Here is a 55,802-nt window from a genome sequence, read left to right on the forward strand (position 1 = left end):
GAAGGGGAAACGCCCGGCTCCATTCCGAACCCGGAAGCTAAGCCCTTCTGCGCCGATGGTACTGCACGGGAGACTGTGTGGGAGAGTAGGTCGCCGCCGAACACCTTTTCAGAAAGGGCCACCCCGACGGGGTGGCCCTTTCTGCGTTCACCCCGGGATGCTCGGCGCCTGAGGTCAGGGCCTCGTCGATCGACGGCGTGAGACCATGAGCCAGGTGTCAAGAGAGGAATGATGATGCAGTCAGGCGAGGCACGCAGGTCCAGTGGGGGTGCTCCACGCGGCGGGGGCGGCGGTCGGGACAGTGGTAGGACCCGGGGTCCGGGCGACCGGAGCCGCAGTGCCAGTGGTGCGAGCGCCGGTGGACGCGGGGCGGCCCCCCGGGGTGCTCGCCCGACCGAGGGCCGCCCGGGACAGGACCGTCCGGTGCGCGCCAGCGCGGCAGCTGCTCCGGCCATCCCCGAGGACGTCCAGGCCTCTGACCTCGACCGCGCAGCGCGAGCACGGCTGCGGACCCTGAGCAGGGAGAACGCCGACGGGGTCGCTCAGCACCTCGTCATGGCGGGCCGGCTGCTCGACGAGGAGCCCGAGCTCGCCTACGAGCACGCCCAGGCCGCTGTACGTCGCGCGGGCCGCGTCGACGTCGTCCGCGAGGCGGCCGCCATCACCGCCTACCGCACGGGGCGGTACGCGGAGGCCCTGCGCGAGCTGCGCACGGTGCGCCGGCTCAACGGGTCGGACGAGCACCTGCCGTTGATGGCCGACTGCGAGCGAGGCCTCGGCCGCCCTGATCGGGCCCTCGCGCTGGCTCAGGAGGATGGCGCCCGTGATCTTCCTGACGAGCTCAAGGCTGAGCTGGCGATCGTCGTCAGCGGCGCCCGGGTGGATCTCGGTGACCCCGACGCCGCCCTCGGGGTCCTGTCCCCGTACGTCACCCCGGGTCTCGACCCTGAGCTGTCGATCCGCGTCGCCGAGGCTCGCGCCTCCGCCCTGACGGCTGCCGGTCGGGAGGATGAGGCGGCCCAGGTGCTGCGGACGGCCCGCCCTGGTGGTGCGGAGAAGGAGGACGTCGTGGTCTTCGACCTCGAGGACGACCTTCCCGCAGACGACGGTCCGGCGTCCCGTGGTCCCGTCCGGTCGGCAGGGGAGGAGCGCTGATGCTCCTCGAGGTCAGCACTCCGCTCGCGGAGGCCCACGACCTGGCGCTGGTGGACCTGGACGGGGTCGCGTACCGCGGCCCGCAGCCCATCCCGCACGCCGCCGAGAGTCTCGTCGCTGCGCGCGCGTCAGGGATGGGGCTGGTCTTCGTCACGAACAACGCGTCCCGCGAGCCGGAGTCCGTCGCGGCGCAGCTGAGCGACCTCGGCATCCCGGCTGAGCCCGCTGACGTGATGACTGCTGCGCAGGCGGCAGCCATGGTCCTCGCCGACCTCGTCGCGCCCGGCGCGCGTGTCCTCGTCGTCGGCGGCGCGGGTCTGCTGACCGCCGTCCGTCACGCTGGGTTCGTCGTCGTGGAGTCCGCCGACGACCAACCCGACGCCGTCGTGCAGGGCTTCTCGCCCGAGCTCGGGTGGGCCCAGCTCGCCGAGGCAGCCTATGCGGTCCAGCGAGGTGCCCTGCATGTCGTGAGCAACCGAGACCTGACGCTCCCGAACGAGCGTGGTTTCGCCCCCGGCAACGGTGCGCTCGTGAACGCGGTCGTCGCCGCGACTCGCGGCGAGCCCGTCAGCGCGGGCAAGCCCGGCCCGACCATGTTCAGGCTCGCGGTCGAGCGCGCCGGTGCGAAGCGCCCCCTCGTCATCGGTGATCGGCTGGACACCGATCTCGCCGGGGCGCGGGCCGCGGACTACCCGGGGCTGCACGTGCTGACCGGTGTCAGCTCCGCGCGCGACGCGGTGCTGGCCGAGGTCGGTGAACGCCCCTCCCTGCTGGGCGTCGACCTGCGCTGCCTGCTCGAGCCGCACCCAGCACCCGTCGTCGGCGACGACGGGTGGTGGACCTGCGGGGACTCCGCGGCACGGGTGCGTGACGGGAAGCTCGACCTCGGGAGGAGCACGGCGGGGGCGGCGAACGTGTCGATCGACCTCGTCCGCTCGGCGTGCGCCGCGGTGTGGACCGCTCGTGACGCCGGCGAGCCCGTGGATGCTGACTCCGTCCCGGACATGCCTGTGCACGAGTCCTGAACCGGCGCCGCGGCAGGTAGCGTGGCAGGCCAGGACGACGCGAGCCCTGGGTGACGGCCTGGGCCGTCACATCGAGGAGGACGAGTGCAGGACCAGGTGGACGAGCCGCAGGCGACCGGCGACCAGGCGGTCGACGCTGCTCTGTCGACCCTCGAAGGTCTCGGCGCCCGTCCGGTCCGTGAGCATGTCGCCCTGTTCGACGGGGTGCACGGGGCCCTGTCGGACCGGCTCGCCGAGACCCGCGAGTGATGGTCGCGACGACCCGACGCCTGGACGTCGAGCTGGTCACGCGTGGCCTGGCGCGGTCGCGCACCCGGGCGCAGGTGCTCGTGAGCCAAGGACGTGTCCGTGTGGCGGGGGCGGCGGCGACCCGCCCGGCGCAGCCTGTCAGCCCTGAGCACCTGCTCGAGGTCGACGACCCCGACGCGGACTACGTCTCCCGCGCCGCGCACAAGCTGATCGGTGCCCTCGACGCGGTGGAGGATCTCGTCCCGGGTGCGTTGCGTCTCGACGGTGCACGCTGCCTCGACGTGGGGGCCTCGACCGGCGGCTTCACCCAGGTGCTCCTGGAGCGCGGTGCCGCGCACGTGCTGGCCGTGGACGTCGGTCACGGCCAGATGGCGTCCGAAGTGCGCGTCGACCCCCGCGTCGAGCTGCGGGAAGGGGTCAACGCCCGCGACCTCGACCTCGGTGAGGTGGGGAGCCCGGTCGACCTGCTCGTGGCGGACCTCTCCTTCATCTCGCTGCGCCTGGTCCTCCCGCCCCTGATGCAGCTCGTCCGCCCCGACGGGGATCTCCTGGTCATGGTGAAGCCGCAGTTCGAGGTCGGGCGCGAACGGCTGGGCGCCGACGGCGTGGTCCACTCCTCCGAGCAGCGGGCGGAGGCCGTCTTCGGTGTCGCCGAGACCGCCCGCGTCGTGGGGGCCCGGGTCCGGGCCGTCCTCCCGAGCCCGCTCGCGGGGGAGTCGGGCAACCGTGAGTACTTCCTCTGGCTGCAGCCCTCGGCGGCGCCCGTCGCGGCCGGCGGGGACGCACCGGTCCAGGACGTCCTCGAGCCAGCCGTCGTCGCGGCGGTGCGCTCCGGCGCGCCGACCCTCGTGGAAGGAGCACCATGACCGGGTCCGCCCTCGTCGTCCACCACAGCGGTCGCCCCGAGGCGGTCGCCGCTGCGGCCGAGGCCGTCGCAGCCCTCGAGGCGGCGGGCATGACCCCGGTGCACGAGGAGGAGCTCGCCCAGGTCTCGGACCTGGCCGTCGTCATCGTCCTCGGCGGGGACGGGACGATCCTGCGAGCGGCCGAGCTCACGCACGGCACCGACGTCCCGTTGCTCGGGGTGAACCTGGGCCACGTCGGCTTCCTCGCCGAGAGCGAGCGGGAGGACATCGGGGAAGCCGTCCGTCGGCTCGCGAGCGGCCAGTACGACGTCGAGGAGCGGCGCACGGTCGAGGTCCGCGTCCTGCGCCCCGACGGTGAGGTCGAGGTGGGCTGGGCCCTCAACGAGGCGACGGTCGAGAAGTCCGACCGGGCGCGGATGGTCGAGGTCGTCGTCGAGGTCGACGGACGCCCGTTGTCCTCCTTCGGCTGCGACGGCGTCGTGATGTCGACCGCGACCGGGTCGACGGCCCACGCCTTCTCGGCGGGCGGCCCCGTGGTCTGGCCCGACGTCGACGCGATGCTGCTCGTGCCCGTCTCCGCCCATGCGCTCTTCGCACGCCCCCTGGTGGTCGGTCCGACCTCGGTCCTCGCGGTCGAGATCCTCGCAAGGTCCATGAGCGACGCCGTGCTGACCTGCGACGGCCGCCGCAGGATCGACCTGCCCACCGGTACCCGGGTCGAGGTCCGACGCAGCGACGTCCCGGTCCGGCTGGCCCGGATGTCCCACGCGCCCTTCACCGACCGACTCGTGTCCCGGTTCGCCCTGCCCGTCAGCGGCTGGCGAGGGCGCGGGGTCAACGGCTCACGGCAGCGCGGGGACGCGCGCGCCGAGGACGGGGGGCTCGGGTGATCGAGGAGATCCGCATCGAGGGCCTGGGTGTGATCGGGTCCGCGACCGTGCCGCTGGGCCCAGGCCTCACCGCCATCACGGGGGAGACCGGCGCCGGCAAGACGATGGTCCTGACGGGCCTCTCGCTCCTGCTCGGCCGCAAGGCCGACCCGGGCACCGTGCGGGCCGGGAGCCCGCAGGCGACGGTCGAGGGACGTTTCGTCGTCGACCCGGCCTCCGCGGCCGCGACGCGTGCCGAGGAGGCGGGGGCCGTGCTCGACGACGACGGGACCCTGCTCGCCGTGCGCACCGTCGCGGCCGCGGGACGGTCCCGTGCCCACCTGGGGGGCCGTGGCGTTCCCCAGGCGGTCCTGGCCCAGGTCGCCGAGGAGCTCGTCACCGTGCACGGCCAGGCGGACCAGGCACGGTTGCGCTCCCCGAGCCGGCAGCGTCTGGCGCTGGACACCTTCGCCGGGCCCGAGCACCTCGAGGTCCTCGCGTCCTACCGCGCGGCGTGGTCCGAGCACGGCGTCCTCGAGGCCGAGCTCGACGACCTCGTGACCCACGCTCGGGACCGGGCGCGCCAGGCCGAGCTGCTGCGCCTGGGCCTCGCCGAGGTCGAGCGGATCGCGCCGCAGCCGGGTGAGGACGAGAGCCTCGCGGCGGAGTCGTCCCGGCTCGGGCACGCCGAGGACCTGCGCACCGCGGCCCTGACCGCGCAGCTGGCCCTGGCCGGCCCCGAGGACGCGACCGGTCTCGAGGGGGCCATCGCCGCTGTCGAGCACGCACGCCGCACCCTGGACCAGGTCGCCGAGCACGACGAGGCTCTCGCCGCCCTGGTCGGGCGACTCGCCGAGGTCGGCTACCTGGTCAACGACGTGACCGTCGAGCTCGGCGCCTATGCCGACGGCGTCCAGTCCGACCCCGCGCGGCTCGCGGCGCTGCACGCGCGGCGGGCCGAGCTGACCACGCTGGCCCGGAGCCACGGAGGGACCCTCGCCGACGTCATGGCGTGGGCGGACGAGGCCGGCCAGCAGCTGCTCGACCTGGACCGTGGTGAGGACCGGACCGCTGAGGTGCGAGACCGGCTCGCTGCGGTCGAGGCGACCCTCGAGGCCGACGGTGCTCGCCTGAGTGCCGCGCGCGCCGAGGCTGCGCACCGGCTGGCCGCCGCCGTGACCGAGGAGCTCGCCGGGCTCGCGATGGCCGCTGCACGCCTCGAGGTCGTCCTCGAGCCCGTCGGGTCCCTCGGGGCGTGGGGGGCCGAGGAGGTCTCGATGCGGCTCGCGGCGCACGCTGGCGCCCCGTCCCGACCGCTCGGTCAGGGCGCGTCGGGAGGCGAGCTGTCCCGGGTCATGCTGGCACTCGAGGTCGCGCTCGCGACCGCGCCGACCTCAGGAGCGGCGCGTCCGCCCACCTTCGTCTTCGACGAGGTCGACGCCGGGGTCGGTGGCCGCGCGGCGGTCGAGGTGGGTCGACGGCTCGCGGAGCTCGGCCGCCAGGCCCAGGTCGTCGTCGTCACCCACCTGCCGCAGGTCGCGGCCTTCGCGGACCAGCACCTCGTGGTCACCAAGTCCCAGGACGCCGGGGCGGACGTGGTGACCGCCTCCGACGTCCGTCTGGTGGAGGGTGAACAGCGGGTGGCCGAGCTGGCCCGGATGCTCTCCGGCCAGGAGGACTCGACCTCGGCCCTCGAGCACGCCGCTGAGCTCCTCGAGCGCTCCGTCGTGGGACGATGACCCGCGATGAGACTCCGCCTGCGCCAGCGCCGCACTGCGCCCGATGAGCCCGGACTGCACGGTCCGGTCCGCGTCGACCCCCGGACCAAGAACCTGACCAAGAGGTTGCGGCCCGGTGACGTCGCCGTGATCGACCACCTCGACATCGACCGGATCTCGGCCGAGGCGTTGATCGCCTGCCGTCCCCGAGCCGTCCTCAACGCTGCACGGTCGACCTCGGGCCGCTACCCGAACCTGGGGCCCGACATCATCGTGCAGGCGGGGATCACCTTGGTCGACGACCTCGGCCCGGACGTCCTCGCCCTCACCGAGGGACGTGAGGTGCGGATCCTCGACGGCGGTGTCTACGACGGCGACCAGCTCGTCGCCGAGGGCGTCGTGCAGGACGAGGCGACCGTCGCGGCAGCGATGGAGGAGGCCCGTGCCGGTCTCGCGGTCCAGCTGGAGTCCTTCGCGGCCAACACCATGGACTACCTCCGTCGGGAGCGGGAGCTGCTCCTGGACGGCGTCGGCGTGCCGGACATCGAGACCGTCGTCGACGGCCGGCAGGCCCTCATCGTCGTGCGGGGGTACCACTACAAGGAGGACCTCGCCGCGCTGCGCCCCTACATCAAGGAGTACCGGCCGGTCCTCATCGGGGTCGACGGCGGGGCCGACGCGATCCTCGAGGCCGGTCACCGGCCCGAGCTCATCGTCGGTGACATGGACTCGGTCTCCGACCGGGCCCTGACCAGCGGGGCCGAGATCGTCGTGCACGCGTACCGCGACGGGCGCGCCCCCGGGGTCGAGCGGGTCGAGAAGCTCGGCGTCAAGCACGTCGTCTTCCCGGCCACCGGCACGAGCGAGGACGTCGCGATGCTCCTCGCCGACGACAAGGGGGCCGAGCTCATCGTCGCCCTCGGCACCCACGCGACCCTCGTCGAGTTCCTCGACAAGGGCCGGTCCGGCATGGCCTCGACCTTCCTCACCCGGCTGCGCGTGGGCAGCAAGCTCATCGACGCCAAGGGGGTGTCCCGGCTCTACCGCCAGCGCATCTCGTCCTGGCAGCTCGGGCTGCTCGTCATCGCCGGTCTCTTCGCCCTCGGGGTCGCCCTCGCGTCGACCGTCGCGGGGCAGACCATGTTCGGCCTGTTCGGCGCCTGGACCGACGACGTCCTGTCGTCCGTCCGGGTCTTCTTCGGCGGCAGCGCCTGATGCGCCCCGCCACTGATCGAGAGAACCCATCGTGATCGACTTCCGTTACCACCTCGTCTCGCTCATCTCGGTGTTCCTGGCCCTCGCGGTCGGGATCGCCCTGGGCGCAGGCCCCCTCGAGCAGAGCATCGGGGACACCCTGACCGGCCAGGTCGAGCAGCTCCGCACCGAGAAGGACGAACTTCGCGTCGAGCTCGACCGCACCCTCGGCGAGCTCGGCCACGCGGAGACGACGGTCGACGAGATGGCTCCGGCGATGCTCGCCGACACGCTCGGTGAACGGCGGGTCGCGGTGATCGAGGTCGCCGACGTCCAGCCCGAGGTGCTCGAGGCCGTGGTGTCTCGGGTCGAGCAGGCGGGGGGCACGGTGACCGGCACCGTCCAGGTGACCGAGGCGTGGACCGACCCTGCCCAGCAGTCCTTCCGCCAGCAGATCGCCGGCACCCTCCTGGAGTACCTCGACCCCGTGCCGGCCGACGACGCGGGGACGGGAGTGGAGCTCGCTGAGGCTCTCGTGCAGTCTCTGACCACGGCCGACCCGGAGTCCCCCGACTCCCGCGCCGAGACCTCCGAGCTCGTGGTCGACGTGCTCGTCGAGGCCGAGCTGGTCACCCTCGAGGGCGAGATCACGGGTCCCGCGGACGCCGTCGTCGTGCTGGCCGGTCCGACCGTGAGCATCGGCGAGGTCGAGCAGGCCGAGGCGGCTCTGGCGTCCGCCCCGGCCGAGGAGGCCGCCGAGGAGACCGAGCGAGCCGAGATGATGCTCACCTCGGCCCTGGAGATCAGTCGCGCAGCCCAGGCACGCTCGGTCGGGGCCGTGGTGGCCGGAGGGGCGCTGAGCGACGCGAGCCTCGTCCAGCGCATCCGTCAGGACGCCGACGCCGTGGCCGAGCTCACGACGGTGGACGGGGTCCAGTCGATCAGCGGTCAGGTGGCTGTGCCCCTCGCGCTCAGCGCGCGTGTCGCCGGGACCATCGGGCACTACGGGCCTGGTGCCGGTGCGACCGACGCGATGCCGCCCCGGGTCGTGCTGCCCACGATCGAACGGGTGGCCCCGGCCCCCGAGGAGGACGAGACCGGGGCCGAGGACGAGGGCTCGGAGGAGCCCGAGGCTGAGGGGTGAGGTCCGTGCCGGACGGGCCCGGACTCCTCGCCCTGCTGCGTTCAGGAGCGACGGCTGCTGCCGCGACCTGGGCGACTCGACAGGCCGCGGCCGCGGTCCTCGGTGGGGCCGATCCCCGATGGACCCGCACCAACCACCGCGGTGAGCCGGTGAGCCTCCTCGCCGGCCCGGCCGCGACGGTCGGGCTCGCGGCAGGCCTCCTGGTCGGGGGTGGCGGACGAGCCGCCGCTGCCGGGACGGTCGCGGCCCTCGGGGCCGGAGCCTTCGGCGTCGTGGACGACGTCACCGAGGACACCGCGCGCCGTCGTAAGGGGCTGCGCGGCCACCTCGGAGCCCTCGCGCACGGCGAGGTCACGACCGGCGGCCTGAAGGTCTTGGGGATCGGCGCGACCTCGCTGGTGGCCGCGGCCCTCGCGCCTCGCGAGCCGGCCGGTCGCTCGCGGCTCGCCACCGGTGTCGAGGTCCTGGGCTCCGGGGTGCTCATCGCCGCGTGCGCGAACCTCGTCAACCTGCTCGACCTGCGACCCGGGCGCGCGTTGAAGGCGACCGCCCTCGCAGCAGGTCCGGCCCTCGCGAGCGGGGCCGGAGCCCCGGCCGCCGCGGCCTGCCTGGGCGTGGTCGTTGCGGGGTGGCGGGACGACCTCGCGGAACGGGACATGCTCGGAGACGGCGGGGCCAACGCCCTCGGTGCAGCCCTCGGCACCGCGGTGGTGCTCGGAGCGCCGCGGCCGGTGCGCTGTTGGGTCCTGGCCGGGGTCCTCGCCCTCACGGTCGCGAGCGAGCGTGTGAGCTTCACCCAGGTGATCGCCCGGACGCCGGTGCTCCGCGAGCTGGACGCCTGGGGCCGGCGCCCCGCACCTGCGGTGGACGGGCCGCCCGGGTGACCCGACGGCAGGTGCTGCACGGCCTGGCCGGCGCCGCGGCCCTCATCGCAGGCATCACCGTGCTCAGCCGGCTGCTCGGTTTCGGCCGGTGGGCGGCGCAGTCCTACGCGCTCGGCGCGACGGCGAGCGGGGACGCGTACTCCGCGGCCAACCTCGTGCCCAACGTCCTGTTCGAGGTGGTCGCGGGTGGTGCGCTCGCCGGGGCCGTCGTCCCCCTGCTCGCCGGGCCGCTGGCCCGTGGCCTGCGGGGAGAGGTCGACCGCACCGCCTCGGCCTTGCTGACCTGGGCCCTGCTCGTGCTCCTGCCGGGCTCGGTGCTCGTGGCCCTCTTCTCGCGGCCCTTGGTCGTGCTGCTCCTCGGGGAGGTGCGCGAGGGTCAGGACCCCGCCGTCACGGCGGCGACGGTCGACCTCGCGAGCCAGCTGCTCGTGGTCTTCGCACCGCAGGTCGTGCTCTACGGCGTCGGCGTCGTCCTCACCGGGGTGCTGCAGGCCCAGCAGCGCTTCATCTGGCCCGCTGCGGCCCCGCTGGCCTCGAGCGTCGTGGTCGTCGCCAGCTACCTGGTGTTCCGGCATCTCACGGCAGGGGAGACCGCGGACCCCGCCGCCCTGTCGAGTGCCGCCGTGGCGTGGCTGGGCTGGGGCACCACCGCCGGGGTGGCCGCGATGAGCCTGCCGCTCCTGGTCCCGGTGGCGAGGTCCGGGGTGAGGCTGCGGCCCGCGCTGCGCTTCCCGCCGGGCGTCGCCCGTCGTGCCCGCCACCTGGCTCTCGCGGGCCTCGGGGGCCTCGTGGCCCAGCAGATCTCCGTGGTCGTGGTGCTGCGGCTCTCCTACGACTTCGGCTCCCCGGGCACCTTCCCGCTCTACCAGTACTCCCAAGCCGTGTACTTCCTGCCCTACGCCGTGCTCGCGGTGCCCCTTGCGACGGCAGCCTTCCCCCGGCTGGCCGAGCACGTCGCGTCGGGGGACCACGCACGCTACGCGGGGCTGGTGGCGCTGAGCACCCGCGCGGTGCTGGTCGTGAGCGCCGCCGGGGCCGGCGCCCTGGTCGCGGTCGCCCCGGCGGTCGCAGCGGTCTTCACCGAGATCGACGCGAGCGGGGATGCCGAGCGGGTCGCCGCGATGACCCCGGCGCTCACCCTGCTCGCCCCAGGTCTGCTGGGGTACGCCCTGATCTTCCAGCTCTCGAGAGTGCTCTACGCCCTCGAGCGCGGCCGGGCCGCCGTCATCGCCGTCGCGACGGGGTGGGGAGCAGTGGCTGTCGCCTCCCTCGTCGCGGTTCCCCTCCTCGCCCCGGAGCGTGGGGACGGCCGCGCGACCCTGCAGGGGCTCGCCCTCGGCAACACGGTCGGCATGCTGGTCGCCGGTCTTGCCCTGCTGCTCGCGGTGCGACGCGTCTCGGGCCCGGACGCGCTGAGCGGCCTGATGCGTACCCTCGTGGTCTCGGTGGTCGGCGGCGGGGTCGGAGCGTTCGCCGGTCGCTGGCTGGTCGAGGAGCTCGTCGGGCCGCCGCTCGTGCTCGGGGTGGTCGGTGGGGCGGTCGCCGTGGGGCTCGCCCTGGCGGCGACAGGGCTCGCTGACCGGCAGACGCTGCGCGGTGCGCTGCGGGACCGCGGGCGAGCAGCCCGGACGACAGGGGGACAGGGATGACCAGGGTGCTGCAGGTGCTGGGGTCGAGCGCGGGGGGAGTGGCGCGGCACGTCGCCCAGGTCTCGGCCGGGCTGGCCGACCGCGGGTACGAGGTGGTCGTCGCGGGCCCTGGAGGGCTCCTCGAGGCCGTGGTGCCCGATGGGGGCCGCGGGGTGCCCGTCGAGATCACCGACCGCCCGAGCCGCGGCGACCTCGCTGCGGTGCGACGCCTGCGCGGGGTCTCCGCACGGGCCGACGTCGTGCACGCCCACGGTCTGCGAGCCGGCGCCCTCGCGGTGCTCGCCGTCGGTGCCGGCCGCGGTGGGCCACGCCCGCGCGTCCTCGTGACCCTGCACAACCTCCCCGTCGGTGGGCGGGCCGTCCGGGGGATCGCCGGTGTGCTCGAACGGGTCGTGGCCCGGGGTGCGGATGTGGTCCTCGGCGTCTCAGGGGACCTGGTGGTCCGCGCGCGTCGTCGGGGGGCTCGCTCGAGCGAACGGGCCCTCGTGCCCGCCCCGCCCCGCCCCGAGGCCGCTCCGGCAGCGGCGACGCGCGCAGCGATCGAGGGTCTCGGCGAGCGGCCGCTCCTGGTCACCGTCGCGCGCCTGGCTCCGCAGAAGGGGCTGGACCTGCTGTGCACCACCGCGGGGCTGCTCGCCGCCCTGCCCGAGGCCAGGCGCCCCGTGTGGCTCGTCGCCGGGGACGGTCCGCTCGAGGACGACCTACGGCGCTGGGTGGCCGAGGGCGACCTCCCTGTCCGCGTCCTGGGTCGTCGGGAGGACGTCCCCGACCTCCTGGCGGCCGCCGATGTCGTGGTCAGCACCGCACGTTGGGAGGGGCAGCCGCTGTGGGTCCAGGAGGCCCTCGCCCTCGGTGCCGCCGTCGTGGCCACCGACGTCGGCGGGACGCGTGAGGTGACCGGTGACGCGGCGAGGCTCCTCCCCGCCGAACCCACGGTCCTCGCCGCTGCCCTGCTCGACCTGCTCGCGGATGACGGGGCCCTGGCGGAGCTGAGGGACCGTGCACGCGCCCGGGCGGCCGAGCTCCCCGACCTGCGGGCGACCCTCGAGCAGCTCGAGCGGCTGTACGCGGGGGAGGGATCGTCGCGCGGGTCGTCCTGAGAGAAGCCCGTCCGTCGGGTAGAGTTGAAGCCCGTGGCTGAGCGAGCAAATCGAACCTCCGGGCGATCCGACACGACGACCCGACACATCTTCGTCACGGGCGGCGTGGCCTCGTCCCTCGGGAAGGGACTGACGGCCTCGAGCCTCGGGCGGCTCCTGCGGTCGCGCGGCCTCCGGGTCACCATGCAGAAGCTCGATCCGTACCTGAACGTGGATCCGGGCACCATGAACCCGTTCCAGCACGGTGAGGTCTTCGTCACCGCTGACGGCGCCGAGACCGACCTCGACATCGGGCACTACGAGCGCTTCCTCGACGTCGATCTGACAGCCACGGCGAACGTGACGACCGGGCAGATCTACTCGAGCGTGATCGCCAAGGAGCGGCGCGGCGAGTACCTCGGCGACACCGTCCAGGTCATCCCGCACATCACGGACGAGATCAAGGCACGGATGCGGGCCCAGGCGGGCCCCGACGTCGACGTGATCATCACGGAGGTCGGCGGGACGGTCGGTGACATCGAGTCCCAGCCCTTCCTCGAGGCCGCGCGTCAGGTGCGGCACGACCTGGGGCGCGACGACGTCTTCTTCCTCCACGTCTCGCTGATCCCGTACATCGGGCCGAGCGGTGAGCTCAAGACCAAGCCGACCCAGCACTCGGTGGCCGCGCTGCGCTCGATCGGCATCCAGCCCGACGCCCTCGTGCTGCGGGCCGATCGTGAGGTGCCCGAGTCGATCAAGCGCAAGATCGCGCTGATGTGCGACGTCGAGAGCGAGGCCGTCGTCACGGCGGCCGACGCGGCGAGCATCTACGACATCCCGCGCGTGCTGCACTCCGAGGGGCTCGACGCCTACGTGGTGCGGCGCCTCGACCTGCCCTTCCGCGACGTCGACTGGGCGGGCTGGGAGCGGGTCACCCACGCGGTGCACCACCCCGCCCACGAGGTCGAGGTGGCGATGGTCGGCAAGTACATCGACCTGCCCGACGCGTACCTGTCGGTGACCGAGGCGCTGCGGGCCGGAGGGTTCGCGAACGATGCGCGGGTCAAGATCCGGTGGGTGGCCTCGGACGACTGCGACACCCCCGAGGCCGCTGAGCGGACCCTGGGCGGTGTCGACGCGGTCCTGGTCCCCGGAGGCTTCGGCGTCCGCGGCATCGAGGGCAAGGTGGGGGCCCTGCGCTGGGCCCGGACCCACCAGGTGCCGACCCTCGGCATCTGCCTCGGCCTCCAGGTCATGGTCATGGAGTTCGCCCGGGCCGAGCTCGGCCTCGAGGGGGCGTCCTCCTCGGAGTTCGACCCGTCCACCGAGCACCCCGTGATCGCGACCATGGCCGAGCAGCTCGCGATCGTCGGCGGCGAGGGCGACCTGGGCGGCACGATGCGTCTCGGCGCCTACGAGGCGGTCCTGACCCCCGGGTCGGTGGTCGCCGAGGCGTACGGCTCCGAGCGCGTCGTCGAGCGGCACCGGCACCGCTACGAGGTCAACAACGCCTACCGCGAGGCCCTCGAGCAGGCCGGGATGGTCGTCTCGGGCGTCTCTCCCGACACCTCCCTCGTCGAGTTCGTCGAGCTCCCGCGCGAGGCGCACCCGTACTACGTCGCGACCCAGGCGCACCCCGAGTTCATGTCCCGCCCGACCCGTGCGCACCCGCTGTTCGCAGGGCTCGTCAAGGCGGCCCTCGACCGTCGCGAGCCCTGATGACCGAGCCCCGGGACCGCGTCGCCCCGCGTCCGGTCCTGCGCTCCGAGCTCCTGCACGACGGGATGATCTGGGACGTCGTGCGGGACACCGTCGACCTGGGCGAGGCCGGCACCGTGCGGCGTGAGTACGTGCGGCACTCCGGAGCGGTCGCGGTGATCGCCCTCGACGACGGCGACCGCGTCCTGCTGCTGCAGCAGTACCGGCACCCCGTCCGGTCCGAGCTCTGGGAGCCGCCGGCCGGTCTGCTCGACGTCGCGGGTGAGGACCCGTGGACGGCGGCTCGGCGCGAGCTCGCCGAGGAGACGGACCTCACCGCCGACCGGTGGTGGGTGCTGGCGGACTACCTCACGACGCCGGGCGGCAACGACGAGCGCATCCGGGTGTACCTCGTCCGGGGCCTGCGACCGGTCCCGGAGGACGAGCGCCACGACCGTGAGGCCGAGGAGCGGGACATGGTCGCGCGCTGGTTCCCCCTCGACGAGGTCGTCGAGGCGGTCCTCGCCGGGCAGGTCCGCAACCCCTCGACGGTGGTGGGGGTCCTTGCCGCGGCGGCGGCCAAGGCTCGGGGGTGGTCGGGACTGCGCCCCGCGGACGCCGCCCTCCCGGGCGCGATCTCCCCGGAGGGCTGACGGCGCCTCGCTGCGAGGGACCGTCGGCGACGATCCGACCGCCCAGCCTGAGGACCGACGGGCTGTCGAGGTCCGTCGGGCTGGCGCCAGGTGCGCCTCAGCCCCGCGTGACGACCGGGCCCACGTCCTCGACGGAGCGGTCTCGCAGCGCGAGGAGCTGGTTCGCCTGCGCGGCGACGAGGAGCGAGGCCCCGAGCATGTGGGCTGCGACGAGCACCTCGGGCAGACCGGTGAAGAACTGGACGTACCCGATGATCCCCTGGGCGAGGGTCACGCCCACGAGGACCCACGCCGCGCGTCGGGCTGTCGAGGGGGCGCGGTCGCGGTGGATCGCGGCGACGACGAGGGCCAGGACGGCGACGTAGACCCAGACGGCCGCGGCGTGCACCCTCGAGACAGCCACCGGGTCGAGGGCCAGGCGCTGGGCGATCTCCAGGTCACCCGAGTGCGGGCCGGCACCGGTGACCACCACCCCGAGGGCGATCATCAGGACGGTCAGGGGGACGAGGCCGGCCGCCAGCCGCCGAGTGCGGGGCGTGACGTGCCATCGAGGGGTGCCGTCCCCCTCGGCGTGGCGCCGCAGCACGACGGTCGAGGCCGCGATCAGGACCATCGAGAGCATGAAGTGCACCCCGACGAAGGCCGGATGGAGCTCGACGAGCACCGTCAGCCCGCCGACGACGGCCTGCACCAGGACACCGATCAGGGGCACGAGGCCGAGCGCCCGGTACGGTCGCGCCCGGTGCCGCTCTCGCCACACGATCCAGGCCGTGGCCAGGGCCAGCACCCCGAGGACGCCGGTCAGCGTCCTGTTGCCGAACTCGATGACCGGGTGCCACCCGAGCTCGGGGTGCATCACGGGGGCGAACTGCCCCGGCTCGCACTGCGGCCACGTCGAGCAGCCGAGCCCTGAGCCCGTGAGGCGCACGACCCCACCGGTCACGACGATGCCGATCTGCGCGACGAGGTTCGCCCACAGGATCCGTCTCGCCCACCGGTACGAGGGCGCGCCGCGGCGTCGCGTCTGGCCCGGCGGCGGGCCAGCCGCGTCGGCGGCATCTCGAGGGGATCGGGGACGGCCGGTCGGAGCCGGCGCAGGGGCGGTGCTGCTCACCCCTCCACGGTATCCGCCCCGGAGGGAGGTCATGACGCGGGGGATCGCCCGGCGCGGGTCAGTGCCACCGGAAGAGGCGGACCGCCGCACCGCCGAGCAGCACCGTCCATGCGGTCAGGACCGCGACGGGCACGAGCGGCACCGCGCCCTCGGTCAGCACGGTGCGCAGCGCCTCGCCCAGGGCACCCGAGGGCAGCAGGACGGCGACCTCCGCCAGGGGGGCAGGGAGCAGGGATGCCGGCAGGAGGACCGCTCCACCGGCCAGGAGCAGCACCCAGAGCAGGTTGGCGACCGCGAGCACGGCCTCGGCGCGCAGGGTTCCTGCCACGAGCAGGGCCAGGGACGTGAAGGCGGCCGTCCCCAGCACGACCACGAGCAGCGCCCCGGGCACGCCGGCGATCGCCGGGGACCAGCCGAGCGCGAGGGAGACCGCGACGAGGACGGCCATCTGCAGCAGCTGGATCCCGGCGATGCCCAGGACCTTGCCGGTGAGCAGACCGCGGCGGCCGAGAGGAGTCGTGGCCAGCAGGCGGAGCACGCCGTTGCGGCGGTCGAAACCCGTGGCGATGGCCTGCGAGGTGAAAGCGGTGGACATCACCGCGAGGGCCAGGACGCCGGGGGCGACGAGGCCGATCCGGTCCTCGGTGCCGAGGTCGACCAGGGACGTGCGGGTGAGCCCCACCAGGAGGAGCACCGGCAGCACGAGGGTGATGACGAGCTGCTCGCCGTTGCGCAGGACGGTCCGCATCTCGACCCGGGCCTGCGCGACGACCCGTCGGGCGAGCGGAGCGGCCTGCTGCTCGTGCAGCACGGCAGCATCCTGCTCGGCGGGCACGTCCACGGGGAGGCTCATCGCAGGCTCCGTCCGGTGAGGTCGAGGAACACGTCCTCGAGGGTGCGTCGCCCCGTGGTGAGCGAGGTGATCAGGAGCTCTTGGTCACGGGCCCAGCCGGTGACGGCATGGACGAGCTCGGGCCCGGGCGGCCCGTGCACCTCGAGGGTGCCGGCGAGGGAGCTGGTCGTGACGGAGTGCTCGTGCCCCGAGCGCCCGAGGGCGTCGGTCAGGTGCCGGGCGAGCTCGGCGTCGGCGGGCTCGGCCCGGTGCGGGGCGAGGGGCTGGACGCTCACGTGCATGCTGCCGTCGCCCCCGACGAGGGAGTCGACCGTGCCCGAGGCGATGGCCTGGCCGTGGTCGACCACCACGACGTGGTCGGCGAGGGCCTCGGCCTCGGCCATCTGATGGGTCGTCACGACCACCGACACGCCGTCCGCCCGCAGGTCGCGCACGAGCTGCCAGACGGCGAGGCGCGCCTGGGGGTCCAGGCCCGCGGAGGGCTCGTCGAGGAAGACCACCGTCGGCCTCCCGACCACCGCCGTCGCGAGGGCCAGCCGCTGACGCTGGCCGCCCGAGAGGCGCCGGACCGGCGTGCGCGCGAAGCTGCCCAGGCCCAGTCGCTCGGCGAGCTCGCTGACGTCGCGTGGACGGGCGTACATCCGGGAGACGTGCCGCAGGGCCTCGAGGGCGGGCACCGTGCTGGGCAGGCCGCCGTCCTGGAGCATGACGCCGACCCTCGGGCGCAGGGCCGGCGCGTCACGCACCGGGTCCAGCCCCAGCACGCGCACGGTGCCGGTGTCGGGTCGGCGCAGCCCTTCGCAGCACTCCACGGTGGTCGTCTTGCCTGCGCCGTTGGGGCCGAGGAGAGCCGTGATCCGACCGCGGGGGGCGACCAGGTCGAGACCCCGCACGGCCTCGACCCGGCGGTACCGCTTGGTCAGGCCGTCGACGCGGACGGCGGGCTCGCCGGTCGAGGCAGGCGTGGTCGCAGGCACGAGCGCCGAGTCTAGGTGCTCCGACGGGTTCGGGGGATCCGGGGCGCGTCCCGGGCGGGCCCGCCTGTGGTGAGGTCTGCCTACGTTGCGGGGAAGCAATTCGGCAACAAGGATGTTGCCTATATCAGCGGCACCCGTGCCGTCCGGTGACGTGCTCACCGGGTGCACCGCGACAGGAGGCGACCAGCGCCCTCGGTGCGGTCGACGTCGGTCCCGAGAGTCAGGAGGTGGAACGTGAGCATGGCAGCCAAGCAGGCCACGGTCCCCGCTGGGGACCCGCACGAGACCTCGACCCGGCATCGCGTGCTGCGGCTGGTCGTCGAGTCAGGCCCCGTCTCGGTGGTCGAGCTGGCCAGCAGCCTCGACCTCACGGCCGCCGGTGCCCGGCGCCACGTCGCCGCCCTCGAGGAGTCCGGGCAGATCGTCGTCCACCGCTCGCCCTCCTCGCAGCCCGCGCGCCGCGGCCGCCCCGCCCGGCGCTACGTCGCGACCGAGCGCGGTCAGGCAGGCCTGGGCAGCGGATATGCCGGTCTGGCCAACCAGGTCCTGCACTACGTCGCCGGTGTCGCCGGGCCCGAGGTCGTCGAGGGCTTCGCACACCGTCGCGCCGCCGAGCTGGGCGAGCGCCACGCGGCGACCGTGGCCGCGGCAGGCCCGGACGTCGGCGCCAGGATCGAGGCCCTGGCAGCAGCCCTCGCCGACGACGGCTACGCGGCCTCGGCCCGTCCCGTCCCCGGTGGCCGCGCGATCCAGCTCTGCCAGGGGCACTGCCCCGTGCAGGACGTCGCGGCGCAGTTCCCCCAGCTGTGCGAGGCCGAGACCAAGGTCTTCTCCGACCTGCTCGGCGTGCACGTCCAACGCCTGTCGACGCTCGCCAGCGGCGGGCACGTCTGCACCACCCACATCCCCACGACCACCTCACCCGTACGAGCAGCATCCGACCGTCCCGCACCAGCGGAGACCGTGGAGGGAACACCATGACCGCACCCACCGAGGCACGCACCGACGAGGAGATCATCGACTCGATCGGTGGTTACGGCTACGGCTGGCACGACTCCGACGCGGCGGGCATGTCCGCCCAGCGCGGGCTCTCCGAGGAGGTCGTGCGCAACATCTCCTCGCTCAAGAACGAGCCCGAGTGGATGCTCAAGACGCGCCTGAAGTCCCTGCGCCTGTTCGACAAGAAGCCCATGCCGAACTGGGGCTCGGACCTGTCGGGCATCGACTTCGACAACATCAAGTACTTCGTGCGGTCCACCGAGAAGCAGGCCACCAGCTGGGAGGACCTGCCCGAGGACATCAAGAACACGTACGACCGTCTGGGCATCCCCGAGGCCGAGAAGCAGCGCCTCGTGGCCGGCGTCGCGGCCCAGTACGAGTCCGAGGTGGTCTACCACCAGATCCAGGAGAGCCTCGAGGAGCAGGGCGTCATCTTCGTGGACACCGACACGGGTCTGCGTGAGTACCCCGAGATCTTCGAGCAGTACTTCGGGTCGGTCATCCCGCCCGGGGACAACAAGTTCGCGGCCCTCAACACGGCCGTCTGGTCGGGCGGCTCGTTCATCTACGTCCCGCCGGGCGTCCACGTCGACATCCCGCTGCAGGCCTACTTCCGGATCAACACCGAGAACATGGGCCAGTTCGAGCGGACGCTGATCATCGCCGACGAGGGCTCCTACGTGCACTACGTCGAGGGCTGCACCGCGCCGATCTACTCGAGCGACTCCCTGCACTCGGCCGTGGTCGAGATCATCGTCAAGAAGAACGCCCGGGTGCGGTACACGACGATCCAGAACTGGTCGAACAACGTCTACAACCTCGTCACCAAGCGGGCGACCGCGGCCGAGGGCGCGACCATGGAGTGGGTCGACGGGAACATCGGCTCCAAGGTCACGATGAAGTACCCGGCGATCTACCTCATGGGGGAGCACGCCAAGGGCGAGACCCTGTCGATCGCCTTCGCGGGCGAGGGGCAGCACCAGGACGCGGGGGCGAAGATGGTCCACGCAGCGCCGCACACCTCGTCCTCGATCATCTCCAAGTCGGTGGCGCGGGGCGGAGGCCGCACCTCCTACCGCGGGCTGGTCCAGGTGCTCGAGGGGGCCGAGCACTCGGCCTCGAACGTGCTGTGCGACGCGCTCCTGGTCGACCAGATCTCGCGGTCGGACACCTACCCCTACGTCGACGTCCGCGAGGACGACGTGTCCATGGGCCACGAGGCGACGGTCTCCCGCGTGAGCGAGGACCAGCTCTTCTACCTCATGTCCCGCGGCATGGAGGAGACCGAGGCCATGGCCATGATCGTGCGCGGCTTCGTCGAGCCGATCGCGCGCGAGCTGCCGATGGAGTACGCCCTCGAGCTCAACCGGCTCATCGAGCTGCAGATGGAAGGCTCGGTCGGCTGATGACCGTGCCCCACGACGACACCACGACCACGGGAGAGGCTCCGTCCACGCCGATGAGCACTGATCTGTCCACCGACCACAGCCGGGCCGTCGCCGACGGCGCCCACACCCACGGGCGCGGCGGCACCCCCCAGGCCTCGCGAGGTGCTCGGGCCACCTCCTTCGAGCTCGCCGACTTCCCGGTGCCCACCGGACGCGAGGAGGAGTGGCGCTTCTCCCCGGTCGGACGGCTCGCCCCGCTGCTCGACGCCGAGGGCACCGGCCTGCCAGGGCCCGGGCCGCAGGTGACCGTGGTCGAGGCCCCCGAGGTGATGGTCGAGATCGTCGGTCGCGACGACGCACGGCTCGGCACGGCGGGGCGCCCGGGTGACCGGACAGCCGCGACCGCGTGGAGCTCCTTCCGCGAGGCCACGGTCGTCACGATCCCCGAGCAGACCGTCGCCTCGGCCGCGACCAGCGTCCGGGTCGAGGGGGCGACCGGGGACACCACGCCCTCGGCCGCGCACCTGCTGATCCACGCCAAGGCGCTGAGCGAGTCGGTCGTCGTCGTCGACCACGTCGGGTCGGCCGCGCTCACCGAGACCGTCGAGGTCGTCGCCGAGGACGGCGCGCACCTCACCCTCGTCTCGATCCAGGACTGGGAGCCCGGCTCTGTGCACGCCGCCGCGCACCGCATCCGCCTGGGTCGGGACGCCCACGTCAAGCACATCGTCGTGACCCTCGGCGGAGACGTCGTGCGGGTCACCCCTGACGCGGAGTTCACCGGCGAGGGCGGCGACGTCGAGATGCTCGGCCTGTACTTCGCCGACGCGGACCAGCACCAGGAGCACCGGCTGTTCGTCGACCACGCCGTGGCGTCGTGCCGGTCGCGGGTCACCTACAAGGGGGCCCTGCAGGGTGCCGGGGCTCACACCGTGTGGGTCGGCGACGTGCTCATCCGCGCGGCGGCCGAGGGCACCGACACCTACGAGCTGAACCGGAACCTCGTCCTGTCCGACGGGGCGCGTGCGGACTCGGTGCCCAACCTCGAGATCGAGACCGGGATCATCGAAGGGGCCGGTCACGCCTCGGCCACCGGGCGCTTCGACGACGAGCAGCTCTTCTACCTGCGCTCGCGCGGCATCCCCGAGAGCGACGCCCGCCGCCTCGTGGTGCGCGGCTTCTTCGCCGAGCTCATCCAGCAGATCGGCGTGCCCGCCGTCGAGGAGCGCCTCATCGCAGCGATCGAGGCCGAGCTCGAGAAGAGCATGAGCGAGCTCGACGCGGTCGCGACGGTGCCTGCATGAGCGCTCAGCTCGCCTGCATGATCGACGACGTGGCGCCCGGGACGGCGCTGCGGGTCGAGCTCGAGGGCCCGAACGGCCCGGTCGAGGTCGCCGTCGCCCGAGACTCGGACGGGACGGTCCACGCCGTCTCGGACATCTGCTCGCACGGGCAGGTCTCGCTGTCCGACGGCGAGGTCGAGGACTGCACCATCGAGTGCTGGCTCCACGGCTCGACCTTCGACCTGCGGACGGGTGCCGCCCTGGCCCTGCCCGCGACCCGGCCCGTGCCGGTCTACCCCGTGACCATCGACGGCGAGCGCGTGCTCGTGGACGTCGACACCACCGTGAACGCCTGAGGAGAACCCATGTCCACTCTCGAGATCCGTGACCTGCACGTCAGCGTCGAGACCAAGGAGGGCCCCAAGCCCATCCTGCGCGGGGTCGACCTGACCGTCGCGAGCGGCGAGACCCACGCCATCATGGGCCCCAACGGCTCGGGCAAGTCGACCCTCGCGTACTCGATCGCCGGTCACCCGAAGTACCAGATCACCTCGGGGTCGGTGCACCTCGACGGCGAGGACGTCCTCGCCATGAGCGTCGACGAGCGCGCCCGGGCGGGGATGTTCCTCGCGATGCAGTACCCGGTCGAGGTGCCCGGTGTGAGCGTCTCTAACTTCCTGCGTACCGCCAAGACCGCCATCAGCGGCGAGGCCCCGGCCCTGCGGCACTGGGTCAAGGACGTGCGCAGCGCCATGGAGAACCTCCGCATGGACTCGACCTTCGCCGAGCGGAGCGTCAACGAGGGCTTCTCGGGCGGGGAGAAGAAGCGCCACGAGATCCTCCAGATGGAGCTGCTCAACCCCAAGTTCGCGATCCTCGACGAGACCGACTCGGGCCTCGACGTCGACGCGCTGCGGATCGTCTCCGAGGGCGTGAACCGGGTCAAGGCCAGCGGTGAGGTGGGCGTGCTGCTCATCACCCACTACACGCGGATCCTGCGCTACATCCAGCCCGACTTCGTGCACGTCTTCGTCGACGGGCGGATCGCCGAGGAGGGCGGCCCCGAGCTCGCCGAGCGTCTCGAGGCCGAGGGCTACGACCGCTTCCTCACCACCTCCGCCTGAGCCCGCGCCCTGAAGGGAGCACCATGACTGCCGTCCTCGAGCCGCAGGCCTCGGCGCCGCGACCGGAGCTCACGGCGGCCGAGCTGACGGCCGTCCGTGCGGACTTCCCGCTGCTCGCACGAACCGTGCGCGGTGGGCGGCCGCTGGTGTACCTCGACTCCGGGGCCACGTCGCAGAAGCCCGACGTCGTGCTGGACGCCGAGCAGGACTTCTACACCCAGCGCAACGCCGCGGTGCACCGCGGGGCGCACCAGCTCGCCGAGGAGGCGACCGAGGCCTACGAGCAGGCCCGGCTCGAGGTCGCTCAGCTCGTGGGGGTCCAGGCCGAGGAGATCGTCTGGCTGCCCAACGCGACCGCGGGCATCAACCTCGTCGCCTACGCGTTCTCGAACGCCACGGCCGGCCGTGGGGGGCAGGCGGCCCGGCGCTTCGTGCTCGCCCCGGGGGACGAGATCGTCGTGACCGAGGCCGAGCACCACGCCAACCTCGTCCCGTGGCAGGAGCTGTGCGCCCGCACCGGGGCGACGCTGCGGTGGATCGGTGTCCACGACGACGGGCGCCTGCGCACCGAGGACCTCGCGACGGTCGTCACCGAGCGGACCAAGGTCCTCGCCTTCACGCACGCCTCGAACGTGACCGGGGCCGTGACCGACGTCGCCGCCTTCGTCCGACGGGCGCGCGAGGTCGGGGCGCTCACGGTGCTCGACGCGTGCCAGAGCGTCCCGCACCTCCCGGTGGACCTGGCGGCCCTCGGCGTCGACCTCGCTGCGTTCTCGGGGCACAAGATGCTCGGCCCCACCGGGGTCGGTGCCCTCTACGGCCGGCGCGAGGTCCTCGAGGCCATGCCTCCGGTCACCACGGGTGGGTCGATGGTCGAGGTCGTGACCATGGAGACGACCACCTACGCGCCGCCGCCCCAGCGCTTCGAGGCGGGCTCCCAGATGGTCGCCCAGGCGGTGGGCATGGGGGCGGCTGCTCGCTACCTGCGTGAGCTCGGCATGGAGGCGGTCGCCTCCCACGAGACACGGATCGCCGGGCTGCTGCTCGAGGCCGTGACCCAGGTCCCCGGGGTGCGCGTCCTCGGCCCGCTGGACACCCAGGAGCGCCTCGCGGCCGTGTCCTTCGTGGTCGACGGGGTGCACGCGCACGACGTCGGCCAGGTGCTCGACGACGCGGGGGTCGCGGTCAGGGTCGGTCACCACTGCGCGCAGCCCCTGCACCGTCGGCTGGGGGTCGCGGCGAGCGCGCGTGCCTCGGCCGCGGTGTACACGACGGACCAGGAGGTCGAGGTCTTCGCCGAGGCTCTCGCGGCCGTGCGCCCGTTCTTCGGCCTGACCGACGGAGGCGCCGCATGAGCTCGATGGAGCAGCTCTACCAGCAGCTCATCCTCGACCACGCCAAGTCGCCTCACGGCAAGGGACTCACCGACGGGCACGCGGCCGAGTCCTTCCAGGTCAACCCGACCTGCGGGGACGAGGTCAGGCTGCGCGTGCACCTGGCCGAGGGGGCAGACCCGGCACAGATCGACCGCGTGAGCTGGGAGGGGCAGGGGTGCTCGATCTCCCAGGCCTCGATCTCCGTCATGAGCGAGCTCGTCGAGGGGGTCCCTGTCCCCTCGGCCGAGGTGCTCGGGGAGACCTTCCGCGCCCTGATGCGTGCCCGTGGGGAGGGGCTCGAGGAGGAGGCCGAGGACCGGCTCGGCGACGCGACGGCCTTCACCGGTGTGGCACGCTACCCCGCACGCATCAAGTGCGCCCTGCTGGGATGGGCCGCCCTGCGCGACGCCCTGGCCCAGTCCGGGGCGCTGGACCTGCCCGGCCAGGAGAGCACCCCTGCGCCTGCCTCGCCCGTTCCCGCGGCGTCGGTCGGCACGGACCCCGCAACCCCTCAGGAGGACCACGCATGACCACCACGACCCCACCCACCGCGGCCGACGTCGAGGAGGCCCTGCGCGACGTCATCGACCCCGAGCTCGGGATCAACGTCGTCGACCTGGGCCTCATCTACGGGGTCGCCCTCGACCCCAACAACCACGCTGTGATCGACATGACCCTCACCTCGGCAGCCTGCCCGCTGACCGACGTCATCGAGGACCAGGCCGGCCAGGCCCTCGACGGGCTGGTCGACGGCTTCCGGATCAACTGGGTCTGGATGCCGCCGTGGGGACCCGAGAAAATCACCGACGACGGTCGCGAGCAGCTGCGCGCCCTCGGCTTCAACATCTGACACCGGGCGCGGAGCGGACCTCAGTCGCCGACACCGCGCGCCGCGAGTGCCTCTCCCGTGCTGCGCGCCCGCGCCACGGCGCGCACCGCGGCCGGGGCCAGGGTCGCTCGCGGGTCGCGCTCGAGCCCGCGGGCCCGAGCGGCCTCGCGGACCTCGGTCGCGGTCTGGAGGAGGCCTGGCACGGCACGGAGCATGAGTCCGATCGCCATGGCCAGGACCTCGGGGCGCAACCCCACCCGGCGGAGCGGCCCGAGTCCGCGGACCAGGGCGTCGAGCAGCTCGTCGGCCCGGGTGGTCGCCGTGACGACCGTGGCGGCCAGGACCAGGGTCACCAGGTCGAGGCCCACCTCGAGGCCGACCGCGGGGCCGCGCTGCCACACCTGGTAGGCGCCGACCGTCGCTGCCGTCAGCAGGACGGGGAGCACGGCTCGGGTGGTCGACCGCAGGGGGAGACGGGCGCTCACGGCGGTCGCCACCGTGACCAGAGCCAGCGCCAGGGTCGTCACGACTCCCGTGAGCGCCACCACGGCGATGCCCAGCACGCCCAGCCCGGCCACCTTGGGTCCCGGGCCCACCCGGTGCAGCCACGAGCTCCCGGCGTGGAACAGCCCGAGCGGACCGGTCCACGGCGGCCGCCGCGGTCCCTGGGCCCGGCGCCGTCTCATCCGGTGGTCGCCCCCGACGCCATGAGGTCACGGTAGAGCGCGACGGCCTGCTCGGGATCGCCGTCGTGGACGACCTGGGCCTGGTCGACGACGAGCACCCGGTCGGCGCGTGCTGCGGCCTCGAGGTCGTGGGTCACGAGCAGGACCTGCTGCGGCAGCCCGTCGAGGAGGTCGTCGACCACGCGGCGCCAGCGCAGGTCCAGCAGGGTGGTGGGTTCGTCGCACACGAGGACGGCGGGCTCGGTGGCCAGCACGCCGGCCAGGGCGAGGAGCTGCTTCTGACCACCGGAGAGGGCAGAGACGGGGAGCTCGGCGCGCTCCGCCAGGCCGAAGCGGGCGAGCACCTGTCGGGCCCGGGCGGTCCGGGCGGCGCGATCGAGGCCGAGACGACGTAGGGAGAGCGCGACGTCCTCGACAGGGGTGGGCATGACGAGCTGGGCGTCCGGGTCGGTGAAGACGAAACCGACCCGCCGCCGCACCGCTGCTCCGTCGGTCGCGGTGTCCGCCCCGTCGACCAGCACCCGCCCCGAGGACGGCAGGGCCAGGCCGTTGATCAGGCGCGCCAGGGTGGACTTGCCCGAGCCGTTGGCCCCGATGACCGCGATCCGGCGCTCGGCGAGGGTGCACGTCGTCGGGTGCAGGAGGGTCACCACCTGCTCGTGCCCACCCGACCCCCGCTCCTCGGGCTGGGCGGGGGCGTAGGCGGTGACGCCCGCCTGCTCGAGCTCGATCACGGCGAGAGGCGGGTCAGCGTCGGGCGCGGAGCAGGTCGGGGAACGCGCGGAAGACCGCGGTCGCGACCACGGCCGCGAGGGCGTTCTTGATGACGTCGCCGGGCAGGAAGGTGGCCCCTGCCGTGATCGCCTCGGCGGGGGACAGGCCGAGGCGCGCCCCCATGACGCTGATCCCGAGGGGGTGGATGAGCAGGAGGCTCGCGAGCGTGGCTGCCGCGAAGGCGCCCAGCGGCAGCAGGGACCGGCGTACCGAGCTCAGGCGCGTCATGACGTAGCCGGCCAGCGCGGCAGCCAGGGGGAAGGCGAGCAGGTAGCCGAGGGAGGGCTTGCCGAGAACGGCGAGCCCACCCGTGCCCCCGGCGAAGATCGGCAGGCCCGCGAGGCCGACCGCGAGGTAGAGCAGGACGGCGAGCGTGCCGCGCCGGGGTCCCAGCACGAGGCCCGCCAGCATCACCCCGAAGGTCTGCAGGGTGATGGGCACGGCCATGCCCGGCAGGACGATCGCGGGGAGGATCGCGCACACCGCGATGAAGGCCGCGAAGGTCGAGACCAGGGCGAGGTCGGCGGTCGCGGACCTCGCCGCGAGGACGGGGCGTGCCGGCTCGGGCGTGGTGCCCTCGTCGGGGACGGCAGACATGGGCGCTCCCTGGTCGTGGAGGACGGATGGGCTCGGGCGCCGAGACGCGGAAGGGCCTCGGGTCGCCCGCACGGACGGATCGGGGCCGTCGCGGTCGATGGTCACGCTAGCCGGTCGTACGATGGGGGGCGTTTGTGCCCGTACACAAGAGCGCCGGGTGCCTGTCGGAGGATTCCTCAGTGCTGACCGCTCATGACCTCGAGCTGCGCGTCGGCGTCCGCGAGCTGCTGACGACGACCTCCTTCCAGATCGCCCCTGGCGACCGGATCGGGCTGGTCGGCCGCAACGGCGCGGGCAAGACGACCCTGACCAAGGTGCTCGCGGCCGAGGGCCAGCCCTCGGCCGGACGGGTCGTGCACACGGGTGAGGTCGGCTACCTCCCGCAGGACCCTCGCACCGGGGACCTCGACGTCGAGGCCATGGACCGGATCCTCTCGGCCCGAGGGCTCGACGTCCTGGTGCGCCAGATGCGGGACACCGAGGGCGAGATGGCCAGCGCCGACGACCACACCCGGGACACCGCCATGGACCGGTACAGCCGGCTCGAGGAGCGGTTCACTGCGGCCGGGGGGTACGCGGCGGAGAGCGAGGCGGGGCGCATCGCGGCGAACCTCGGTCTCGACGAGCGCATCCTGGGCCAGACCCTCGGGACCCTCTCGGGTGGCCAGCGTCGACGGGTCGAGCTCGCCCGGATCCTCTTCTCCGGGGCCGACACCCTCATGCTCGACGAGCCGACCAACCACCTCGACGCCGACTCGATCGTCTGGCTCCGCGAGTTCCTGCGGGACTACTCGGGCGGCTTCCTGGTGATCAGCCACGACACCGACCTCATGCGCGCCGTGGTCAACAAGGTCTTCCACCTCGACGCGACCCGCGCCGAGCTGGACCAGTACAACCTGGGCTGGGACGCCTACCTGCTCCAGCGCGAGACCGACCAGCGCCGACGCAAGCGCGAGCGTGCCAACACCGAGAAGAAGGCGTCCGCGCTCCTCGCCCAGGCCGACAAGATGCGTGCCAAGGCGTCCAAGGCGGTCGCCGCCCAGAACATGATGCGCCGCGCCGAGCGGATGATGGCCGGCCTCGAGGAGGAGCGCGTCACCGACAAGGTCGCCAAGCTGCGCTTCCCTGACCCGGCGCCCTGCGGCCGGACCCCGCTGACGGCCGAGGGACTGAGCAAGACCTACGGCTCTCAGGAGGTCTTCACCAATGTCGACCTCGCGATCGACCGAGGCAGCCGCGTGGTCATCCTCGGCTTCAACGGCGCGGGCAAGACGACGCTGCTGCGCCTGCTGGCGGGGGTCGAGGAGCCCGACACTGGCGAGGTCGTCCCCGGGCACGGGCTCAAGATCGGCTACTACGCCCAGGAGCACGAGACCCTCGACGCCAGCCGGACCGTCGTCGAGAACCTCCGGCACGCGGCCCCCGACCTGACCGACACGCAGGTGCGCTCGGTGCTGGGCTCCTTCCTGTTCTCCGGGGACGACGCCGACAAGCCCGTGCGCGTCCTGTCGGGTGGTGAGAAGACCAGGCTCGCCCTGGCCGCTCTCGTGGTGTCCGCCGCGAACGTGCTCCTCCTCGACGAGCCGACCAACAACCTCGACCCCGCGAGCCGGGCCGAGATCCTCAGCGCCCTGCACGGCTACGCCGGTGCGGTGGTCATGGTGACCCACGACGAGGGGGCGGTGGAGGCCCTGGCACCCGAACGAGTGGTGCTATTGCCCGATGGGGACGAAGATCTGTGGAACGACAGCTACGCCGAGCTGATCTCGCTCGCGTAGCTCGTCCTGATCGGGCCTGCGCGTCCGGTCCGGCCAGGACGGTCGCCGGGGCCCGTCCCGACGACGTCCCGGACCGGCGCCAGGAGGACGACCATGGACCAGAAGCTCCCCAAGGGGTCACGGATCACCGGTGAGGGCCGGCAGGACCTCACCGCGAGGCTGGTCGAGCGGTACAGCCGCGGCGAGAGCATCCGATCCATGGCCGAGGACATCGGCCGCTCCTACGGGTTCGTCCACGGGGTGCTGGTCGACGCCGGCGTCTCGATGCGCAGCCGCGGGGGAGCGACCCGTGGTGCTGCGGCGGAGGCCCGCAGGGCCGGCCTGCGCGAGCCCTGACCCTCGGCCGTCTCAGACCTGCTGAGCATCCAGCAGGGCGTCCTCCTCCTCGTCGTCCACCGTCGGGCGACGACGTCGGCGGGCAGGGCGGTCGGTCGCTGACGCTCTGGCGAGGGCGAGCTCGTCGTCCTCCACCTCGGCTGCACGCTCGCGACGGAGCAGGACGACGCCGCCACCCAGGGCCCCGAGGGCGAAGACCCACCACTGGAACGCGTAGGACAGGTGCGACCCCAGGTCGGTCGAGGGCCGGGCGAGGGCTCCCAGGTCCACCGGGGCGCTGCCGTTCTCGGTCATGAGGGAGCCGTAGGCGTCGAGGGTCGCGTCGGCGGCCCACCGGCCACCCCCGGCCTCCCGGACCTGGTCCGTGGAGATGGTGTGGACCTGGCCCGCAGGGGCGTCACGGGTGGCCGGGGCCTCGTCGGCCCGCAGGCGAGCGGTGACCTCGACCACCCCGGTGGGGGCTGCGGGCTCGAGGGCGGGTCCGCTGCCCCGGGCGGCGGTCGGCACCCAGCCCCGGTCCACCACGAGGACCTCCCCGGCGAGCGGCCCCGCGCTGATCTCGAGGGGGGTCAGCACGTGGTAGCCGGGCTGGCCTCCCACCGGGCGGTTGCGCAGCAGGACCGTCGACTCGTCGTCGTAGGTGCCCTCGAGGGTCACCGGCTGCCAGACCGCGTCCTCGGGCAGCGGCTCGCCCGGGGTGAGGACCTCGGCGACCGGGAGCGCGGCGGCCTCGTAGTTGCTCCGCACGATCTCGACGGCAGCGCTCCGGTCGGCGTGGCGGTTCCACTGCCACAGCCCGGCCGCGACGCAGATGCCGGCCACCAGGAGGGCGACGCCCAGCACGGCGGCAGCGCGTCGCGCGTCGTGCCCTGCGGGCGTCGGGGGTACCGGTTCAGCCATCGCTGGGGGCGAGGTCCTCGACGCGCACGGTGTCGCGGTGGAATCCGCGGGCGGAGAGGAACTGCTCGAGGTGGGATCGGTGGTGGTCGCAGGCCAGCCACACCTTGCGCCGGTCGTCCGTGTGCAGGCGAGGGTTGTTCCACCGCAGGCCCCAGGAAGCACCGCTGCGGCAGCCCCGGGCGCTGCAGCGCATCTCCTCGGGGGTGGGCCCGGCCTCGGGCTGCAGGAAGCCACTCACCCGCGACGGCCCTCCTCGGTGCCCAGGCCGGCCAGCGGAGGGGCGGCGGGAAGGCTCGGCGGCGGGACGTAGCTGCCCGGGTCGGTGCCGCGCTCGCGCCCGGCGTTGGCCAGCAGCACCGCGATGTAGGGCAGGACCACCGCGGCAGCCAGCAGGGCCCAGCGGATCCAGTGGTCGATCATCACGGCGGCGAGGAAGCAGACCACGCGGATCGACATCTGCGCGAGGTACCGCTGCGACCGCCGGGTCAGGTCGTCCGTGAGGGAGGTGGGCGCGGCGGTGATCCGCTGGACCTCGTCGTCGGACCGACGGCCCCGCGGATCGCGCTCGTCCCGGTTCCTCACCACACGAGTCTAAACACGCGCACGGCTCGATCCCTTCCCGCTCCGGAGTCCGGGCCGTGGGGGCGCCGTCCGGCCGTGGTCGGCTAACGTCAGGGCCGACCGTCCCGGCCCACCCAGTTCAGGAGACCTCCGTGCCCGAGAGCACCACGACCCCGCGCAGCGTCCTCGTGACCGGGGCGAACCGCGGCATCGGCCGCGCGATCGCCGAGCGCTTCGTGGCCGCGGGGGACCGCGTCGCGACGATCTACCGCAGCGGCGACCTGCCCGAGGGCGTGCTCGGCGTCGTCGGCGACATCACCGACACGGCCGCGGTGGACGCGGCCTTCACCGAGGTCGAGGCGGCCCACGGTCCGGTCGAGGTGCTCGTCGCCAACGCCGGGGTCACCCGGGACCAGCTCCTCATGCGGATGAGCGACGAGGAGTTCGAGCAGGTGCTCGACGTCAACCTCACGGGCACCTTCCGGTGCGTGCGCCGGGCCTCGAAGGGCATGATCCGGCTGCGGCGCGGCCGCATCGTGCTCATCTCCTCGGTGATCGGGCTCTACGGCGGCGCCGGGCAGGTCAACTACGCGGCCTCCAAGGCCGGGCTCGTCGGCATGGCCCGCTCGATCACCCGCGAGCTCGGGGCCCGGAGCATCACCGCCAACGTGGTCGCGCCCGGGTTCATCGACACCGCGATGACCGCGGCCCTGCCCGAGGACCGTCAGACGGCGTACCGTGCGGCCATCCCCGCGGGGCGCTTCGCCCAGCCCGACGAGGTGGCCGGAGTCGTCCAGTTCCTCGCCTCGCCTGACGCCGCGTACATCTCGGGGGCAGTGATCCCGGTCGACGGCGGCCTCGGCATGGGGCACTGACGGCTCGGCCGCCAGCGGAGCACGACCGACCTCAGCACCGACCTCTCGACCAGCAGGACCGACACGCTCCACGAAGGGAACCACCATGGGTCTGCTCGACGGCAAGAAGCTCCTCGTCACCGGGGTGCTCACGGACTCCTCGATCGCCTTCCACGTGGCGCGCCTCGCGCAGTCCGAGGGGGCCGAGGTCGTCCTGACCTCCTTCGGTCGGCAGATGCGCCTGACCCAGGCCATCGCCAAGCGACTGCCTGAGCCGGCCCCTGTCGTCGAGCTCGACGCGACCTCGAGCGAGGACCTCGAGGCCCTCGCCGACCGAGTCCGTGAGCACACCGGTCACCTCGACGGTGTCGTCCACTCGATCGGCTTCGCCCCGCAGTCCGTCATGGGCGGCAACTTCCTCGCGGGGGAGTGGCCCGACGTCGCGACGGCGGTGCAGGTCTCGGCCTTCTCCCTCAAGGCGCTGACCGTGGCCGCCCAGCCGCTCATGGTGCGTGGGTCCGCGGTGGTCGGTCTGACCTTCGACGCGCGGTACGCCTGGCCGGTCTACGACTGGATGGGTGTCGCCAAGGCGGCCTTCGAGTCCACCGCGCGCTACCTGGCGCGCGACCTCGGCCCCGAGGGCATCCGGGTGAACCTGGTCTCGGCCGGCCCGGTGCGGACCACCGCGGCCAAGTCGATCCCGGGCTTCGAGGCGATGGAGGGGGGCTGGCCCGAGCGTGCACCCCTCGGCTGGGACGTGCGCGACCCTGAGCCCACGGCCCGCGCGGTGGCTGCGCTGCTGTCGGACTGGTTCCCGGCGACCACCGGCGAGATCGTGCACGTCGACGGCGGCTTCCACGCCATGGGGCTGTGACCCCCTCGGGGGAGGGGGCGCCCCGGCGCCTCGTGCTGCTGCGGCACGCCAAGGCCGAGACGGCCGGTGGTACCTCGGACGAGCTCCGGCCGCTGTCACTGGTCGGCCGACGCCAGTCCCAGCAGGTCGGCGCCCGCCTTCTCCAGGCCGGCCTCGTGCCGGGGCACGTGCTCGTCTCCTCGGCGCTGCGCACACGCCAGACGTGGGAGCTGCTCCGGGGGGCACTCGGTGAGGACGCGTCCCCGGTCGTCGAGGTCCAGGACCTGCTCTACGAGGCGCGCACCACCGACGTGCTCGAGCTGGTGCACGGCGTGGACCCCGAGGTGCGCACGGTGCTCGTCGTGGGGCACGAGCCGACCATGTCCGCGACCACGGCGGTGCTGGCTCGCACGCCCGAGGTGACGGGAGCGCCCGACGCGGGCGATCTCGCCCAGGTCCGCACCGGGCTGTCGACGGCGACCTTCGCGGTGCTCGAGGTCGAGGACTGGGCAGGGGTCGGACGAGGGACGGCGACGCTGCGCGAGGTCGTCCGCCCCGCCGACTGACTTCTCCGGCCCGGAGGGGACCTGCGGATCAGGGGATCAGCCGTCGGTCGATCTCCTCGAGCACGGCGTCCAGGGGCTGGTCGAGGATCGCGACGTCGGCCTGGGCGCAGACCACGGGCTTGGCGTTGAAGGCGATGCCCAGCCCGGCGAGGGCGAGCATGGCGAGGTCGTTGGCCCCGTCGCCGATCGCGATGGTCCGGGCCAGCGGGACCCCCTCGGCCGCGGCGAGCTCGCGCAGGGCGGCAGCCTTGGCCTCGCGGTCCACGACGGGCCCGCGGACGCGGCCGGTCAGGTGCCCGTCGTGGACCTCGAGCCCGTTGGCCCGGACGAAGCCGATGCCGAGCTCCTCGGCCAAGGGCTCGACGAGCTCGCGGAAGCCGCCGGAGACCAGCCCCACCGGCCAGCCACGACGGTGCAGCTCGGCCATGAGCCGCCGGGCCCCAGGGGTGAGCTCCATCTCGGTGCGCACGGCCGCGAGGACCTCGGCGGGCAGCCCGGCCAGGGTCGCCACCCGCGCGTGCAGGGACTCGGCGAACTCGATCTCGCCCTGCATCGCGCGCTCGGTGATCGCGGCGACCTCGGCCCGCGACCCCGCGTGGGCCGCGAGCATCTCGATCACCTCGCCGGTGATGACGGTCGAGTCCACGTCGAGCACGACGACGTGGCGGGGACGGTCCTGGGTCGTGGGCACGCGGGAAGGGTAGTCGCTCAGTCCTCGACGACGGTCCCCTTGGGTACCACCGTGATCCCGGACTCGGTCACCGTGAACCCGCGGGCGCGGTCGTGCTCGGCGTCGATCCCCACCCGTGCACGCTCGGAGACCACGACGTTCTTGTCCAGGATCGCGTGGTGGACCTGGGCGTGGCGCCCCACCGTGGCGCCGTCGAGCACGACCGAGTCGCTGACCGAGGCCCACGAGTGCAGGTAGACCCCGGGGGACAGGACCGAGCCGGAGACCGTCGCCCCCGAGACGATGACCCCGGGGGAGACCAGCGAGTCCGAGGCGTGCCCCAGGCGACCCGGTCCGGCGTGGACGAACTTGGCGGGAGGGAGGCCCGAGTAGCCCGTGAACAGCGGCCAGGCGGTGTTGTAGAGGTTGAACACCGGCATCACCGAGATCAGGTCACGGTGCGCGTCGTAGTAGGAGTCCAGGGTCCCGACGTCGCGCCAGTACTGGCGGTCGCGGTCGGTCGACCCGGGCACGTCGTTCCGGATGAAGTCGTACACGCCGGCCGTGCCCTTCTCGGCGAAGTACGGGGCGATGTCCCCACCCATGTCGTGCCGGGAGGTGGGGTTGTCGGCATCGCGGGAGACGGCCTCGACCAGGGCGTCGGCGTTCGCCACGTAGTTGCCCATCGAGGCGAGGATCTCGTGCGGGGAGTCCGGCAGGCCCACGGGGTTGGCAGGCTTCTCGCTGAAGCCCGTGATCCGCTCGGGGTCCTCCGCAGAGGTCTCGATCACCCCGAACTGGTCGGACATCTCGATGGGCTGGCGGATGCCCGCGACGGTGAACTCGGCCCCCGAGGCGATGTGGGCGTCCACCATCTGGTCGAAGTCCATCCGGTACACGTGGTCCGCGCCGACCACGACGACGATGTCGGGACGCTCGTCCGCGATGATGTTGAGGCACTGGAAGATCGCGTCGGCGCTGCCCAGGTACCAGTGCTTGCCCACCCGCTGCTGGGCGGGGACCGGGGCCACGTAGTTGCCGAGCAGCGGGGACATCCGCCACGTCTTGGCCACGTGGCGGTCCAGGCTGTGGGACTTGTACTGGGTGAGCACCACGATCTGCAGGTACTTGGAGTTCACGAGGTTCGACAGCGCGAAGTCCACCAGCCGGTACATGCCGCCGAAGGGCACCGCCGGCTTGGCGCGGTCCTGCGTGAGCGGCATCAGCCGCTTCCCCTCGCCGCCGGCGAGGACGATGGCCAGGACTCGAGGGGCTCCCATGGGTCGACCCTAGGGCTGCGAGGCCCGCTGAGCCAGACGGGAGGCCCGCGGGGCGCTAGCGTGTCGCTCGTGCGAGTAGATCTGCTGACCAGGGAGTACCCGCCTCACGTCTACGGCGGCGCGGGCGTCCACGTGGCCGAGCTGAGCGCAGTGCTGCGCGAGCTGGTCGACGTGCGCGTGCGGTGCTTCGACGGGCCCCGGGCGGCCGAGGGGGTCGACGGCTACGCCGTCCCCGCAGGCCTCGAGGGCAAGAACCCCGCGCTGGCGACCCTCGGGGTGGACCTGCTCATGGCGGCCGACGTCGAGGGAGCCGACCTGGTCCACTCGCACACCTGGTACGCGAACCTCGCCGGCCACGTCGCGGGGCTCCTGCACGGGGTGCCGCACGTGGTCAGCGCGCACAGCCTCGAGCCCCTGCGCCCCTGGAAGGCCGAGCAGCTGGGTGGCGGCTACGCGCTCTCGGGCTGGGCCGAGAAGACGGCCTACGAGGGGGCCGCGGGCGTGATCGCGGTGAGCGCCGGCATGCGCGCGGACATCCTGCGGTGCTACCCGCAGATCGACCCCGCGAAGGTCCACGTGGTGCACAACGGCATCGACCTCGACGGGTGGCGCCGTCCCGAGGGCCCTGAGGCCCTCGCGGCCGCCGACCAGGTCGTGCGCTCCCACGGCATCGACCCCGACCGTCCGTCGGTGGTCTTCGTGGGGCGCATCACCCGGCAGAAGGGTCTGCCGTACCTGCTGCGCGCGGCCGAGGCGCTGCCCCCCGAGGTGCAGCTGGTGCTGGTCGCGGGAGCCCCCGACACCCCGGAGATCGCCGCCGAGGTGAGCGGGCTCGTCGACGACCTCCGCGCGCAGCGCGACGGCGTGGTGTGGATCGGTGAGATGCTCTCCCGCCCGGACCTCGTCGCGGTGCTGTCGGCCGGCACGGTCTTCGCGTGCCCCTCGGTCTACGAGCCCCTCGGCATCGTCAACCTCGAGGCCATGGCCTGCGGCCTGCCCGTGGTCGGCACGGCGACCGGGGGCATCCCCGAGGTGGTCGACGACGGCACGACCGGTCTGCTGGTCCCCATCGACCAGGTGCAGGACGGCACGGGCACCCCGGTCGACCCGGAGCGGTTCGTCACCGACCTCGCCCGGACCCTGACGAGCCTGGCCCAGGACCCCGAGCGGGCACGCACGATGGGGGTCGCGGCACGCCGCCGCGTCGAGGACCACTTCTCCTGGGGGGCGATCGGCGAGCGGACCCTCGAGGTCTACCGCACGGTCCTGGGCTGATCCTCGGGCTGACCGAGCCGCGGTCGGCCGAGGGTCGCGGCCGCGGCGGCCCGTCGGGCCGCGTGGTCGACGTGGCGCAGCGCAGCCGATCGTTGGTCCGCCTGCCAGAGGTTCACCGCGCCGCCGTCGTCCGCGGTCGCGAGGGCCACGATCGCCCGCAGCCGCCACGCCTGGGCCAGCACGCGCACGGCCCGTGGCGAGAGCCCGGTGGGCAGCAACCACCCCGGGTCGTCGTCCCCGCGCAGGGCGACGATCGCCTCGGCCGCATCGGGCCGCCACCGCGCGACGTCGAGCCCTGCGAGGGCCTCGGTCGCCTCGCGCAGGGCGTGCCGCAGGGCCTGCTCGGCCTCGGGGAGGGTGCCGACGACGCCGGGCAGCCGGGCTCGCCAGTCCTCGACCTCGTGCAGGCGCCACGTCACCAGGAAGCCGGGCTCGAGCTCGCTGCCGAACCCCTCGACCTCGGGCACGGCGGCCCACGAGCGCCCCTCGTGGTGGACCAGGAGGCACTCGCCGGCGTCCACCGCGAGGTCCGCGACGGCGGCCGGGGCCCCGCTGACGTCCCCGGGGACCGGCAGCAGCGCTGCCACCTGGTCGGCCCCGGCCCAGCGGCGGAGCAGGTCCGCGAGCGGGGCGCCGTCGGGCACGAGGTCCTCGGCCCCCGCCACGGTGTGCGGCTCGTCCTCGTCCTGGATCGCACGCAGCGCGACGCCCAGCGTCTGGGGGGAGGGCTCGCCGGGGCCGGTGCCCTGCAACCACAGCGCGAGCAGGACGGCGCGGGGCAACGACATGAGCTGGTCGACCTGGTCCACGGGACCAAACTACGGGCCCCGCGTCGTGGACCGCCTCCGCCGCCGCGGCGGGTAGGGTCGGTGACCATGACCGTGGTGCTGGACCTGCAGGACGTGAGCATCCGTCGAGGCCCCAAGACGATCCTCGACTCCGTGAGCTGGACCGTTCAGGAGGGGGAACGCTGGGTCGTGCTCGGGCGCAACGGCGCCGGGAAGACGACGCTCCTCCAGATCGCCGCGGGGCGCATGCACCCCAGCGCGGGCACCGCCCACGTCCTCGGGGAGCGACTCGGCGCGGTGGACGTCTTCGAGCTGCGTCCGCGGATCGGCGTGGCCTCGGCCGCCCTCGCCGACCGCATCCTGCCCTCGGAGAGCGTGATCGACGTGGTGCTGACCGCGGCCTACGGCATGACCGGGCGCTGGCGGGAGCAGTACGAGGACCTCGACCACGAGCGCGCCAGGACCCTGCTCGAGGTCTTCGGCGTGGGGGACCTCGCCGCACGGACCTTCGGCACCCTGAGCGAGGGCGAGCGCAAGCGGGTCCAGATCGCCCGCTCGCTCATGACCGACCCTGAGCTCCTGCTGCTCGACGAGCCCGCCGCAGGGTTGGACCTGGGGGGCCGTGAGGAGCTGCTCGCGGCCCTCGCCGAGATCGCCCAGGACCGTCGGGCCCCCGTCCTGGTCCTGGTGACCCACCACGTCGAGGAGATCCCCGAGGGCTTCACCCATGGTCTTCTGCTCCGCGACGGTCAGGTGCACGTCGCGGGCCCGCTCGCGGAGGTCCTCACCGCCGAGCACCTCTCCGCGGCCTTCGGGACCGACCTCGAGGTCGAGCGGCACGAGTCACGCTGGAGCGCGCGCGCCCGGAGGTGACGGCTCGGCGACGAGCCGGCTGCGTCCGTCCGTCGGTGCCGCGTGATCGACCGGCGTCGGACGAGCCGGTCCCACTAGGATCAAGAAGCCATCGACGACGAGGGGGCGGTGTGGACCAGATCGAGATCCACTGGGTGTGGTGGCTCGTCGCTGCCGTCGCCCTGGGAGTCGTCGAGGTGCTGACCCTCGACCTGGTGCTGCTGATGTTCGCCGTCGGGGCGCTGGCCGCTGTCGGCGCCAACCTGCTCGGCGCGAGCATCGCCGTCCAGGTACTGGTCTTCACCGCGACCTCGCTGGTGATGCTCCTGGGTTTGCGCCCCTACCTGCTGCGCAACCTGCGCCGCCGTACCCCGCTCATCGAGACCAACGCGGCCGGTCTGGTGGGTCGCATCGCCCTGACCCTCTCCGAGGTGACCAGCCGTGGCGGGAGCATCAAGCTCGCCGGGGAGCAGTGGACGGCGCGTACCGGTCGGCTCGGCGAGACCCTCGCGGCCGACGTCGAGGCACGCGTCACCGCGATCGACGGCGCGACCGCGGTCGTCACCGGTCTGGACACCGCCCCACCCGCCCAGGACGAGGACCCGGGAGCGGCCGACCCGGCTCACCCCGACGGAACGACCACGCCCGACCACCCGGAGGACAGGTCATGATCGAGAACCCGACCGTCAGCGCCAACCAGCTCATCATCTACCTCGTGCTGGGCCTGATCGCCCTGTTCGTGATCATCACCCTGATCCGAGCCGTACGGATCGTGCCCCAGGCCCAGGCCTTCATCGTCGAGCGTCTCGGGCGCTACTCGCGCACCCTCCACGCGGGGCTGCACCTGCTCATCCCCTTCGTCGACCGGGTCCGCGCCGGGGTGGACCTGCGCGAGCAGGTCGTCTCCTTCCCGCCCCAGCCCGTGATCACCTCGGACAACCTCGTGGTGAGCATCGACACGGTCATCTACTTCCAGGTGACCGAGCCCAAGTCTGCGGTCTACGAGATCGCCAACTACATCCAGGGCATCGAGCAGCTGACGGTCACGACGCTGCGCAACGTCGTCGGCTCGATGGACCTCGAGCAGACCCTCACCAGCCGTGACCAGATCAACGGCCAGCTGCGGGGGGTGCTGGACGACGCGACCGGGCGCTGGGGCGTGCGCGTCAACCGGGTCGAGCTCAAGTCGATCGACCCGCCCCAGTCCATCCAGGGCTCGATGGAGCAGCAGATGCGCGCCGAGCGTGACCGTCGCGCGGCCATCCTCACGGCCGAGGGCGTCAAGCAGTCGCAGATCCTCACCGCCGAGGGTGAGAAGCAGGCCGCGATCCTGCGGGCCGAGGGCAACGCCCAGTCCGCGATCCTCAACGCCGAGGGTGAGGCCCGTGCGATCCTCCAGGTCTTCGACGCCATCCACCGCGGGGACGCCGACCCCAAGCTGCTCGCCTACCAGTACCTGCAGATGCTCCCCGAGGTCGCCAAGACCGACTCGAACAAGGTCTGGTTCATCCCGACCGAGTTCACCGCGGCGCTCAACTCGATCAGCAAGGGCTTCGGGGTCGGCGGGCCCGACGACGACGAGGCAGCCCCCGCGCGGCCTGCGGGCACCTCGCCCCTCAAGGTCGAGGACATCGGCCCGACGGCGCTGACCGACCCGGCCGAGGCCCTGGCCGCCGCGAAGCGGGACTCCGAGGCGGCCACCAAGGACGCCACGAGCGCCGGGACGTTGAGCGGGCGGGGGCGCGAGCGTGCCCCCAAGGCCGGGCAGGACGCCGCGGCCCCGCCCGTACCTGCTGCAGAGCCGCCGACGCCCGAGGCAGGCGGCGAGCACCCGCTCATCTGACGTTCCGTGCCCCTTCACCACCTCACCGCTGTCGACGACGAGCGGCTCGACGACTACGTCCGCCTCACGGACGTCGCCCTGCGCTCCAAGCACGAGCCTGCCCGGGGCATGTACATCGCGGAGAGCTCGACGGTGATCCGCCGGGCGGTTGCCGCCGGGCACCGGCCCCGCTCGTTGCTCATGGCCGAACGCTGGTTGCCGGACCTCGCCGACCTCATCGAGGAGGTGGGGGCCGGGCGTGACGGCGACGTACCCGTGTTCGTGGCCGAGCCCGCCCTTCTTGAGGAGATCACGGGCTTCCACCTGCACCGCGGGGCCCTGGCCGCGATGCACCGCCCACCGCTCGCCTCGGTGCACGACCTGCTGAGCGGGGTGCGTGACGGAGCCGGCGCGCGCCGGGTCGCCGTGCTCGAGGACGTCGTGGACCACACGAACGTCGGCGCGGCCTTCCGCAGCGCAGCGGCCCTCGGCGTGGACGCGGTGCTGGTCACCCCGCGCTGCGCGGACCCGCTGTACCGGCGCAGCGTCCGCGTCTCGATGGGCACGGTGTTCCAGGTGCCGTGGACGCGGATCGACCCCTGGCCCGAGGGGATCGCGACGCTGCGGGCCGAGGGGTTCGTGACCGCAGCCCTCGCGCTGTCCGAGGAGGCGGTGACCCTCGACGAGCTCGCGGCAGACCCTCCCGAGCGGCTCGTCCTGGTGCTGGGTACCGAGGGGGACGGCCTGCGCCGTGCGACCGTCGAGGGGGCCGACACGGTCGTGCGGATCCCGATGGCCGGGGGAGTGGACTCGCTCAACGTGGCTGCGGCTGCCGCGGTGGCGTTCTGGGCCACCCGCGTCGCGTCGTCCTGAGCTCCACGCAACGCTGAGGCCTCGTCAGGTCGGGCCCCCGTCCGCCCGAGCTGACCCTGGGGACGGCCACCCCCGCGATACCGAGCCCGAGCCGGTTCGGTGTCGCGGCGGGGCGATGCTCAAGATGCTGGTTCGATCTCGCTCTCGACGACCCACTTGTGGTTGGTCATGGTCATCCCGTCCACCTCGAGGTCGACGATGTAGACGGTCTCCCCGGTCGAGCTGGCGATCGTGGCCGTTGCGCCGTCCATCCCGGTCATGTGCTCGGCGGCCAGGGTCACCTCGGTGCCGTCGGGCAGGAGGTCGCCGCCAGCGTCGCGGATCTCCTCCTGCACGACCCAGCGGTGGTCCTCGACCGGGTCGCCACCGGTCGTGGGCGTGTAGTCGACCGAGTAGGTGTAGGTCTCGTACGCGCCGACGATCGTCGCCGTCGCGCCGTCCATGCCGGCCATGTGGTCGGCCGTCAGGATCACCTCCGCGCCGACCGGATACCTGGGCTCATCGCGCTCCGTCATGCCCTCGGGTGCAGGGCCGCCGTCAGCGGGGTGGTCGTGGCCTTCGTGGTCGTCGGGATCCCGGTGGCTCTCGGAGGGCGGCGCCTGCGCCTCCTCCGAGACGGGTGCGGAGCAACCGCTCATCAGGGTCGCGGTGACGAGCACCCCGAGGGTCATGGTCCTGCCCAGACGTCCGTTCATGAGAGAGGTCCTTCCTTTCGTCCTGCTCCTTGTACCCGGAGGCAACCGTGACGCGTGATGGTCATGGGGCGTGGTCCTGCGGAGGGTGATGAGTCGAGAGCTCGAGCACGCGGTCAGCAGCGTCCACCGTCTCTTGGCGGTGAGCGACGACGAGGGTGGCACGCTTGTCGGAGGAGCTGAGGAACTCCATGATCGCGGCGTCGGCCTCGTGGTCGAGCGACGCGGTGGCCTCGTCGAGGACGAGCACGCGTGGGTCTCGCAGCAGGGCGCGAGCGATCGCGACGCGGGCACGTTGCCCGCCGGAGAGCCCGTGGCCGTGCTCGCCGACGGGCGTGTCGAGCCCGAGGGGCAGCCCGACGTCCGGACGGAGCAGGCCGACCTCGAGGGCGGCACGTTCGACGGCGGCAGCAGGGGCGTCGGGGTCGCCGAGAAGGACGTTCGTGCGCACGGTGCCACGCAGCAGCGGTGATGACTGCGGCACGATGGCGACGACGCGACGCAGGGCGTCGTCGGGAAGGCCTCGGACGTCGACCCCGTCGATGCGGACCGCACCCGAGTCCGGGTCCCACAGGCGCAGCGCGAGCCGGGCAGCCGTGGTCTTGCCCGCCCCGGACGGGCCTGTGAGAGCGACCACTTCTCCCGGCCTCACGTGCAGCGAGAGCTCCCGCAGCACGGTGTGAGCACCGTCGTAGGAGAAGGTCACGGAGTCGAGCACGAGTCCGCGCTCTCCTGGCCGCGCTCCCTCCGTGCTGGTCGGTTCGTGGGCGTCGGGCCCTTCCTCGTCGACCGCAGGCGGCATGTCGAGCACGTCGCCGATCCGTTCGGCGGCTGCACGCAGCGTCCCGGTGCTGCGCAGCAGATCGGCGATCTGCGCAGCCGGACCCAACCCGGCGACGGCGACGGTCAGGGCGAGCGGGATGTCGGCCGGTGCCACAGCCGCGCTGTCGAGCCGCGCGATGACGAGGGTACCGAGTGCTGCGGTCGCGAACAGGAGGTCCCCGATGCCCCGCTCGGTCCCCAACCGTGACGCCTCACGCTGCTGCAGGTGCCCGTGAGCGCGGGTCGCCGCGGAGACCCGCGCGAGCTGGGCATCGAGCGCGTCGGCCCCCGCGAGCTCGCGAAGCCCCCGGACCGTGTCGAGGACCTGCGAGCGCAGGTGGGCCGCCCCTGTCGCGAGCGCGAGGTTGTCGAGCCGGGCGCGCCGCGCCGTCGCCCTCGGGACCGCCACCCCGACGACGAGGAGTGGCACCCACACCAGGAGCAGGAGCGGGCTGATGGTCGCTGACGCGGCAACGCTGACGCTGAGGACGAGTCCTGCTCCGAGGGTCTGGGCGATGGTGTGGGCGTAGAGCCACTCGAGGGTCTCGATGTCCGCGACGACGGTCGTGGTGAGGTCACCGGAGTGCCGGTGGCGGGTGCGCGACGGCAGTGCACGCCGCAGCGCGTCGAACACACGGCCGCGCAGGACCGCGATGAGCCGGTAGGCGAGGTCGTGGGACACCCAGGACTCGCGCCATGCGGCGCCGGCTGCGATCAGGCCGAGCGCGACGAGTCCCGCCGTCGTAGGACCGAGCGGGACGGCCTCGCCCGCGATCGCCCGACCGACCGTCACGGCGAGCCCGAGCGCGATCGCCAGCACAGCGGCCTGGGCGACGACGTTCCACACGACCGTCTCGACGAAGAGCCGTCGGTGGGTCGCCACGACCGGCAGCATCCGCAGGATCGACCTCATCGGGCGGCACCGGTGAGCGACCGGGACGTCGGCGGGCCCGTTCCCGCGGCCACGACCCGCCCGCCCGCGAGCTCGAACCACCGGTCAGCATGAGCGCAGGCACCTGCCCGGTGGGCGACGATGACGATGGTGCGGGCCCCACCCCATCCCGCGACGGCGCGCATGACGCGCCGTTCGGTCCCCGGATCGAGCGCAGACGTCACCTCGTCGAGCACGAGGACCGGCGCTCGGGACACGAGTGCACGCGCTATGGCGAGACGCTGACGCTGACCGCCTGAGAGCTGCGCCCCGTCCTCGGCGAGGACGGTGGCGTATCCCTGCGGCAGAGCGAGCAGCACGTCGTGGATCTCTGCGGCGCGTGCGGCGAGCTCGAGCTCGGTGTCGGTGGCGTCAGCGCGGTAGAGACGCAGGTTGTCGCGCACCGACCAGGCGAACAGCACAGGGTCCTGCGTGACGACGACGACGCTCTGGGAGCGCGCGGTCCGGCTGTAGGTGCGCAGGTCGACATCCCCGAGGAGCACCGTTCCGCGACCTGGGTCGATGTCCCGCTCGAGGAGCCTGACCAGGGTGCTCTTGCCCGAGCCGGACGCCCCGACGATGGCGACGGTCTCACCAGGCGGCACCCGCAAGGTCACGTCGGTGACGCCGACGTCGGTCCCCGGGTACCGGTACGTCGTCCCGACGAGCGCTATCGACGACGGGGCAGGGGCGGGGGCGCGACGACGTCCGTCCTCGAGGACCGCGGGCCGGGCGGACAGCACCTCGTCCAACCCGTCGACCGCGGTGAGCCCGAGGTAACCGGCGTGCCAGTGCCGTGCGAGGTCGGTCACGGGTCGGAAGCACTCACGAGCGAGCAGCAGCACGGTGACCACCTCGGCCGGTCGCAGGGCGCCGCGGGTCGCGTCGCTGATCGCGGCCAGGACCGCCAGGGCGGTCCCGACCTGCAGCGCCAGGACGCCGGTCCCGGTGTCGACGAGCGACCAGCGCAGCTGGTTCATGGTGGAGGTGCGAAGGCCCTCCGCCTGGGTGGCCAGACGGTGACCCACGCGCTCAGAGGCGCCGAAGAAGCGCAGCAGGGGGATCGACTGCAGCGCTTCGACGTAGTGCCCGGCGAGCTCCTCGAACTGCCTCCAGCGCCGCCGACCGTGGCGCACGAGCCGGAGGTCGCCGAGGCGGGGCAGCAGGACGGCGACCATGGCTGCGACGGCGAGCACCCCGGCCGCCCGCGGGGAGTAGGTCCCCACGAGCAGCACGACGCCGACAGGAACGAGCAGCACGACGACGAGCTGGGGCAGGTAGCGCGTGCAGTACGCATCGAGTCCGTCGACCCCGTCCAGCACGGTCGCCGCGATGCGCCCGGAGCTGCGTTCGGCAGCCGGGACGGCAGCGAGATGATCGAGCAGGCGTGCACGGAGCCGCACCCGGACCCGGACCCCGACCCGGGTCGCCATCGGTTCCTGGGCCTGCACGACGAGGGCGCGCAGGAGGGCGACCCCAGCCAGGACCGTCAGCTGCGGCAGCGCCTGCTCGTCACCCCGCACGATGGCGCCCACGGCCGCCCCCGCGTAGATCGCGAACACGACGTGCAGCACGCACAGGAGGATGCCGAGGGCGGCCAGGGCAGCGACCGAGCCGGAGACGACCCCTGCGAGCTGGAGGAGTCTGCGGTGGAGCACGGGTCAGAACGCGTCCGGGTAGAGCTGCTCAGAGATCTGCCGCACGATCGAGATGTTCCCGAGAGTGCCCGGGAACACGTCAGCACTGGAGACGGCGATGAGACGCCCCTCGCGTACGGCGGGCATGTCGGGGAACGTCGAGGTGAGGTAGTCCCGGGTCGCGGCCTCGTGCATGTCGTCGTAGACGCTGAACACGAGCGCGTCCGGCTGCTCCGCGGCGAGCGACTCGGGCGTGATCGGCGCGGCGAAGAAGTCGTCGAAGGCTGACTGGTCAGGCGCGTAGACACTGTCGGCTCCGGCGCGCTGCAGGATGTCGTACTCCACACCGGCACCGATGGCCGACAGCGTCGTGCCCTCGACGTACACCTGGGCGACGCGCAGCTGCTCGACGTCGGCGATCGCGCTCGCGACCTCGTCCAGCTCGGCCTGGCCCTGCTCGACCAGCTGGGCGGCGGTGTCCTGGACCCCGAAGATCTCACCCAGGTTCTCGAGGTCTGTGAACAGGTCGGCGACCGAGCCGGACATGCGCCGCTCGGCGCACCCTCCCGTGGCCACGTACACGGCGGCCCCCGCCTGCTCGATCTGCTCGATGCTCGCGAAGCCCTGCTCGGCCGTGAACTCGTACGTCGTGGGCGAGTAGACGAAGTCCGGTTCGACAGCCAGCAGGTCCTCACGAGCAGGTGGCATGACGTCACCGATGACCGGCACGTCCTCAGCGAGGTCGGCGACGTCTCCGGGCAGGGCCTGTGCGCCGGCCTGGGCCTGGCCGGCGAGCCGGTCGGCAAGCCCCAGCCGCAGGAGCAGCTCTGTCTGGGCCGGGTGCATTCCGACCGCAGCGGAAGGTGCGCTGTCGAGGACGAGCTCGCGGCCGCAGTTCTCCAGTGCTGCAGCAGAGGCCGCAGCACCGTCCTCGGTGACCGAGGCCTCATCGGCCGAGACCGCCTGACCGCAGCCGGCCAGGAGCGCGATCGCGAGTGCGGAGACCGCCGCGTGACCAGCTGTGGTCGAGGGACGGGGGGAACGGGTGGTGGTCATGGTGGGGTGCTCTCTACGTGGACGACGGGACTGGGGCGGAGGTTCTGGTGACGGCTCGGGGCAAGGGCCGGAACGCGAGCACCGGCGGGTCGCCGAGCACCCGCACGTCGATGGCGAACGTCGCACGGATGAGGTCCGGGGTCAGGACGGCGGCGGGTGCACCGTCCGCCACGACGCGCCCGGCCGCCAGCACGACGACGCGGTCGCAGTACTGAGCCGCGAGGTTGAGGTCGTGCAGCGCGGCGATGACGGTGCGACCGAGGCCGCGGACGGTGCTCATCAGGTCGTGCTGGTGGCTGATGTCGAGGTGGTTGCTCGGTTCGTCGAGCACGAGCACGGGGCTGCGCTGCGCCAGCGCGCGCGCGAGCATGACCCGCTGTCGCTGCCCACCCGAGAGCGTGGCGACCATACGGCCACCGAGGTCGTCGACCTCGGTGTTGCGCAGGGCCTCCTCGACGATCGCCACGTCCTGTGCGGTGTCCCGTCCGAAGGAGGAATGGTGCGGTCCTCTGCCGAGCAGCACCGTCTCGTACACGTCGAGGTCGAACTCGGTGCTCGGGTCCTGAAGCATGACCGCCACCCGACGAGCAGCCTCTCGCGAGCTGAGAGTCAGCACGTCGTCGCCGCCGACCCGCACTGCACCGGCGCTCGGTCGGACAGCCCGGTAGAGGGTGCGCAGCAACGACGACTTCCCGCTGCCGTTCGGGCCCACGAGTCCGACGAGCTCACCGGGCTCGACGACGAACGAGGCCTCGTGGACGACCTCTCGACCTCCGAGCGTGACACCCACCCGGTCGATCTCGACCCTCATCGGCCGAGCCCGGCTCGGTCGGCGCCGTCGCGACGCATGAGCCACAGGAAGAAGGGGGCCCCGACGATCGCGGTCAGGATGCCGAGCGGGATCTCCGTCGGGGCGGCCACGGTGCGGGCGAGCAGGTCCGCTGCCATGAGGAACACGGCACCGCCCAGCACGGTCACGGGCAGCGTTCGGCGGTGGTCAGCACCGACGCAGATCCGCGCGACATGGGGCACGACGAGCCCGACGAAACCGATGCCACCAGCGACCGACACCACGGTGCCGGTGAGCAAGGACGCGACGACGAGCAGGACGGCGCGCAGCCGCGTCGCGTCCACGCCCAGAGAGGCGGCTGACTCGTCCCCGGTCATCAGCGCGTTGAGCGAGCGAGCGAGGCCGGCGGCGACGGCACAGCTGACGCCGAGAGCGATCGCCGGCCCGAGAAGGTTCGGCATGGTCGCGGCGGAGACGCTGCCCAGCAGGAAGAACAGGACGCTGACGACGTTCTGCGCGTCGGTGGAGATCGTCAGATAGCTGGTGATCGCGCTGAACAGGCTGCCGAGCGCGACCCCGGACAAGATCATGCGGGTGGGGGACAGGGCGCCGTTCTTGCGGGCGAGCGCAGCGACACAACCGCAGGCCACCAGCGCACCGGCGAAGGCCGCGACGTTCAGGGAGAGGCCGCCGACGGCAGCTGAACCGAGCACGATGACCAGGACGGCGCCGACGCTCGCGCCAGAGGAGACCCCCAAGATGTAGGGCTCGGCGAGCGGGTTCCTGACGGTGACCTGCATCAGTGCGCCAGCCAGAGCCAGACCTGCACCTGCGAGTCCGGCGAGCAGCACCCGCGGGATGCGGAACTGCCAGACCGCCTGGTCCTGCAGCGGAGTCAGAGAACCGTCGCTCATCCACGGCATCCCCGGCACGAGGTGACCCACGACGACCTGAGCCGCCTGCACAGGCGTCACCTCGACCGACCCCACGGCTCCCGACACCACGACGAGCAAGGTTCCGACCAGTGCAAGGCCAGCGCTGAGCGCCGCGGCTCGCCGAGCGAGCGGACGACGCGCTGCGGCGACGTCGCGCGGCGTGGCGACCTCGGTCACCGTGCAGCAGAGGTCGACGCCATGACAGAACCATAACGAGACTCGTTATCACGACCTAATCGCTCAGCTCCGACGGCGCAGGTCTGGTGCCGGGCTCGCGCCGGGAGGTCCGTGCCGGGCTGGGTCCTCGACGGTGCGGGCTCTAGCCTGGCCGGGGGAGGGCGAGGTCCTCGACGACCTCGGCTGCGGGCAGCTGTGCGAGGAGGTCCCCGGGCAGGGCCAGCTTGGAGTGGCGGACGCCGCTGCCGATGACCACGTCCCCGGCAGCGGGCACCCGGGAGTCGACCAGGACGCGCCACGGGGTGGGCAGGCCGACCGGGGTGATCCCGCCGTACTGCATCTGCGACTCCTCGACGGCGCGGTCCATGGCGAGGAACGAGGCCTTTCGCACGTCGAGCAGGCGCTTGACGGCGGTGTTCACGTCAGCGCGGGTCGTGGCGAGCACCACCGCTGCGGCGACCCGCTCCTCGCCGGCGCGCCGTCCGGCGACCAGCACGCAGTTCGCCGAGGCCGCGAGGGGCAGGTCATGGGCCTCGGTCAGCGCTGCGGTGTCGGCCAGCCCTGGGTCGATCTCGGTCACGTGGACGGCGCCAGCCACGGCAGGGTGCTGCTCGGCCCAGGTGCGCAGGGTCGCCAGGGTGCTCGGAGCGAGCAGGTCGGGGTGGTCGAGGGCCGGGGACCAGGTCAGGGTGCCGAGCTGCATCGGCCCATCACCGCTGGAAGGTCGGCGTCAGGGTCGCACGGGCCAGGGTGTGGAACAGCGACAGGAAGGCGACCTTGGTGGGCGTCGTGGTCTCGTCGACGTCGAGCCGGTCGACGTCGAGGGCGTGGACCGCGAAGACGTAGCGGTGCACGCGGTCACCCTCCGGCGGGGCGGCTCCGGTGAAGCCGGCCCCTCCGCCGTCGTTGCGTACCTGGACCGCGCCCTCGGGCAGGTGCGCCCCGTCGGCGGAGCCTGCCCCGGTCGGCAGCGAGGTCGTGCTCGCGGGGAGGTTCGCGACCGTCCAGTGCCAGAAGCCGGCGGGGGTCGGGGCGTCGGGGTCGAAGCACGAGACGACGAGGCTGCGGGTGCCCTCGGGCAGGCCCTCCCAGGCGAGCTGGGGTGAGGTGCTGCCGCCCTCGGCGCTGTGGGCCTCGGCCATCGGGGCGCCGTCGGACACGTCCTGGCTGGTCAGCGTGAAGCCGGGGACGGTGGGCAGCTGGTCGTAGGGCTCGGGGGCGAGGGGGCGGTGCAGGTCCATGGGTCCTCCGCGGGGTCGTGGTCGTCCGACCCATCCTCCACGGCTCGTGCGGGGGCGCATCCCGGCGGGTGTGGGCTCGCTCACCCGTGTGCTCGCAGCGGATTGACACCGGTCGGGTGTCAGCGTCTACTGAGATGCTCGAACATGTGTTCGAAACGGTGCGCCAAGGGTTGCGCTGGTGAGGTGGCCGGTGCGGCCGGGGAGGAGGGGCGGTGAGTGCGGTCAGCGTGGCCTCGGTCTCCCTCGACGAGGACCGGGCGGCCCGTGCCCGTGCGGTCCTCGCGAAGGCTGAGGAGCGCACCGGCGCGAGCCGGTGGGTACGTCCGGTCCGCCCTCTCGAGCCGGTCGACGCCGAGGTCCCGTCGTCTGCTGCGCGAGGTGCCGAGGAGCGGGCTGCCGAGGAGCCGGCAGCGGGGGAGCTGGTGCTCCCGGTCCCTGCCCACCTGGGTGGTCTGCTGCCCCGTGCCGGGCTCGAGCGCGGCAGCACCGTGGTGGTCGCAGGCTCGACCTCGTTGGCCCTGTCCCTCCTGGTCGAGGCGTCCCGTGCCGGAGGGTGGGTCGCGGTGGTGGGGCTGCCCCGCGTGGGGGTCCTCGCGGCGCACCAGCTGGGCCTCGTCCTGGACCGGGTCGCCCTGGTGCCTGCGCCGGGACCGGACGGTCCGACGGTGGTCGCCGCGCTGCTCGACGGGGTCGACGTGGTCGTCCTGGGGCCGCAGGTGGCGCTGACCCCGGCCGACCGGCGGCGTCTGAGCGCCCGCGCTCGTGAGCGTGGTGCGGTGCTGCTGCCCACCACCGAGTGGCCCGGCGCGCAGGTGGTCCTGACCGCCGAGCTCTCCGCCTGGGAGGGGCTGGGGCGGGGGGACGGCAGGTTGCGCGACCGCCGGCTCGTGGTGCGTCGACGTGGGCGCGGCACGGCGGCCCGCGAGCACCGCGCCGAGGTCCTCCTGCCGGCGAGGCGCCACGCCGTCGCACCGGCCTCGACGGGACTGGCTCTGGGGACACCCTCGGGGTCGTCGACGACGGGCACGGCCCTCCGCGAGGGGCGGCGAGCCGGATGAGCAGCACCGAGGAGACGCCCACGCGGATCGCTGCGCTGTGGGTGCCGGACTGGCCCGTCCTGGCCGCGATGCTCGTCGCCGAGGTCCCCGTCCACCGGCCCGCTGCGGTGCACGACGGTCGCCGGGTCACCGCCGTCTCGGCCCTCGCGCGGGCCGAGGGCGTGCGCCGTGGGATGCGACGGCGCCAGGCGCAGGAGTGCTGCCCCGAGCTCGCCCTGCTCGACCACGACCCCGGGCGGGACGTCCGCCTCTTCGAGCCCGTGGCGGCCGCCGCGGAGACCGTGGTCGCCGGGGTCGAGGTGGCTCGCCCCGGGCTGCTGCTGCTCCCCGCAGCCGGGGCGAGCCGCTTCCACGGCTCCGAGCAGCACCTGGCTGCGGAGCTCGTCGGCGCGGTCGCGTCCAGGACCGGTCACGAGGCCCAGGTCGGGATCGCCGACGGCACGGGTGCCGCGGTGCTCGCCGCCCGCGCCGGCCTGGTGGTGCCGCCCGGTCGGGCTCGTCCCTTCCTCGCCCCCCTGGGGGTCGCCGAGCTCGTGCACGTCGCGACCCAGGGGCCGCTCCTGACCGAGGTGACCGAGCTCGTCGACCTGCTGCGGCGGCTCGGGCTACGCACCCTGGGTGACCTCTCGCGGCTGCCGCGCAGCGACGTGCTGAGCCGCTTCGGGAGCAGCGGCGAGTGGGCGCACCTCGTGGCCTCGGGGAAGGACGACCGTCCGACGGCGCTGCGTCGGCTCGAGCCCGACGTCGCGGTCGAGGAGGAGCTCGACCCGCCGGTCGAGCGGGTCGAGGGGACGGCCTTCGTCGCCCGTCGCCTCGCTGAGCAGCTGCACGCCCTGCTGGTGTCCCGTGGCGCGGGCTGCGGGCGGCTGCAGATCACGGCCCGGACCGAGGACGGGCAGGAGCTGGTGCGGGTCTGGCGCACGGACGCTGCCCTGGGCGGGCTCTCGGCCGCGCGGATGACCGACCGGGTGCGCTGGCAGCTCGAGGGATGGCTCACCCACGGCCCCCGCGCCGCCGGTCGAGGCGGTGACCACGGCACCGCCACGGCTGAGGACCCTGCCCCGGCCCCTCTGGTCCGCCTGGGACTGCGCGCCGAGGAGGTCGTCGCGGTCGGTGCCGAGCAGGGGCGGCTCTGGGGTGAGGCGAGCGGCAACGACCTGCGCGCGCACCGGGCCCTGCACCGGGTCCAGGGTCTGCTGGGGGCCGACGCCGTCCTCAGCCCTGCGGTGCAGGGGGGCCGGGACCTGCATGACCAGGTGCACCTCGTGCCCTGGGGGGAGGAGGTCCGCGCGAGCCGTCCGGTGGCTGCGCCGTGGCCCGGACGGCTCCCCGAGCCGGCCCCCGCCACGGTCCTCCTCGAGCCCCAGACGGTCCAGCTGTGCGGCAGCGACGGGCGGCGCGTCCAGGTCGACGCCCGGCTCCAGATCAGCACCGAACCCGCCACGGTGCGGTGGCCCGGGTCGCCCGGCGAGCCCGGGCGCGAGGGCCGGGTCACCGGGTGGGCAGGGCCTTGGCCCGTGGTCCAGCGCTGGTGGGGACCAGCACCCTCGCGTCAGGTGTACCTGCAGGTCACCACCGAGGACGGCCAGGCCGTGCTGCTGGCCCTGCGGGACGGCGTCTGGTCGGTCGAGGCCCACTATGACTGAGCGTCCCCGCAGCGCGCAGCCCGCCTACGCCGAGCTCCACGCCCACTCGGCCTTCAGCTTCCTCGACGGTGCGAGCCAGCCCGAGGAGCTCGTCGCCGAGGCTGCCCGCCTGGGGCTCTCGGCCCTCGCGCTGACCGACCACGACGGTCTGTACGGCGTCGTGCGGTTCGCCCAGGCGGCCCGCAGCGTGGGCCTGCCCACGGTCTTCGGTGCCGAGCTGCACCTGCCCGGGCCCGACGGGGTGCTCGACCCGCCGACCGGCGTCCCCGACCCCCGAGCCACCCACCTGCTGGTCCTGGCCCGGGGCCCCGAGGGGTACCGGGCACTGTCCAGGGCCGTGGCCGAGGCGCACCTCGCGACCGGCAGCAAGGGAGCCGCCGACTACCGCCTGGACCAGCTCGGCGCCGCCGCCCAGGGGCAGTGGCTCGTGCTGACGGGGTGCCGCAAGGGTGCGGTGCGTCACGCCCTCGAGGGGGGCGGGGGAGGGCTCGACCTCGCCGCGGCCGGCGCCGAGCTCGACCGGCTGACCGCCGTCTTCGGGACCGAGAACGTCGCGGTCGAGGTGACCGACACGGGGGACCCGCGCGACTCCGAGCGGTGCGACGCCCTCGCCGAGCTCGCTCGGACCGCTGGCCTGCCCCTCGTGGCGACCGGCAACGTGCACTACGCCCGCCCGGCCGACGCCGACCTCGCCGCGGCCCTCGCGGCCGTCCGAGCGCGGTCGAGCCTCGACGAGGTCGACGGCTGGCTGCCCGGGGCCGGGGGACTGCACCTGCGTTCGCCGCGAGAGATGGCCCACCGGCACCGCCGTCGGCCCGAGGCCGTCGCGACCGCCGCGGCCCTCGCCGCCGAGTGCGCCTTCGACCTGGCCCTGGTCGCCCCCGCGCTGCCCCCGTACCCGGTGCCTCCGGGGCACGACGAGGCCAGCTGGTTGCGTGAGCTCGTCCGTCGCGGTGCCCTCGAGCGCTACGGGCCGCGGGGGAGCGAGAAGGTCGCCGGGGCCTGGGCCCAGCTCGACCACGAGCTCGCGGTCATCGAGTCCCTGGGCTTCCCGGGCTACTTCCTCATCGTGCACGACCTGGTGGCCTTCTGCCGGGACCGCGGCATCCTCGCCCAGGGCAGGGGCTCGGCCGCGAACTCGGCGGTCTGCTACGCCCTGGGTGTCACGGCGGTCGACGCGGTGCACCACGGGTTGCTCTTCGAGCGCTTCCTGGCCCCCGAGCGGGACGGGCCGCCCGACATCGACGTGGACATCGAGTCGATCCGACGCGAGGAGGTCATCCAGCACGTCTACGAGCGGTTCGACCGCGAGCACGCGGCCCAGGTCGCCAACGTCATCTCCTACCGCCCGCGCTCGGCCGTGCGGGACGCGGCCCGGGCCCTCGGTTATGACGTCGGTCAGCAGGACGCCTGGAGCAAGAGCATCGAACGCTGGGGGTCGCTGCGCGGGCCCGAGCGTCCCAGCCCCTGGTGGACCCTCGAACGATCAGCCCCCGTCGGCCCGCTCCCGGCCGGCAGCCCAGGGGCCTCGGCCGCAGCCGCGTCGGCACCCCGACCGGCCCTGCCTCCGGCCGGCACCGTGGTCGAGGGCGGGCACGACGTCGTCCCGGCGCGCCGTCCCCCCGCGGCCAGCGAGCTCGGCGAGATCCCGGACGCCGTCATCGACCTCGCGGACAGGTTCCTGCGCCTCCCGCGACACCTGGGCATCCACTCGGGGGGCATGGTGCTGTGCGACCGGCCGGTGATCGAGGTGTGCCCGGTCGAGTGGGCCCGGATGCCCGGCCGCACGGTGCTGCAGTGGGACAAGGAGGACTGCGCCGACGCCGGTCTGGTGAAGTTCGACCTGCTCGGCCTGGGCATGCTCTCCGCCCTGCGCATCGCCTTCGGCCTGGTCGCCGAGCACCAGGGGGTCGAGCTGGGCCTGCACACCCTGCCCCAGGAGGACCCCGGGGTCTACGACCTGCTGTGCGCCGCCGACACCGTCGGGGTGTTCCAGGTCGAGTCCCGCGCGCAGATGGCCACCCTGCCGCGGCTGCAGCCCCGGTGCTTCTACGACATCGTCATCGAGGTCGCGCTGATCCGGCCCGGGCCCATCCAGGGCGGATCGGTGCACCCGTACATCAACCGGGCCCGCGGGCGGGAGGAGGTGACCTACCTGCACCCCTTGCTCGAGAAGTCCCTGGCCAAGACCAAGGGGGTGCCGCTGTTCCAGGAGCAGCTCATGCAGATGGCCATCGACGTCGCAGGGTTCACCGGGGCCGAGGCCGACCAGCTGCGCCGGGCGATGGGGTCCAAACGGTCGGCCGAGCGCATGGAGGCCCTGCACGCACGGCTCCTGTCCGGGATGGCCGAGCGCGGGATCGGCCCCGAGGTCGGCGAGCAGGTCTACGACAAGCTCAAGGCCTTCGCCGACTTCGGCTTCCCCGAGTCCCATGCCTACTCCTTCGCCTACCTGGTCTACGCGAGCTCCTGGCTCAAGCGACGGCACCCGGCGGCCTTCTACGCGGGGCTGCTCGCGGCCCAGCCGATGGGCTTCTACTCCCCGCAGTCCCTCGTGGCCGACGCCCGACGCCACGGGCTCACCGTGCTGCGGCCCTGCGTGCAGGCCTCAGGGGTCCAGGCCGGGCTCGAACGCGTGGGGACTGCTGGGGGTCAGCCCGTGGTGGACGACCACGTCGGGGACCTGTCTGTGGTGGAGGGGGCCGCGGTGGACGGGCTCGGTGGCGACGGGTTCGCCGACCCGGGCGCCCGGCCCGGCCGGACCGGGCGGCAGCGGCCGGGGCTGATCGAGCTCGACGTCGAGGAAGGGCTCGCGGTCCGGCTCGGCCTGGCGAGCATCCGGGGGATCGGTGAGACGCTCGCCGAGGCTCTTGTCGCTGAACGCGCCGCGCGCGGAAGGTTCGCGGACCTGCGTGACATGGTGCGTCGGGTCGGGCTGAGCACGGCCCAGATCGAGTCCCTCGCGACCGCCGGGGCCCTCGGTGGCCTCGGGGTCGAGCGTCGTGAGGCGCTCTGGGCGGCCGGAGCCCTCGCCCTCGAAGGGCCGGACACCCTGCCCGGCGTGGCCGTCGGGGTCCAGGCCCCGACGCTGCCGGGGATGAGCGAGGTCGAGCTCGCGATGGCGGACGTGTGGGCCACGGGGGTCTCGGTCGACTCCTACCCGACGCAGTACGTGCGCGAAGGGCTCGACGCCGCGGGGGTGCTACGGGTCGAGCAGGCGATGCTCCACGAGCCGGGGCGGCGGGTGGCCGTCGCCGGGGTCGTGACCCACCGGCAGCGGCCCGGCACCGCCCAGGGCGTGACCTTCCTGTCCATCGAGGACGAGACCGGGCTGCTCAACGTCATCTGCACCGCGGGGCTCTGGCGGAGATTTCGCACGATCGCCCGCAGCTCGGCGGCCCTGGTGGTGCGGGGCAGGCTCGAACGGGCCGACGGCGCGACGAACCTCCTGGCCGAGCACCTCAGCCCGTTGTCCTTGCAGATCCCCTCGCGCTCCCGGGACTTCCAGTAGCGCGAGCCGATCAGCCAGGGGCGGTCTCGGCCTCAGCCTCCTCGACGGCCTGGTCGATCTCCTCGAAGTCCGAGGGTGGGTCCATCGTGCGCAGCCGGCTGAACACCGCCCAGGCGACCGAGACCAGCGGCACGGCGATCACCGCCCCGAGGATCCCCGCGACCAGGGTGCCCGCCGTGACGGACAGGGCCACGACCACCGGGTGCAGGGACACCTGCTTGCCCATGACCAGGGGCTGGAGCAGGTGGCCCTCGATCTGCCCGATGGCCGCGATCGCCAGGCCCACGATGATCGCGTTGACGGGACCGTTGGCCGCGAGGGCCACGATCATCGCGATGACCATCGCCGCGGGGGCACCGATCAGCGGGATGAACGCGCCGATGAAGACGAGGACCGCGAGCGGGGCGGCGAGGGGCACGCCGAGGATCAGCAGCACCACCACTGCCATCACGCCGTCTGCGGCCGCGATGATCACCGTGCCGCGCGTGTATCCCGAGAACGTGTACCAGGCGACCTCCCCGCCCGTGTGCCAGGTCTCGCGGATGCGCATCGGGAGCTGGTTGAGGAACCAGGCCCACATGTCCTGGCCGCGGGCCAGGAAGAAGACCGTGCAGAAGGTCGCCAGCGCCAGCACCATGAAGACCAGCCCGACCGACCCTGCGCTCGACAGGGCCTGGCTCGCGAGCATCTCGGAGTTCTCCGCGATCCACTCCTGCGCGGTGTCCAACCAGTCCTGGACGTCGTCGTTGGTGATGCTGAGCTGCAGCGGGCTGCTCTCCAGCAGGTCGAGGATCGTCTCGACCCCCTGGTTGAACTGCTCGCCGAGGCGCTCCCACTGGCCGGCCACCGAGAAGCCGACGTACGTGAGCATCCCAGCCACGCTGAGGAAGGCCAGGATGATCGACAGGGCCGTGGCCAGGCCACGCGGCATCACCCGGTCCAGGACGTTGACCAGGGGCCGCAGCACGGCGGTGAAGACGAGGGCCACGAAGACGGCGATGAACACCAGGAGCACGCGCGAGGTCGCCCAGAAGACCAGGGCGATCGCCGCGACCACCACGAGGATCCGCCAGGACCACCCGGCCATCACGCGCAACCAGTGCGGGCTGCTGGTCTCGTAACCCACCGCTGAGGGGTTGCGCCGTGCGCCGGCGACCTTCTTCGCGGCCGATCCCGCCCCGGCGAGGTGCCGCACGGAGGGCTTGGCCCTGTCCTGCTCGACCGACGAGGTCTGGTCGGACATCGATGCTCCTCGAGGCCAGCGGGTGGTGCGATCAGCGCCAGTCTGCCTCAGGGGCCGCGTCGTTGCTGACTGCGCCGCCGTGCTATCTTTACTGCCGCGCTCGAGGGCCCCCGCCGGGGTCGTCGGGTCCACTCGTCCGGGTGGCGGAATGGCAGACGCGCTAGCTTGAGGTGCTAGTGCCCGTATAGGGCGTGGGGGTTCAAGTCCCCCTCCGGACACTCGTTGAGACAGCGACGCGAAGGCCCCTGACCCGCCGGTCAGGGGCCTTCGTCGTGCCTGGCACCTCGACTGGGTGCGGCGCGGGCCGAGCGCAGGGTCCGTCGTCGCCGGGCCGAGCATCGAGCCGGTCTCGCTCATGGACGACCTGCTGATGCGCCGGACCTGACCGATCGCGTGGGCCTCGAGCTCGTCGAGACTCCTCGTGGACGACGCCGGGACCCCGGTCGTGCCCTCGGCCTGACGGCGCCCCGTT

Annotated in this window: 55 protein-coding genes, 1 tRNA gene and 1 rRNA gene; 36 read left to right on the forward strand and 21 right to left on the reverse strand. The window is 73.3% G+C overall.

The window, feature by feature from the left end; genetic code table 11:
• The 14 genes from rrf to J4G33_RS00070 form a co-directional block, all read left to right on the forward strand.
• A 5S ribosomal RNA gene (gene rrf, locus J4G33_RS00005) occupies positions 1 to 102 on the forward strand; the annotation flags it as partial.
• 321 nt (positions 103 to 423) lie between these two features.
• Positions 424 to 1,155, forward strand: coding sequence for a tetratricopeptide repeat protein (locus J4G33_RS00010; RefSeq protein WP_208053863.1), 732 nt, complete (start codon positions 424 to 426; stop codon positions 1,153 to 1,155).
• Entirely contained in the window at positions 1,155 to 2,180 is a 1,026-nt protein-coding gene (locus tag J4G33_RS00015; protein ID WP_208053864.1) for an HAD-IIA family hydrolase, read from the forward strand. The genes J4G33_RS00010 and J4G33_RS00015 overlap by 1 nt, the downstream gene beginning before the upstream one ends.
• A gap of 84 nt (positions 2,181 to 2,264) precedes the next feature.
• Positions 2,265 to 2,429 carry a hypothetical protein gene (locus J4G33_RS00020; protein ID WP_208053865.1) on the forward strand — a complete coding sequence of 55 codons (165 nt, stop codon included), beginning with the start codon at positions 2,265 to 2,267 and terminating at the stop codon, positions 2,427 to 2,429.
• A complete protein-coding gene (locus J4G33_RS00025; RefSeq protein WP_208053866.1) occupies positions 2,429 to 3,295 on the forward strand; it encodes a TlyA family RNA methyltransferase in 867 nt (288 codons plus the stop codon). The genes J4G33_RS00020 and J4G33_RS00025 overlap by 1 nt, the downstream gene beginning before the upstream one ends.
• A complete protein-coding gene (locus tag J4G33_RS00030; RefSeq protein WP_208053867.1) occupies positions 3,292 to 4,185 on the forward strand; it encodes an NAD kinase in 894 nt (297 codons plus the stop codon). The genes J4G33_RS00025 and J4G33_RS00030 overlap by 4 nt, the downstream gene beginning before the upstream one ends.
• A complete protein-coding gene (gene recN, locus J4G33_RS00035) occupies positions 4,182 to 5,903 on the forward strand; it encodes a DNA repair protein RecN (RefSeq protein ID WP_208053868.1) in 1,722 nt (573 codons plus the stop codon). The genes J4G33_RS00030 and recN overlap by 4 nt, the downstream gene beginning before the upstream one ends.
• A gap of 6 nt (positions 5,904 to 5,909) precedes the next feature.
• The gene (steA, locus tag J4G33_RS00040) at positions 5,910 to 7,097 is read left to right on the forward strand and encodes a putative cytokinetic ring protein SteA (protein WP_208053869.1); all 1,188 of its coding nucleotides are present in this window, start codon (positions 5,910 to 5,912) and stop codon (positions 7,095 to 7,097) included.
• A gap of 31 nt (positions 7,098 to 7,128) precedes the next feature.
• Positions 7,129 to 8,220: a copper transporter gene (locus J4G33_RS00045; protein ID WP_208053870.1), complete on the forward strand. Its 1,092-nt coding sequence runs from the start codon at positions 7,129 to 7,131 to the stop codon at positions 8,218 to 8,220.
• Positions 8,217 to 9,104, forward strand: coding sequence for a hypothetical protein (locus J4G33_RS00050; protein WP_307793597.1), 888 nt, complete (start codon positions 8,217 to 8,219; stop codon positions 9,102 to 9,104). The genes J4G33_RS00045 and J4G33_RS00050 overlap by 4 nt, the downstream gene beginning before the upstream one ends.
• Positions 9,101 to 10,753: a murein biosynthesis integral membrane protein MurJ gene (gene murJ / locus J4G33_RS00055; RefSeq protein ID WP_208053871.1), complete on the forward strand. Its 1,653-nt coding sequence runs from the start codon at positions 9,101 to 9,103 to the stop codon at positions 10,751 to 10,753. Before J4G33_RS00050 ends, murJ begins: the two co-directional genes overlap by 4 nt.
• The gene (locus J4G33_RS00060) at positions 10,750 to 11,853 is read left to right on the forward strand and encodes a glycosyltransferase (RefSeq protein WP_208053872.1); all 1,104 of its coding nucleotides are present in this window, start codon (positions 10,750 to 10,752) and stop codon (positions 11,851 to 11,853) included. Before murJ ends, J4G33_RS00060 begins: the two co-directional genes overlap by 4 nt.
• 33 nt (positions 11,854 to 11,886) lie before the next feature.
• Positions 11,887 to 13,551, forward strand: coding sequence for a CTP synthase (gene pyrG, locus J4G33_RS00065; protein ID WP_208053873.1), 1,665 nt, complete (start codon positions 11,887 to 11,889; stop codon positions 13,549 to 13,551).
• Positions 13,551 to 14,183 carry an NUDIX domain-containing protein gene (locus J4G33_RS00070; protein WP_208053874.1) on the forward strand — a complete coding sequence of 211 codons (633 nt, stop codon included), beginning with the start codon at positions 13,551 to 13,553 and terminating at the stop codon, positions 14,181 to 14,183. The genes pyrG and J4G33_RS00070 overlap by 1 nt, the downstream gene beginning before the upstream one ends.
• Positions 14,184 to 14,280: 97 nt before the next feature.
• On the opposite strand, the gene J4G33_RS00075 is transcribed toward J4G33_RS00070, so the two are convergent.
• Genes J4G33_RS00075 through J4G33_RS00085 form a run of 3 tightly spaced genes read right to left on the reverse strand, consistent with a single transcriptional unit; the run spans position 14,281 to position 17,127 of the window.
• A complete protein-coding gene (locus tag J4G33_RS00075; protein ID WP_307793599.1) occupies positions 14,281 to 15,297 on the reverse strand; it encodes a COX15/CtaA family protein in 1,017 nt (338 codons plus the stop codon).
• A 58-nt stretch (positions 15,298 to 15,355) separates the two neighbouring features.
• Complete coding sequence (locus J4G33_RS00080) at positions 15,356 to 16,150, reverse strand: ABC transporter permease (RefSeq protein ID WP_208053876.1); 795 nt, start codon at positions 16,148 to 16,150, stop codon at positions 15,356 to 15,358.
• On the reverse strand, positions 16,147 to 17,127 hold the full coding sequence (locus tag J4G33_RS00085) for an ABC transporter ATP-binding protein (RefSeq protein WP_307793600.1): 981 nt from the start codon (positions 17,125 to 17,127) through the stop codon (positions 16,147 to 16,149). The genes J4G33_RS00080 and J4G33_RS00085 overlap by 4 nt, the downstream gene beginning before the upstream one ends.
• 240 nt (positions 17,128 to 17,367) lie before the next feature.
• Here J4G33_RS00085 and J4G33_RS00090 point away from each other — a divergent pair, with 240 nt between their 5' ends.
• The 8 genes from J4G33_RS00090 to J4G33_RS00125 are packed head-to-tail and all read left to right on the forward strand — an operon-like array spanning position 17,368 to position 24,147.
• Entirely contained in the window at positions 17,368 to 18,108 is a 741-nt protein-coding gene (locus tag J4G33_RS00090; protein ID WP_208054601.1) for a helix-turn-helix transcriptional regulator, read from the forward strand.
• Complete coding sequence (sufB, locus tag J4G33_RS00095) at positions 18,105 to 19,532, forward strand: Fe-S cluster assembly protein SufB (RefSeq protein WP_208053878.1); 1,428 nt, start codon at positions 18,105 to 18,107, stop codon at positions 19,530 to 19,532. Before J4G33_RS00090 ends, sufB begins: the two co-directional genes overlap by 4 nt.
• Complete coding sequence (gene sufD, locus J4G33_RS00100) at positions 19,532 to 20,818, forward strand: Fe-S cluster assembly protein SufD (RefSeq protein WP_372434932.1); 1,287 nt, start codon at positions 19,532 to 19,534, stop codon at positions 20,816 to 20,818. The genes sufB and sufD overlap by 1 nt, the downstream gene beginning before the upstream one ends.
• Positions 20,815 to 21,153 (forward strand): non-heme iron oxygenase ferredoxin subunit, encoded by a 339-nt coding sequence (locus J4G33_RS00105; RefSeq protein WP_208053879.1) that lies wholly within the window; start codon positions 20,815 to 20,817, stop codon positions 21,151 to 21,153. The genes sufD and J4G33_RS00105 overlap by 4 nt, the downstream gene beginning before the upstream one ends.
• Before the next feature lie 9 nt (positions 21,154 to 21,162).
• On the forward strand, positions 21,163 to 21,921 hold the full coding sequence (gene sufC / locus J4G33_RS00110; protein WP_208053880.1) for a Fe-S cluster assembly ATPase SufC: 759 nt from the start codon (positions 21,163 to 21,165) through the stop codon (positions 21,919 to 21,921).
• A gap of 23 nt (positions 21,922 to 21,944) precedes the next feature.
• Positions 21,945 to 23,276: a SufS family cysteine desulfurase gene (locus J4G33_RS00115; protein WP_208053881.1), complete on the forward strand. Its 1,332-nt coding sequence runs from the start codon at positions 21,945 to 21,947 to the stop codon at positions 23,274 to 23,276.
• Positions 23,273 to 23,827, forward strand: a complete 555-nt coding sequence (gene sufU, locus J4G33_RS00120; RefSeq protein ID WP_208053882.1) for a Fe-S cluster assembly sulfur transfer protein SufU — start codon at positions 23,273 to 23,275, stop codon at positions 23,825 to 23,827. Before J4G33_RS00115 ends, sufU begins: the two co-directional genes overlap by 4 nt.
• Entirely contained in the window at positions 23,824 to 24,147 is a 324-nt protein-coding gene (locus J4G33_RS00125) for a metal-sulfur cluster assembly factor (protein WP_208053883.1), read from the forward strand. Before sufU ends, J4G33_RS00125 begins: the two co-directional genes overlap by 4 nt.
• A 20-nt stretch (positions 24,148 to 24,167) precedes the next feature.
• Here the strand turns inward: J4G33_RS00125 and J4G33_RS00130 are convergent, their stop codons facing one another.
• From J4G33_RS00130 to J4G33_RS00140, 3 genes are read right to left on the reverse strand one after another with little or no spacing between them, the layout of a single operon-like run.
• Entirely contained in the window at positions 24,168 to 24,812 is a 645-nt protein-coding gene (locus J4G33_RS00130; RefSeq protein WP_208053884.1) for an energy-coupling factor transporter transmembrane component T family protein, read from the reverse strand.
• Positions 24,809 to 25,546: an energy-coupling factor ABC transporter ATP-binding protein gene (locus J4G33_RS00135; RefSeq protein ID WP_208053885.1), complete on the reverse strand. Its 738-nt coding sequence runs from the start codon at positions 25,544 to 25,546 to the stop codon at positions 24,809 to 24,811. Before J4G33_RS00135 ends, J4G33_RS00130 begins: the two co-directional genes overlap by 4 nt.
• 13 nt (positions 25,547 to 25,559) lie before the next feature.
• Positions 25,560 to 26,183, reverse strand: coding sequence for a biotin transporter BioY (locus J4G33_RS00140; protein ID WP_208053886.1), 624 nt, complete (start codon positions 26,181 to 26,183; stop codon positions 25,560 to 25,562).
• Positions 26,184 to 26,362: 179 nt separating this feature from the next.
• Between J4G33_RS00140 and J4G33_RS00145 the strand changes: the two genes are divergently transcribed.
• Together J4G33_RS00145 and J4G33_RS00150 are read left to right on the forward strand one after the other, a co-directional pair.
• Entirely contained in the window at positions 26,363 to 27,961 is a 1,599-nt protein-coding gene (locus J4G33_RS00145; RefSeq protein ID WP_208053887.1) for an ABC-F family ATP-binding cassette domain-containing protein, read from the forward strand.
• A 93-nt stretch (positions 27,962 to 28,054) separates the two neighbouring features.
• Positions 28,055 to 28,297, forward strand: coding sequence for a helix-turn-helix domain-containing protein (locus J4G33_RS00150; protein ID WP_208053888.1), 243 nt, complete (start codon positions 28,055 to 28,057; stop codon positions 28,295 to 28,297).
• 12 nt (positions 28,298 to 28,309) lie between these two features.
• On the opposite strand, the gene J4G33_RS00155 is transcribed toward J4G33_RS00150, so the two are convergent.
• From J4G33_RS00155 to J4G33_RS00165, 3 genes are read right to left on the reverse strand one after another with little or no spacing between them, the layout of a single operon-like run.
• Entirely contained in the window at positions 28,310 to 29,197 is an 888-nt protein-coding gene (locus tag J4G33_RS00155; protein WP_208053889.1) for an SURF1 family cytochrome oxidase biogenesis protein, read from the reverse strand.
• Positions 29,190 to 29,435, reverse strand: coding sequence for a hypothetical protein (locus J4G33_RS00160; protein ID WP_372434933.1), 246 nt, complete (start codon positions 29,433 to 29,435; stop codon positions 29,190 to 29,192). Before J4G33_RS00160 ends, J4G33_RS00155 begins: the two co-directional genes overlap by 8 nt.
• Complete coding sequence (locus J4G33_RS00165) at positions 29,432 to 29,779, reverse strand: DUF3099 domain-containing protein (RefSeq protein ID WP_208053890.1); 348 nt, start codon at positions 29,777 to 29,779, stop codon at positions 29,432 to 29,434. Before J4G33_RS00165 ends, J4G33_RS00160 begins: the two co-directional genes overlap by 4 nt.
• 131 nt (positions 29,780 to 29,910) lie before the next feature.
• Here J4G33_RS00165 and fabG point away from each other — a divergent pair, with 131 nt between their 5' ends.
• The 3 genes from fabG (at position 29,911) to J4G33_RS00180 (ending at position 32,031) form a co-directional block, all read left to right on the forward strand.
• Entirely contained in the window at positions 29,911 to 30,633 is a 723-nt protein-coding gene (gene fabG / locus J4G33_RS00170; protein WP_208053891.1) for a 3-oxoacyl-ACP reductase FabG, read from the forward strand.
• Positions 30,634 to 30,718: 85 nt separating this feature from the next.
• A complete protein-coding gene (fabI, locus tag J4G33_RS00175) occupies positions 30,719 to 31,486 on the forward strand; it encodes an enoyl-ACP reductase FabI (protein WP_208053892.1) in 768 nt (255 codons plus the stop codon).
• Positions 31,483 to 32,031 carry a SixA phosphatase family protein gene (locus J4G33_RS00180; protein ID WP_208053893.1) on the forward strand — a complete coding sequence of 183 codons (549 nt, stop codon included), beginning with the start codon at positions 31,483 to 31,485 and terminating at the stop codon, positions 32,029 to 32,031. The genes fabI and J4G33_RS00180 overlap by 4 nt, the downstream gene beginning before the upstream one ends.
• Positions 32,032 to 32,059: 28 nt before the next feature.
• Here the strand turns inward: J4G33_RS00180 and serB are convergent, their stop codons facing one another.
• Together serB and J4G33_RS00190 are read right to left on the reverse strand one after the other, a co-directional pair.
• Positions 32,060 to 32,722, reverse strand: coding sequence for a phosphoserine phosphatase SerB (gene serB, locus J4G33_RS00185; protein WP_307793602.1), 663 nt, complete (start codon positions 32,720 to 32,722; stop codon positions 32,060 to 32,062).
• A 17-nt stretch (positions 32,723 to 32,739) separates the two neighbouring features.
• Positions 32,740 to 33,981: a glucose-1-phosphate adenylyltransferase gene (locus tag J4G33_RS00190; protein WP_208053894.1), complete on the reverse strand. Its 1,242-nt coding sequence runs from the start codon at positions 33,979 to 33,981 to the stop codon at positions 32,740 to 32,742.
• Between the two features lie 69 nt (positions 33,982 to 34,050).
• Between J4G33_RS00190 and glgA the strand changes: the two genes are divergently transcribed.
• Positions 34,051 to 35,256: a glycogen synthase gene (gene glgA, locus J4G33_RS00195; RefSeq protein ID WP_208053895.1), complete on the forward strand. Its 1,206-nt coding sequence runs from the start codon at positions 34,051 to 34,053 to the stop codon at positions 35,254 to 35,256.
• On the opposite strand, the gene J4G33_RS00200 is transcribed toward glgA, so the two are convergent.
• Complete coding sequence (locus J4G33_RS00200; protein WP_307793604.1) at positions 35,235 to 36,065, reverse strand: Rv1486c family protein; 831 nt, start codon at positions 36,063 to 36,065, stop codon at positions 35,235 to 35,237. The two genes, glgA and J4G33_RS00200, sit on opposite strands and share 22 nt — an antisense overlap.
• A gap of 66 nt (positions 36,066 to 36,131) precedes the next feature.
• Between J4G33_RS00200 and J4G33_RS00205 the strand changes: the two genes are divergently transcribed.
• The 4 genes from J4G33_RS00205 to J4G33_RS00220 all read left to right on the forward strand — a co-directional run bounded on the left by J4G33_RS00205 (position 36,132) and on the right by J4G33_RS00220 (position 39,591).
• Positions 36,132 to 36,917, forward strand: a complete 786-nt coding sequence (locus tag J4G33_RS00205; protein ID WP_208053896.1) for an ABC transporter ATP-binding protein — start codon at positions 36,132 to 36,134, stop codon at positions 36,915 to 36,917.
• A gap of 110 nt (positions 36,918 to 37,027) precedes the next feature.
• Positions 37,028 to 37,567 (forward strand): NfeD family protein, encoded by a 540-nt coding sequence (locus J4G33_RS00210; RefSeq protein WP_307793605.1) that lies wholly within the window; start codon positions 37,028 to 37,030, stop codon positions 37,565 to 37,567.
• On the forward strand, positions 37,564 to 38,739 hold the full coding sequence (locus J4G33_RS00215) for an SPFH domain-containing protein (protein ID WP_208053897.1): 1,176 nt from the start codon (positions 37,564 to 37,566) through the stop codon (positions 38,737 to 38,739). Before J4G33_RS00210 ends, J4G33_RS00215 begins: the two co-directional genes overlap by 4 nt.
• A gap of 6 nt (positions 38,740 to 38,745) precedes the next feature.
• A complete protein-coding gene (locus J4G33_RS00220) occupies positions 38,746 to 39,591 on the forward strand; it encodes a TrmH family RNA methyltransferase (protein WP_307793606.1) in 846 nt (281 codons plus the stop codon).
• A gap of 119 nt (positions 39,592 to 39,710) precedes the next feature.
• On the opposite strand, the gene J4G33_RS00225 is transcribed toward J4G33_RS00220, so the two are convergent.
• The 8 genes from J4G33_RS00225 to J4G33_RS00260 all read right to left on the reverse strand — a co-directional run bounded on the left by J4G33_RS00225 (position 39,711) and on the right by J4G33_RS00260 (position 47,872).
• Positions 39,711 to 40,286 carry a YdhK family protein gene (locus J4G33_RS00225; RefSeq protein WP_208053898.1) on the reverse strand — a complete coding sequence of 192 codons (576 nt, stop codon included), beginning with the start codon at positions 40,284 to 40,286 and terminating at the stop codon, positions 39,711 to 39,713.
• Between the two features lie 61 nt (positions 40,287 to 40,347).
• Positions 40,348 to 41,988, reverse strand: coding sequence for an ABC transporter ATP-binding protein (locus tag J4G33_RS00230; protein WP_208053899.1), 1,641 nt, complete (start codon positions 41,986 to 41,988; stop codon positions 40,348 to 40,350).
• A 26-nt stretch (positions 41,989 to 42,014) separates the two neighbouring features.
• Entirely contained in the window at positions 42,015 to 43,694 is a 1,680-nt protein-coding gene (locus J4G33_RS00235) for an ABC transporter ATP-binding protein/permease (RefSeq protein ID WP_208053900.1), read from the reverse strand.
• A gap of 3 nt (positions 43,695 to 43,697) precedes the next feature.
• Positions 43,698 to 44,729, reverse strand: a complete 1,032-nt coding sequence (locus J4G33_RS00240) for an ABC transporter substrate-binding protein (protein ID WP_208053901.1) — start codon at positions 44,727 to 44,729, stop codon at positions 43,698 to 43,700.
• 13 nt (positions 44,730 to 44,742) lie between these two features.
• Positions 44,743 to 45,540, reverse strand: coding sequence for an ABC transporter ATP-binding protein (locus J4G33_RS00245; protein ID WP_208053902.1), 798 nt, complete (start codon positions 45,538 to 45,540; stop codon positions 44,743 to 44,745).
• The gene (locus tag J4G33_RS00250; RefSeq protein WP_208053903.1) at positions 45,537 to 46,631 is read right to left on the reverse strand and encodes a FecCD family ABC transporter permease; all 1,095 of its coding nucleotides are present in this window, start codon (positions 46,629 to 46,631) and stop codon (positions 45,537 to 45,539) included. The genes J4G33_RS00245 and J4G33_RS00250 overlap by 4 nt, the downstream gene beginning before the upstream one ends.
• A gap of 142 nt (positions 46,632 to 46,773) precedes the next feature.
• On the reverse strand, positions 46,774 to 47,334 hold the full coding sequence (locus J4G33_RS00255; RefSeq protein ID WP_208053904.1) for a YbaK/EbsC family protein: 561 nt from the start codon (positions 47,332 to 47,334) through the stop codon (positions 46,774 to 46,776).
• 7 nt (positions 47,335 to 47,341) lie between these two features.
• Complete coding sequence (locus J4G33_RS00260) at positions 47,342 to 47,872, reverse strand: YbhB/YbcL family Raf kinase inhibitor-like protein (protein ID WP_208053905.1); 531 nt, start codon at positions 47,870 to 47,872, stop codon at positions 47,342 to 47,344.
• 212 nt (positions 47,873 to 48,084) lie between these two features.
• Here J4G33_RS00260 and imuA' point away from each other — a divergent pair, with 212 nt between their 5' ends.
• The 3 genes from imuA' to dnaE are packed head-to-tail and all read left to right on the forward strand — an operon-like array spanning position 48,085 to position 54,087.
• Entirely contained in the window at positions 48,085 to 48,930 is an 846-nt protein-coding gene (gene imuA', locus J4G33_RS00265; protein ID WP_208053906.1) for a DnaE2-dependent mutagenesis accessory factor ImuA', read from the forward strand.
• A complete protein-coding gene (locus tag J4G33_RS00270; protein ID WP_208053907.1) occupies positions 48,927 to 50,576 on the forward strand; it encodes a DNA polymerase Y family protein in 1,650 nt (549 codons plus the stop codon). The genes imuA' and J4G33_RS00270 overlap by 4 nt, the downstream gene beginning before the upstream one ends.
• Complete coding sequence (dnaE, locus tag J4G33_RS00275) at positions 50,569 to 54,087, forward strand: DNA polymerase III subunit alpha (protein ID WP_208053908.1); 3,519 nt, start codon at positions 50,569 to 50,571, stop codon at positions 54,085 to 54,087. Before J4G33_RS00270 ends, dnaE begins: the two co-directional genes overlap by 8 nt.
• Before the next feature lie 10 nt (positions 54,088 to 54,097).
• On the opposite strand, the gene J4G33_RS00280 is transcribed toward dnaE, so the two are convergent.
• Positions 54,098 to 55,330: an AI-2E family transporter gene (locus J4G33_RS00280; RefSeq protein ID WP_208053909.1), complete on the reverse strand. Its 1,233-nt coding sequence runs from the start codon at positions 55,328 to 55,330 to the stop codon at positions 54,098 to 54,100.
• A gap of 134 nt (positions 55,331 to 55,464) precedes the next feature.
• Here J4G33_RS00280 and J4G33_RS00285 point away from each other — a divergent pair.
• Positions 55,465 to 55,548, forward strand: a tRNA-Leu gene (locus tag J4G33_RS00285).
• The last annotated feature ends 254 nt before the right edge of the window (positions 55,549 to 55,802 follow it).

The sequence above is a fragment of the Actinotalea soli genome, from assembly GCF_017565425.1.
GTDB classification, from domain to species: domain Bacteria; phylum Actinomycetota; class Actinomycetes; order Actinomycetales; family Cellulomonadaceae; genus Actinotalea; species Actinotalea soli.

Excerpts from the sequence above, each read along its gene's own strand:
- sufC (WP_208053880.1), top strand. The coding sequence starts at position 21,163 with ATGTCCACTCTCGAGATCCGTGACCTGCACGTCAGCGTCGAGACCAAG.
- J4G33_RS00125 (WP_208053883.1), top strand. The coding sequence starts at position 23,824 with ATGACCACCACGACCCCACCCACCGCGGCCGACGTCGAGGAGGCCCTG.
- J4G33_RS00150 (WP_208053888.1), top strand. The coding sequence starts at position 28,055 with ATGGACCAGAAGCTCCCCAAGGGGTCACGGATCACCGGTGAGGGCCGG.
- steA (WP_208053869.1), top strand. The coding sequence starts at position 5,910 with ATGAGACTCCGCCTGCGCCAGCGCCGCACTGCGCCCGATGAGCCCGGA.
- J4G33_RS00090 (WP_208054601.1), top strand. The coding sequence starts at position 17,368 with ATGGCAGCCAAGCAGGCCACGGTCCCCGCTGGGGACCCGCACGAGACC.
- J4G33_RS00060 (WP_208053872.1), top strand. The coding sequence starts at position 10,750 with ATGACCAGGGTGCTGCAGGTGCTGGGGTCGAGCGCGGGGGGAGTGGCG.
- J4G33_RS00215 (WP_208053897.1), top strand. The coding sequence starts at position 37,564 with ATGATCGAGAACCCGACCGTCAGCGCCAACCAGCTCATCATCTACCTC.
- dnaE (WP_208053908.1), top strand. The coding sequence starts at position 50,569 with ATGACTGAGCGTCCCCGCAGCGCGCAGCCCGCCTACGCCGAGCTCCAC.
- J4G33_RS00255 (WP_208053904.1), bottom strand. The coding sequence starts at position 47,334 with ATGCAGCTCGGCACCCTGACCTGGTCCCCGGCCCTCGACCACCCCGAC.
- sufU (WP_208053882.1), top strand. The coding sequence starts at position 23,273 with ATGAGCTCGATGGAGCAGCTCTACCAGCAGCTCATCCTCGACCACGCC.
- sufB (WP_208053878.1), top strand. The coding sequence starts at position 18,105 with ATGACCGCACCCACCGAGGCACGCACCGACGAGGAGATCATCGACTCG.
- J4G33_RS00270 (WP_208053907.1), top strand. The coding sequence starts at position 48,927 with ATGAGCAGCACCGAGGAGACGCCCACGCGGATCGCTGCGCTGTGGGTG.
- J4G33_RS00225 (WP_208053898.1), bottom strand. The coding sequence starts at position 40,286 with ATGAACGGACGTCTGGGCAGGACCATGACCCTCGGGGTGCTCGTCACC.
- J4G33_RS00245 (WP_208053902.1), bottom strand. The coding sequence starts at position 45,540 with ATGAGGGTCGAGATCGACCGGGTGGGTGTCACGCTCGGAGGTCGAGAG.
- fabI (WP_208053892.1), top strand. The coding sequence starts at position 30,719 with ATGGGTCTGCTCGACGGCAAGAAGCTCCTCGTCACCGGGGTGCTCACG.
- J4G33_RS00015 (WP_208053864.1), top strand. The coding sequence starts at position 1,155 with ATGCTCCTCGAGGTCAGCACTCCGCTCGCGGAGGCCCACGACCTGGCG.
- J4G33_RS00115 (WP_208053881.1), top strand. The coding sequence starts at position 21,945 with ATGACTGCCGTCCTCGAGCCGCAGGCCTCGGCGCCGCGACCGGAGCTC.
- J4G33_RS00140 (WP_208053886.1), bottom strand. The coding sequence starts at position 26,183 with ATGTCTGCCGTCCCCGACGAGGGCACCACGCCCGAGCCGGCACGCCCC.
- J4G33_RS00155 (WP_208053889.1), bottom strand. The coding sequence starts at position 29,197 with ATGGCTGAACCGGTACCCCCGACGCCCGCAGGGCACGACGCGCGACGC.
- J4G33_RS00130 (WP_208053884.1), bottom strand. The coding sequence starts at position 24,812 with ATGAGACGGCGCCGGGCCCAGGGACCGCGGCGGCCGCCGTGGACCGGT.
- J4G33_RS00205 (WP_208053896.1), top strand. The coding sequence starts at position 36,132 with ATGACCGTGGTGCTGGACCTGCAGGACGTGAGCATCCGTCGAGGCCCC.
- J4G33_RS00260 (WP_208053905.1), bottom strand. The coding sequence starts at position 47,872 with ATGGACCTGCACCGCCCCCTCGCCCCCGAGCCCTACGACCAGCTGCCC.
- J4G33_RS00080 (WP_208053876.1), bottom strand. The coding sequence starts at position 16,150 with ATGAGCCTCCCCGTGGACGTGCCCGCCGAGCAGGATGCTGCCGTGCTG.
- sufD (WP_372434932.1), top strand. The coding sequence starts at position 19,532 with ATGACCGTGCCCCACGACGACACCACGACCACGGGAGAGGCTCCGTCC.
- J4G33_RS00030 (WP_208053867.1), top strand. The coding sequence starts at position 3,292 with ATGACCGGGTCCGCCCTCGTCGTCCACCACAGCGGTCGCCCCGAGGCG.
- J4G33_RS00190 (WP_208053894.1), bottom strand. The coding sequence starts at position 33,981 with ATGGGAGCCCCTCGAGTCCTGGCCATCGTCCTCGCCGGCGGCGAGGGG.
- J4G33_RS00240 (WP_208053901.1), bottom strand. The coding sequence starts at position 44,729 with ATGACCACCACCCGTTCCCCCCGTCCCTCGACCACAGCTGGTCACGCG.
- J4G33_RS00070 (WP_208053874.1), top strand. The coding sequence starts at position 13,551 with ATGACCGAGCCCCGGGACCGCGTCGCCCCGCGTCCGGTCCTGCGCTCC.
- J4G33_RS00280 (WP_208053909.1), bottom strand. The coding sequence starts at position 55,330 with ATGTCCGACCAGACCTCGTCGGTCGAGCAGGACAGGGCCAAGCCCTCC.
- J4G33_RS00105 (WP_208053879.1), top strand. The coding sequence starts at position 20,815 with ATGAGCGCTCAGCTCGCCTGCATGATCGACGACGTGGCGCCCGGGACG.
- J4G33_RS00025 (WP_208053866.1), top strand. The coding sequence starts at position 2,429 with ATGGTCGCGACGACCCGACGCCTGGACGTCGAGCTGGTCACGCGTGGC.